Source organism: Microbacterium sp. NPDC058062 (assembly GCF_042885375.1).
GTDB classification, from domain to species: Bacteria; Actinomycetota; Actinomycetes; order Actinomycetales; family Microbacteriaceae; genus Microbacterium; species Microbacterium trichothecenolyticum_C.
Genome location: NZ_JBHVSC010000002.1, coordinates 361207 through 415154, shown reverse-complemented (window position 1 = coordinate 415154; position 53948 = coordinate 361207). Strand labels below are relative to the sequence as shown.

The following is a 53948-nucleotide window of genomic DNA, read 5'->3' as shown; positions in this document are numbered from 1 at the left end:
CCCCCGATCCCCTGGACGCTCTGCTCGAGCGCTCCGCGCCAACCGTCCGCTCGGCTGATCCCGTCGACCTGCAGGCGATGATCGCCTCCGCCGCGCAGGAGGCGAAACCCCCGCGGCGCCGGCGCATCGGCATCGCCGCGGCGATCCTCTCGCTCGTGCTCGTGGGCGGCGCGGGGATCGCGACCGCGTCCTCGCCGTGGCTGTGGGGCGCGGGGATGGAGTCGAACCGCAGCTACACGTACACCTCGCCGACCTGGGGCCAGTGCGAACTGCGGCAGGGCAACTTCGTCGCCGCAAACCCCTTCCGACAATTCGAGCTCGATCGGGTCATCGACGAATGGTTCGCGAAGGCCGACCTGTCGGCAGAGGTCGAGCCGCTGATGGGGAAGTACCTCGACGTGATCGAAGACGCGCAGGCGAAGGAACCGGAACCCGTCACAGATCCGCGCCTGCCCGATCTCAACTACTGGAGTGCCGTCGACTTGGCCGTGAGCGAGGCGCTCTACGTGGAGCTGGGCACGCGCGGGTTCGGCCAAGGAAGCGTCACGAACAGCAGCAGCCAGGTGCACTGCGAGGGCGAGCAGTGGTGACGCGTGCCCTCGAGACCGCCTTGGCCGCGGCATCCCCGTTCCTCCTGGCCTATCTGCAGCGGCGCGTCGGCTTCGATGACGCTCCCGACCTGCTCGGCGAAACGATGGTCGTCGCGTGGCGCAGGGCGGAGGATCTGCCGGACGATCCCGAGCGTGCGCGTATGTGGCTGTTCGGCATCGCACGCGCGACGCTCCTCAACCACGCGCGCGGTCAGCGTCGTCGATGGGCTCTCGCTGACCGCATTCGGGCGTCGGAAGGAACGGACCGCGTATCGCCTGCCGCGGACGAGGGCGCTGAGGTGCGCGATGCGATCGCGCGGCTCGACCCCGAGCGTGCGGAACTCGTGCGGTTGGTGCACTGGGAGCGACTCAGTCTCGCGGAGGCTGCGGATCTGCTCGGCATCCCGTCGTCCACTGCGCGCAGCCGCTACGCGAGGGCGAAGGAGGAGTTGCGTGCGGCGCTCGGCGTGGAAGCGGCCGCGTCGGCCGGGGGTGCAACCGCGTAGGCCGGTGTGGTCACGTTCGGCAGCGATAGGTGTCGAGCCACGGCGATGTCCTCAGCTGCAGACCGGAGCGCGCCAGACGGCGAGCGCGTCCGCGTTCTAGGCCCACCCGAGTTCGCGCAGGCGTGCGTCATCCAGCCCGAAGTAGTGTCCGATCTCGTGCACGAGGGTGATCCGAACACGCGCCCGAAGGGCATCGAGATCCGGACTGTGTTCCTGCATGTTGTTCTTGAAAAGAGTGATCCGGTCGGGGAGCTCCCCGTAGCCGTACACGCCACGTGTCTTCAGCGGGCGCCCGCTGTAGAGCCCGAACAGCCGCGGCCGCTCGCCCGCGGGCTGGTTCGCGATGAGGATCGCCACGTTCTCGAGACCTCTCACCATGTTTTCGGGCAGAGCGTCGTACTCTTCGGCGACCATCGCCTGGAAGTCCGCGTCGGAGATCTCGACCATGGGACCTATTGTGCGCGGCTTGCCGCACGTGCACGCGCGAGGCCCCGTCTGAGCAACCGCGAGCTCACGATCTGGTGTCGTGCCAGACGCCGAACTCCCGCTTCACGTCGGCGAAGTCCTGGACCTCTTCCTCGAGGCGACGGGCGAGCCACTCTCCGTCGCGCAACCACTGCTGCAGGTTTGCGTCGCTGTCCCACCCGTCGAACGGGTCGGCGTGCTCCTCGAAGAAGGCCTGCCATCCGGCGAGGTCCTGACCGAGCTCGTGACTGAGTCCATAGGTCTCGGGCGTCGTGGCGTAGCCCGCGTCCCACGTCGGTGTCGAGTTCTCCCAGAGCGGGTAGTCGCGCGAATAGTCTGGGAACAGGCGGATTTGGCGGCGCGGGGGCGGGATCTGTTCCATGGGCAGCACTGTACCCAGCGGCCGAAGTCCGACCGGTGTCCCGAACGACTTACCGTGGGGAGCGCCGGTTCCAGCCCGGCTTCAGGATCAGCCGATCGTCGAGCTCGTGCCGGCGGCACTGGGAGCACACGGGATGTGGGGCGGGCTGGGGTATCGGAAGCACACTTGAGACAGGCACTCGCATCGAAGCAGGGACGTTCACGTTCCCCGACGAGGAGGTGGCGGGCGGGAAGCGCACACGGCTCAGCGACAGTGTGACGGTGATCTCTTACCGCTGACGACAACGCCATCACCGGTGCGCGTCGCGCACTCGAGGACAGGCTTCGGAGGGAATGACTGAGGAGCGACATGGAGTACTTCGATCTGACCGGCCGGCGAGCGCTGGTCACAGGCGGCAACCGTGGTCTCGGTCTTGCGATCGCGCACGCGCTCGCGGCCGCAGGCGCCCACGTGGTCCTCGGCGTCCGTGATCTGGAAAGCGCGGATCAGCCACTCCGGGCGATTCGGGCTGAGGGCGGTTCCGCATCCTCGATCGCCCTCGATGTCACGCGGCTCGATGAGGCCCGAGCAGCGGTCGACGCCGCATCGGAGGGTGGCGCGTTCGACATCCTGGTGAACAACGCCGGCGGCGGGATCAATGCGCCGGCGATCGACGTCACGGAGGCGGATTTCGATGCGGTGTGGTCGCTGAATGTCCGTTCGGCGCTGTTCCTCTCGCAGCACGTCGCGCGCTCGATGCCGTCCGGGGGCGCGATCGTGAATGTCGCATCGCAAGCAGGCATCGTGGCGCTGCCCGGCGAGTCGTCGTACTGCATCGCAAAGGCAGCGATGCTGCATATGACTCGCTGCCATGCGGTCGAGTGGGGTGACCGGGGCATCCGCGTCAATGCGGTCGCTCCCACGTTCATCGAAACCGACGGCACGGCCGACGCGCTGTCTGACCCCGCGTTCCGCGCCGACGTCATCGACCGGATCGCGGCGCTGCATCGGATCGGGAAGCCCACAGAGGTGGCTGGAGCGGTCTTGTTCCTCTGCTCTCCTGCGGCGTCGCTCGTCACCGGCCAGACGCTGGTCGTCGACGGCGGGTGGACCATCCGCTGAGGGACCGGTCGCTTCCGATCGGTGATCGGCGTGCACGCACGTGTGCGCTGGTCCCCGGGCTCGACCCCGGCCCGCGTAGGCTCTCCGGATGACCTTCGATGCGAACGACGCGGGCACCGGCGTCGACGGAATCCTCAGTCGCGACCAGCTCGGCGATGCGGCACCATCGCTTGCCACCGCTGGGAGTGGTGTCGCGTGAGCGTGCACCTCATCGGCGGCGGCGCGACCACGGCTGCGGATGCCCGGCTCTATGCGCCGTTCGTCGCTGAAGCGGTGGCGCGAGCAGCCGACGCGGGTCGCTCGCGGCCGCGCATCGCGGTGATCTCCCTGCACCCCGAGGCAGCGGAGAAGGCGGCGGCGCTCGGCGAGCTTCTGGCCGAGGCCGCAACGGGATCCGCGATCGACGTGCACCTGACCGCGGGGCGCCACGGCGAGCCGATCGGGCCAGGCGCGATCGCCGACGTCGACGGCATTGCGGTGGGGGGCGGCGTCGTCGAGGACGTGCGCGCCGGGCTGGAGCCGGTGTTCAGCGAGTTGCGTCGGCTGGTTGCCGGCGGTGTGCCGTACCTCGGCGTCTCGGCCGGTGCGATGATCGTCGCGGAGGGGTCGCTCGGAGGCGGCTCGCGCATCGGCGGCGTGGTCGTCTCACCGGAGGACCCCGATGAAGCGGGCGACGAGCTGGAGATCGAGGCCGGCATCGGCCTCGTCGACGTGGCCATCGAGGTGCACGTGGCCCAGCGCGGCATGCTGTCCCGCTTGGTCGCGGCCGTCGAGTCGGGGATGGTCGCGGGTGGGCTCGGCATCGACGAGCGCACGGCCCTGATCGTGGGTGACAGCACGCTCCGGGTCGAAGGAGAAGGCAGCGTCTGGCGGGTGCTGCCGACCGACGGCGGCGTGCTGGTCTCCACGCTCGGCATCTGAGGGCGTTCCCGCGTCGCTCGCCTCTGCGAGAGATCTCCCACCCTTCGCGGATTTCGACAGGCCACGCGGGGCTGGCGGCCGCTGGCTGAAATGTCCGGGGTTCTCGTTACCGTCACCTGCGTGGGAGTGAGTGATGCGCTTGCCGGACTGGATCCGGCACAGCTTCAGGCAGTCGAACACGGTGAGGGGCCGCTGGTGGTCGCCGCGGGAGCGGGGACCGGGAAGACGCGCGTGCTCACTGCTCGGGTGGCGCGGCTGCTCGAGGCCGGGGTCGTGCCGGAACGCGTCCTGCTGTTGACGTTCACCCGGCGCGCGGCGTCCGCGATGCTCTCACGCGCTGCGGTGATGTGCGGCGACGCGCAGGCTGCGCAGCGCATCGCAGGGGGCACGTTCCATGCCGTCGCGCACCGCATGGTCGCCGAGCACGCACAGCACCTGGGGCTGGAGGACGTGACGGTGATCGATCCCGACGACGTCATCGATCTCATCGACCTGCTGCGCGCCGAGCACGGGCTCGACGGCACCGAAGTTCGCCTGCCCGCGACCCGGACCATCGCGGACATCGCCTCCCGCACGATCAACACTGCGACCCCGGCCCGCACCGTCATCGAAGAGCAGTTTCCGTGGGCACTCGAGCAGGCCGACGCCATCGCCGGCCTGCTGCGTCATTACCGCGCCCGCAAACGCGAGCGCGGCTTGCTCGACCTGGATGATCTGCTCATCGCCTGGCGGGCGCTGGTCGCCGATCCCGACGTCGGGGCGCGGCTGCGCGCGCGGTGGGACTGGGTGCTGGTCGACGAGTACCAGGACGTCAATCAGCTTCAGGTCGACATCGTGCGCGGGCTGAGTCCCGACGGTCGCGGGCTCACGGTCGTCGGCGACGACGCACAGGCGATCTACGCCTTCCGGGGCGCGAGCGCCGGGCACCTGCTCGAACTCGTCGAGGCGTACCCCGACGCCACGCTGGTGCGCCTCGAACGCAACTTCCGATCCACGCAACCGATCCTCGACCTCGCGAACCAGGTGCGGCCGGGCGAGCTGAGGTTGCAGCTGGTCGCCGACCGTGCGCAGCCGGGCGGCCGGCCGACGTTGGTCACGTGCCGCAACGCGGACGACGAGGCCCGCACGATCGCCGACCGCATCCTCGTCGCGCACGTCGATGGCACGCCCCTGCGTTCGCAGGCCGTGCTGATGCGCACCGGCTCCCACAGCGCGCAGCTCGAGGTCGAGCTCAAGGTGCGGGGGATCCCGTTTCACAAGTTCGGCGGGATCGGCTACCTCGAGACGTCGCACGTGCGCGACCTGCTCGCGAGTTTCCGAGTGGTGCTCAATCCGGCGGACGAGGTGTCCTGGTATCGCCTGCTCACCCGGCACCGCGCGATCGGCAAGGCGAGTGCGCGGGGACTGGCGAAGATCCTTGCGGACGGGGGCGTCGATCGCGCGGCGGACGCAGTCGCGGCGGCACCGGCGAAGGCGCGCACAGGGCTCGCGTCGACCCTGTCGCTGCTTGGCACGGTCGACTCCACGACCGCCGTGCCGGAGCTGGTCGAGGCGTGCCGAGGCGCGGTGGACCCGTTGCTGCGCGCGCACTACCCGGACTGGCACCGTCGGGTGACCGAAGTCGACGGCATCGCGCAGGCCGCCGCCGGGCAGAGCGATCTCCGCATGTTCGTGAGCGAGCAGGCGATCGACCCGGTGAACGTCGCCGGCGACTGGGCGAAGCAGCCACACCTCGACGAGGACTGGCTGACCCTGTCGACGATCCACTCCGCCAAGGGCCTGGAATGGGACACGGTGCACCTCATGCGGGCGAACGATGGCGCGATGCCCTCGGACATGGCGCTCACCTCGCGCGCCGGCCTCGCTGAGGAGCAGCGCCTCTTCTACGTTGCGCTCACCCGTGCACGGGACACCCTCGACGTGTACGTACCCTCGCAGCTGCCCACGCACCCCACTGCGTTCCTGGCCAAGCACGTCGCCGCCAAGCCCAGCAGATTCCTGACCGAGACCGCACGCGCTCTCATGGAGCCGGTCAGCACCGCCGCCGTCACCCCCGAGCCGGCGCTCACGCGGGCCGTCGCGGCTCCGCGTGTGCGTACGGACGCGTTCGACGAACTGTTCGCCTGATCTCCGTCGGCAGTCGGGCGACGCACGCAGTTTCGTGTTGTTCTCCTGCGCCGCCTTGGTCAGGGGTTGCCGGCACCCGCGTCGCGCGCATCGGCGACGCGCGCGATGAGCGCTGGCTCCTCCTCGAGGCACAGGTCGAGGGTGCCGCGCAGCAGGCCGCCGAGGCTGGTCGAGTTCAGCAGTCGGAACCGGTCGTACTCGCCCAGCGGAGCGATCGCGGCGAGCTGCCAGGACGACTCCACCGGGTCTTCCGAAAGGTCCGTCCCGGGATCCCATCGAGCCTCATCGAGGACGGAGGCGAGCGCCGCGAGGCGGCGCACGACCTGCTCGGCCTCGCGGTGGAGTGGCGTGAGCGCCTCGTCCCACACGAGCGGGGCCATCGTCGACACGTCGGCCACCGGGTGCGGGTCTTCTTCACCCCATCGGTCGACGATGATCCGCTCCCCGCCGACGGCGACCACGTACAGGTCCGCGGCGCCCGCCTCGATCTGCAGGATCCGCGCCATGGTGCCGACGGAGGAGCGCTGATCCCCACCGCCTGCCTCGAGACCCCGCTCGATGAGGACGACCCCGAACTCCGGATCCTCCACGTCGAGCAGGCGCCCGATCATGGTGAGGTATCGCGGTTCGAACACCCTCAGCACCAGCGGTGTGTACGGCAACAGGACACTGCCCAGCGGGAACATCGCGATGGCGTCCATAGGCACCAGTCAATCAGGCGGATGCGTTGTCGGAGCGGCGCCGTGGGCGATCGCAGTTCGCTGTGAGGCAAATCGGTGCACGAGGAGGCTCGCGTGAACGTCGTCTCCGACCGTCGCCTCAGCGGCAGTCGCGTTCCATCAACGATGGCGCGTGACGTCGATAGAGTCCGTTGCATGGCATCGGACGTGACGCTGTACATCGGGCCGGAGACGGCCTACAGGAGGTTCCGCTTCACGGACGTGAGCGAGTGGGAGGCGGTTCGTTCGCAGATCGTCGCGGCGATGGAGGCGGGCAGGGGGTTGATCGAAATCCCTTGGAAGAGCGACACCGTCGTCTTCGTCTACAGTCCGTATCTCATGGTGACCTGGGTGGAGAAACGTCCCGAATAGGCACTGTGCATGAGGGCGGCGACACTCGGACTGGGGCGCCTCTATGCCGGCAGTCGTGAGGTGAGACCCTACTGCCGTGGAGGGCATCGAGTGGCGGAGGCGCGGGATAGCGTCGAAGCTGTGGAGAACGAGTGGGTGGCGAGGCTGGTCTTGTTCGTCGTCATGGTGGGCGCCGGCGTCCTCTTGATCTGGATGGCGAATGCGGCGGCGTCCGGGCGTCTCAAGCGGAATCAACTCGCCGGGATCCGGATTCCGAGCACGATGGCGAGCGAGGAAGCCTGGCTGGCCGCGCATGTACGAGCGCGACGCGCGACGGTCTGCTCAGGAGTTGTGAGTGTCCTCGGTGGCGTATTCGCGCTGATCCCCGTTCCCATGCCCGTGGTGACGCTCGGGGTGCTGGTCGCCGCTGTCGGCATGCTCGGATTCGTCGCCTACGGGGCTCGAGTCGGCAGCGTGGCCGCGAAGGCCGCGTCCTTGCGCCACATATGATTCGCTCTGAAGTGCTCACGAAGGAGACGGATTTGTCAGCGGCAGACTCTCGAACAACATGGGTGCTCGTGGACGGCGAGAACATCGACGCGACGCTCGGAACTTCGATTCTCAACCGGCGGCCGCAGCCGGACGAGCGGCCGCGGTGGGATCGACTCCTCGCATTCGCAGGAAGAGAGTGGGCCCAGGCGGCGCGGGGCGTCTTCTTCCTCAACGCGTCATCGGGTATCCCGATGGCATTCGTCCAGGCGCTCAAGGCGATGGACTACATCGTCGTCCCGCTGTCCGGCGAGCCAGACGAGAAGGTCGTCGACATCGCCATCCAGCGCACACTGCGCGCACTCGACAGTCGTTCTGCCGACGTGATGCTCGTCAGCCACGACGGCGACTTCATCGAGGACATCGCGGGCCTGATCGGTCCACCGCGGCGAGTCGGCGTCGTCTCATTCGCAGAGTTCCGAAACGTCGGCTTCAACTCGCTCGCCGGGCTGGAGAAGTTCGACCTCGAGTACGACGCGCGGGTCTTCGACGCTCCTCTGTCCCGGATCCGGGTGATCCCGATCGGCGAATTCGACCCGACCACATTTCTGGATTGAGAACCGCGCCAGCGGCGCGCTCGGCGACGGGCGAGATCCAGACAATCTCAGGTCGATCGAGCACGGGCCATTCTTTCACCGAAGACGGATCGGTGTCGGGAGATGGTGACCTGGCCTAGTCTCCCGTCATGCCCTCGAACGTCGAAGCCGCATACTCGGGTCGAGCCGTGGACTACATCGAGCGGCTCAGCTCGATCTCTTCCGTGCACCCGTCCGACCTGCAGCTCGTCACCACCTGGGCGGCGCAGACCGGCGGTCCGCTCCTGGACGCGGGATGCGGCCCCGGGCACTGGACGGCGTACCTCGCCGCGCAGGGCCACGATGTTCGCGGCGTGGACCAGGTCGGCAGCTTCGTCGACCACGCGCGGAGGACCTACCCCGACGTCGCCTTCGAACAGAGAAGCTTCGACACTCTGCCCGACCCCGCCGGAAGCATCGGGGGGATCCTGGCGGGGTACTCGCTGATCCACCATGAACCGAGCGCCATGCGGCCCGCACTCGAAGAGTTCGTTCGAGTGCTCCACCCGGGCGGGACCCTCCTTGTCGGCTTTTTCATCGGCGACGCTGTGGAGCCGTTCGATCACGCCGTGATCACCGCGTACCGCTGGCCGCCAAAGGCTTTGGCGAACGAGTTGAGGGCCGTCGGCTTCGAAGTCATCGAGACCCACACCCGGGTCGGTCGTCACCCGAAGCCCCGGCCCCACGGAGCGATCCTCGCCCGGCTCCCTCCGGCGGACTGAGGCCAGGGGGCCACGGACCCGGATTCTCGTGCTCGCGGTGAGCCGCGTGCCTCGTGCGATTGCCGCGCACGCGATGATGGAGCCATGTCCTCCTCCGTCGAACGCCGTTCCAACCCGACGGCCTGGGCCGCGTTCTGGTTCGCACTGGCCGGCCTCGTGCTCATGCCCATCCCGCTGTTCATCGGGCTGATTCTGGGCGGAGGGCTATCGATCGTCGCTGCCGTCCTCGCCGTGATCGGCCTTCTCAAGGGTCTCGCACGCGGCGGTACGGGCATCGCGCCGGTCGTCTTCGCCGCCATCTTCATCGCACTGACGTGGGGCGGCATCTCGATCGGCGGCGGGACCGTCTGGTAGGTCTCGTCCGAAGACGCGAGGACGCAGCATCCTGCCGCCCCGACGCTAGTCGAGGTGACGGGCGAGCGCTTCGAGCAGGCCCCGGGTACCTTCTTCGCGGTTCGGGCCGTCCGCCCAGAACCTGTCGAAGAAGATGCCGTGCTCGACATGCGTGAGCCTGGTGCCGCCCGCAACCTGCTCGAACTCGAAGGACGCCACCGACGTGGACATGTGCGTGCCATCGAGCCACATGTCGTAGGTCGTGACGATGCGGACGTGTTCGACGATGTCGGTGTAGACGGCCTCGTACCGTGAGAGCGGGCCTCCGTGGAACTTCGCCTCGTCGATGTCGCGGCCGCCGACGCGGAAGTCGAACGTCCACTCGCCGGACTCGAACGCGTCCCCGTCGCTGAGCCAGCGACGCTTCTGCTCCCCGTCGGCGAACGCCTGCCAGACCCTGGTGACGGGCGCGGGGTACTCGCGGGTGAGGGTGAAGCCGGAGTGGGCGAGGCGCCGGTCGATCGTCATCGGGCGCTGTCCCCGCGGGTGAAGGTGACGTGGATCGTGCCGCTCTCGGCGACCTGGGTCCGCACCCGGTGGGTGGATTCGAGGCCCCGAAGGTCGTCCCAGACCCGGGCGCCCCGGCCGAGCACGATCGGCGCGATCGCGACGTGGAGGTCGTCGACGAGTCCGGCGCGGAGGAACTCGCGCGCGGTGCGCACACCGCCCCCGACCCGGACGTCGAGACCGCCGGCGGCGGTGGTCGCCTCGGCGAGCACGTCCTCGATGGCGCCGGTGCGGAACTCGAACGTCGTCCCGCCGGCCATCGGGATCGACGGCCGCGGCGCGGTGTGCGTGAGCACGTAGACGGGGTAACCGAACGGCGGCTGGTCGCCCCACCACCCCTTCCAATCGGGGTCATCTGGGTACGCGTGCAGACCGAACATGGCCGCGCCCATGATCTCGGCGCCCACGCCCGTGAAGAACGAGGCGGCGAACGATTCGTCGATCCCGGTGGTTCCCGCGCCGCTCGTGTCGCCGAAGACCTTCTGCCGGAAGGTGCGCGTGGCGGCATAGGCCGCGGTCAGGGGACCCCAGTCCTCGCCCATGGGGTTGTCGGCCTCGGGATCGGGCGCGGCGGTGTAGCCGTCGAGTGACGAGAACAGGTCGACGCGAACGCGGGTCATTTCAGATCTCCTTCGGGGTGGTGCGGGCCAGGTGGATGCCGAGGCGGTCCGCCTGGCGTTCCGCAGAGGTTCGTTGCTCGCCGAGCCAGAGATGCAGCACGTCGAGCGCGCCCGGTCGCAGGCTCACGGTCCGGACGCGCCCCTGCTTGCTCGAGGTGACGACTCTGGCGTCCTCGAGGATCCGCAAGTGCTGGAGCAGCGACGGCAGTGCCATCGAGAACGGGGCCATCAGGTCGGACACGACAGCGGGGGATTTCGCCAGACGCTCCACGACCGCGCGGCGGGTGGGGTCCGCGAGAGCTCGGAGCACAGCATCCAGCTCTCCGGAATAGTTAGGCATATGCCTAACTATTCCTCACGGATCGGTGCTCGTCAATCGTCGGCCGAGCGAGGGTGCGGGTTGCGCAACGGACTCGACCGAAGGACCCCGAGAATTCACCCGCCGGGGCCTCGCCAGCGTGCAGGGCCCGCAATAGGATCACAGCACCCTGATGACCCAGAGTCCGGAAGCGGCCGGCCGGTCGCCTCTGAGTTCAACCGAAGGAGAGATCGATGGGTACGGAGAACCTCGCACTGGTGGTCGGCTCGTACGACGACACCGCGGCCGCGTCGGACGACTACAAGGCCCTCCGAAGCGGCCAAGACGCCGGCGGCTACGAGATCATCGGCGCGGTCGTTCTGGTCCGCGACAAGGACGGCAAGGTCCAGGTCAAGGAGCACGGCGACAAGTCTGTCGGCAAGGGCGCCGCCTGGGGTGCCGGCGCCGGCGTGGTCGTCGGCCTGTTCGCGCCGCCGCTGCTCGCGGCCACCGCGGTCGGCGCCGGCATCGGCGCGATCCTCGGAAAGATCAAGAAGAATCGCGAGGAGAAGCAGTTCGGCGTCGACGTCGACGAGTGGCTCGCACCCGGCACCTCGGCGGTCGTTGCCGTGGTCGACGATCGCTGGGCCGACAACGTGGAGAAGGCGCTTCAGCGGTCGGACAAGCGCATCAGCAAGGCGATCGACGCGGACGACTACGAGAAGCTGCGCAAGGCCATCGAGGATTCGGCGGACGACGTCGTCGAGCAGATCAACTCCTAGACGAAATCCTCCTCACGGGGGAGGCGAGCCGAGACCTGCCGCCCGTAGCATCCGAGGCATGACCGATACCGTCTTCAAGCCGGGTGACGATGTCTTCACGACGAACGCACGCGGCATCGTCATCGATGTTCGGGCAACGCCTTCGGGCAAGTGGGTCTTCGGCGTCGAGGACGCCCACGGCGCGGTGAACTACTTCACCGGCGCGGCCCTCCGTCCGGCGCAGTCTTAGCGACCGCCGCCGCCCGAACCGCGGCCCTCAGCCGCAGTTCGGGCGGCAGCCGCGCTGGGTGACCGCGTCGATGAGCACGGTGCCGATGTCGGTCGGCTGGAAGGCCTGATACGCCGCGCCGTCCGTGGCGGCGGCGATCTGCTCCAGAGCGGCCTGGTCGGTGTCGGGTCCGTAGCCGATCGCGATGACGGCGACGGGCTTCGCGGGATCCCGCAGGGTCTCGAGCTGCGCGAGCAGCTCCGGCAGGTCCAGCCCCTCATCGTCCTCGTTGACCCCGTCGGTGTTGAGCAGCACCAGATGCACCTGTCCGGGGACATACGTGTCGCGCATGTACTGCACCGCCGCGAGCACGCTGTCGTAGAGGCCGGTGCCGCCGCCGACGAAGCTGTCGAGCCCGTTGGCCGTGTCGATCGTGCGCTGCTTGTGCGCCGGATCGCCCAGGGGGCCGAAGGGGACGATCTCCTGCCAGTCCTGTCCGCCGATCCGCCGGCTCGAGAACACCCAGGTCGCGAGCGACGAGTCGTCCGACAGCGAGTTGACCGCACGGACGGCAGCCTGCTCGAACAGGTCGATGCGCCGCATGTCGGCGGTCGCCGGCTGGAGCATGGAGCCCGAGACGTCGTTGAGCGACAGCATCCGTGACGGCGCCGTGAGCATCTGCCAGGTGCGCAGCGCTTCAGCTTGGTTGGCGCTGTCGATGGGCTCAGCGGGCGCGCCGGAGCCCGCAGCATCCGTCGCCGCGTCCGGTGTTTCGCCTGCCGCGTCGCGCAATCCGAACTCGGCGAGGTGATCGCTTCCTTCCGCGATGGCGGTGGTCAGCATCTCCACTGCTTCGAGCGTGTCGGTCGGAGCCTCGGCGAGTGTCACCACGGGGATGCTCAGCGCGGGCTTCACGTCGGCCGGGTAGACGGGGACGAGCGGGGTCTGGGTCTCCTGGCCGTACTTCCGCAGCGCCTGCTCTGTCGTGACGGCGATCGTCGGGGTCGTGGCGGCGGATACGGCCGCGAGCGCATCGGCGGCGGTGGGGACGACGCCGGTGTCGAGGCCGAGTACAAGCGCCGTGAAGGCGCGCGCGTCCCCGCCGACCGCGGTCTGCAGCGCGAGCAGCGCCGCTGAGCTTGCGGCAACCGTCGACGGATCCGGCAGCACGGCAGCGACCGCGCGGCCCGCGAGGCTCGAGAACCCCGCGCCCGCCGACTCGAGCGCCGCCGCCGTGGGTTCGGTCGCCGCGAAGACGACCGGAGTGCTGGCCACCGTGGCGCCCACGACCAGGTCTGCCGCGTCCACACCCGTGAGTTCCGCCTGGCCGGCCGCTCGCGCCGGCCACATCGCGGAGTCGGGCACCCACACGTCGAAGTCGGGCGCGGATCCGGCGGCCAGCGCCGCGGCCGTGGCGGCGCTGTCTTCCGCGACGATCGTCACGTCGGGGCAGTCGGAGCCGGATGACGGCAGATCGGCGACGATCGCCTCGAGCGCTCCTGCGAGCGCGGGATCCGCCGTGATGCGCAGACTCGACGGCAGACACCCGCTCGTCGACGCCGGCTCCTGTTCGGGTTCACCGCCTGTTCCGCGCGTGAGGAAGATGCCGAGGACGACCGCGATCGCCACGACGAGGACGAGAATCACTCCGAGCAGCAGCAGGGACCGCCGCCGCCGCTGTGCGGCGCGGACGGCCGCCCGCGTGGGGGCATCGCTGCTGATGGGCGTGTTCGGCTGCACTCGAACCACATGCACTCCGATGGACGGCGGGTGGGGCCCGCTTCGGGGATACGTCGACGTATCTGAGGAATACAGCGTCGTATTTGGGGGGATACTTCAGTGGAGTATAGGGGACGGGCAGTCTCGATGCCCCGGTCAGGCCGGTGGCTTCGTCTCGGTGTCGACTCGCGATGGCGACCATCGACCCTGGCGCATACGCTCGTCACGTGCTCACCGATCGTGACATCGCACGCTGGCGATTGCACTCGCAGCATCTCGCGGCACCCGTCGACGGTGCGGAAGAGGTGGTGCGGTCGCTCCTCGCCGTGCAGGCGGAGAATCCGTCGCAGTCGGCGTGGGCCGTCGCCACGCGCACGCGCCACCCGCAGCAGTCAGACCTCGCCGGGCTCCTGGAGCGCGGGCGGGTGCTCAGGACGCACGTCCTTCGTCCGACCTGGCACTACGTCCACGCCGATGACGTGCTGTGGCTCCTCGAGCTGACCCGCGATCGGGTGCTGCCCGTCGTGGATCAGCAGCTCGTCCCGCTCGGCGATCGCCTGGGCGTCGTCGCCGACGCCGTGCTCGAACTCCTCGCCGCGTCTCCCGATCGCACCCGCGCTGAGCTCGCCGACGCCTTGGCGCGGCGCGGATACGAGCTGACGGGCATGCAGCTCATGCTCCTGGCGGGCCATCTGGAGCTGCACGCCCAGATCTGCAGCGGCGTTCCGCGCGAGGGCGAGCACACCTACGCGCTGTTCTCCGACCGCGTCGACGCGCCGCGACGGCTGGATCGCGACGAGGCGCTCGTCGAGCTCGCGGTGCGCTACTTCACCTCTCACGGACCCGCCACCGCACGCGATCTCGCCTATTGGGCGACGCTCACCCTCACCGATGCCCGCCGCGGACTCGCGGGTGCCGCCGACCGACTCGAGTCGTTCGATCACGACGACCGGACCTACTGGCACGCACCCGGCCGGCCTGCAGCATCCGTCTCGCCGAAAGGCCACCTCCTGCAGGTGCTCGACGAGATGTATCGCGGCTATCAGGACTCGCGCTGGGTGCTCGATGCCGACGGGCTGCTGTCGCGAGGGCGCGAGACCGCGATCGGCATGGCGCTCGTCGACGGGCAGGTCGTCGCCGGGATGAAGCGCACGCTCACGAAGCGGGCGGTGACCTTCGAGATCCGCAGGCTGCGGCGCCTCGCTCCCGACGAGGAGGACGCGATTCAGGATGCTGCGGCCCGCTGCGCCCGCTACCTCGAACTCGAGCCTCGCCTGACGTGGCAAGAGCCGTAGAGTCTCCGGCGGCGTGATGCGGCGCGATCGATCCCGCTGCTGCGGAGGAGACGCGTCGTCATAATGGGCGTGTGCAGCAACGCATCGGTCGCGTGTCGACGGCTGATGGCACCGAGGTCGCGTACGCCTCGGTCGGCGAGGGGCGCCCGCTCGTGTATGTCGGCGGGTGGCTCAGCCATCTTCAGCTGAGCTGGGAGATGCCGGAGGAGCGGGCCTTCTACGAGAGCCTCGCCGAAGGCTGCCGGCTCGTGCGCTACGACCGCGCCGGGTGCGGGCTGTCTGTGTCATCCGGTCGCGCGCCCTCCCTGGAGTACGAGCTCGAGCAGCTGGCGGCAGTCGCCGATCTCGTCGGTCCGGAGCCGTTCGACGTCGTCGGGACGTCGATGGGAGCGCTCGTCGCGGTCGCATGGGCGGCGGCGCATCCGGAGACCGTGCGGCGGCTCGTGCTGTACGGAGGATGGGTCTCGGGCGCGAACATCTCCACGCCCGACGTGCGCGATCACGTGTTGGGGCTGGTCGAGTCGCACTGGGGGCTGGGTGCCGATGTGCTCACCGACATCTTCGCGCCGGATGCGACGTCCGCGATGCGAAAGGACTTCGGCCGGTATCAGCGGGCCTCGTCCTCCGCCGAGACCGCCCGCTCCCTTCTCGCGCTGAGTTACGGCCTCGACATCAGCGACCTCCTCGCGCAGGTCCGCGCCCCGACGCTGGTCGTGCATCGGGCCGAGGATCGCACCGCCCCCGTGGCGGAGGCCGCTGCCCTGGCCGGCGGCATCCCCGACGCGACTCTGGTCGTGCTGCCCGGTCGCTCGCATCTGCCCTACATCGGGGATGCGCACGCCGTCGTGGCGCCGATCCGCCGGTTCCTCGGCATGCGCGGCCTGCGGCGCTCGCCGCGGGATCTGACTCCGCGGCAGGCGCAGGTCGCCGCTCTGGTCAGCGAGGGCCGCACCAACCGTGAGATCGCGCAGGCGCTGGGCATCGACGAGCGCTCCGCCGAGGGGCACGTCGAACGGATCCGGCTGCGCCTCGGCTTCACGTCGCGAGCACAGATCGCCGCCTGGTTCGTCGCCCAGCGCGAGGGCTCTGCGCCGTCGAACTGAGGTACTTCCCCGCCTGTCGACACGGATGCCGCGGCCCAGGCTGGTCTCAAGCGACAGCCTGAGTTCAGGAGGAGACATGGCCGACACCACGACCGCCGACGACCGCACCGCGGCGTTCGAGTTCCCGCAGCACACGCTGCGCGGCGCGTTCAACGCGGCGTTCTTTCGCGTGATGGACCCGTACCTCGAACGCAACCTGCGCCGACACAAGCAGCGCATCTTCGCGGACCTTCCCCGCCAGGTCGTCGAGATCGGTTCCGGGGTGGGCGCCAACCTGCGGTACCTCACCGCGGGCAGCACGCTTGTGGCCATCGAACCCAATCGACCCATGCACGGCCCGCTGAGAGACGCGGCGCAGCGGCATGGTGTGCTCCTCGATCTGCGGGAACGCATGGCAGAAGAGACGGGGCTCGCCGACCGCAGTGCCGACAGCGTGATCTCGTCGCTGGTGCTGTGCTCGGTGCAGGATCCCGGGGCCGTGCTCGCCGAGATCCGGCGCATCCTGCGCCCGGGCGGCACGTTCCGCTTCCTCGAGCACGTCGCGGCCCCCGACGGCACGCCGACCCGCGCCGCGCAGCGGATTCTGCGCCGCCCGTGGGCGTGGACGTTCGAGGGCTGCTCGTGCGAACGCGATCTGGAACAGGCCGTCCGCTCCGCCGGCTTCGAGAGCGTGACGATCGAGCGGTACCGGATCCGGACCCCGTTCCTCCCGTTCAACACCCACATCGCCGGCATCGCACGGGCGTGACCGCGTGCGATACCGGCGACGTGCGTGGTGACGGCGGTCAGCCGATCGAGGCCGCGGCCGCGCGGATCGCCTCCAGCGTCGCCGCCGGCTGCGACACCATCGAGACGTGCGACGCGTCGACCTCGGTGATCGTGGCGCCGGCGCGCTCCGCCATGCGGCGCTGCGTGTCGATCGGGATGACGCGGTCCTCGGTGCCGAGCACGGCCCAGCTCGGGATCGTCTTCCACGCCGGCGCGGCCGACGGCGTCACGTTCGCGACGAAGGAGGCCGGACGCTGCGTCGCGACGATCGTCCATCGGTCGGCCTCGGGGAGGTCCTGTGCGAACGCGTCATGCACGGTCTGCGGCTTGAGGAACGCCTCGGCCGCGCCCTCCGGAGCGCCCGGGTAGCCCGCGACATCGAGGACCGTGGTCGGATCGGCGACCGCGAGGGCGGAACCCGATCCCTCGAGGATGCCGACGACGGTCTCGCCCTCGTCGGGGATGAACGCGTCGACGTACACCAGCGCCTTCACGTCACCGCCGTGTGCGCCGGCGTTCGTGATGACCGCGCCGCCGTACGAGTGGCCGACGAGCACGACGGGCCCGCTCGTCCGCTGCGCGAGGAACGACGCGATGTACGCCGCGTCGGACGACAGTCCGCGCAGCTCGTTCGGTGGGGCGAGGACCGTGAACCCTTCGGCCTGGAGCGGAACGCTGACGGCGTTCCAACTCGAGGCGTCGGCCCACGCACCGTGGACGAGGACGATCGTCGGCTTGCTCTCTGACATTCGACTTCCCATCTGTTGCGCCGCCCCCAGGCGGCTGCGGATGATCAAAGTCGCGTCGTGTGCTGTCCTGGACGCGCTGTCCGACACCCTAGGGCCGCGCCCCGCGTCCGCGCCAGCGTCAGCGCGATGACTCAGCGGTGAACATTCTCGGGCCGACCGGACAGGTCAGCCGAGCACGCCCTGGCCCGGCACGCGGGCGTTGCGTTCCGCGGTGTCGCGCGCGAGCGCGAGTGCGGCAGCCGCCGGCAGGGCGCGATCCATCCCCGCGAGCAGCCCGCCGAGGAAGGCGTCGCCGCTTCCGGCCGAGAACCGGCCGGGCGCGGCCGGCGGTGCCACCTCGAGCTCGTCGTCCCCGAGTAGGGCGAATCCGCCCCGCACTCCGTCGGTGACCACGACGCCGCCGCCCCAGCCCTCGCGCAACGCTCGCGCGGCGCTGCCGGCGTCGGGGAAGTCGGCGCCCAGAAGTTCGGAGACCTCGCTGCGATTCACCTTGAGGAGGTCGGCGCTCGCCGACAGAGCCCGCAGGCCCTCGCCCGAGCTGTCGACGGCGACGCGGGCGTCCGCTGCGCGCAGCGCGTCGAGGAGCGCCGCGAGCTCCTCGCCGGGCACGCCGGCGGGGAGCGAACCGGACACCGCGACCCACGGCATCCGTTCGCCAACCGTCGTCATCGCCGCCTCGCGGAACGCGCCCCATTCGCCGGGGGTGAGAGGCGTGGCCGCCTCATACAGGTCGGTGCTCGAGGCGCCGCCCGAGCGCTCGACGATCGCCGAGCTGGTGCGCGTCTCGCGTTCGAGCCGGACGACTCTCGCTGGAACCCCGTCGGCGGCGAGCAGCTCGGCCACCCACGCGCCGGTGTGGCCTCCGAGCGCGGCTACCGCGCGGACGTCGGCCCCGAGGGCGGCCGCCGACCGGGCCGCGTTGAGCGCCTTCCCGCCGGCGACGCGCGTCACGCGTTCCGGACGCGTGATGTCACCCACGCGCAGTTCGCCGACCTCGTAGGTGACGTCGAGGCTGGGGGAGAGTGCCAGGGCGACGATCACGGCCGGTCGCTCCACGGCCGTACCGTGCCGAGAGTGCGCGGCTCACCGTCGGCGAGCACGTCGAGCGCAGCCGCGGACACCTCGTCGGGCGTGTGCCAGCGCGGCTCCGACTCGGCGGTCCAGCCGAGCTGGAGGGTGTCGCGCGGCACGATGAGGATCCCGAGCGCGGGGTCGGCTGCCGAGCTGGTGCGCACGAGCACGCACCGTCCGGTCGTGGCGGCCCGCACGAACCTGAGCGATGCGTCGCTGACCGCCGGACCATAGGCGACCGCGTCGTCCCAGTCCGCGGCCTCCAGCGCGTTCGAGAGCGCGCCGGCGTCGCGCGCGTCGACGGCGATGGACCCTTCGGCCCCGCCGCGCGAGACGCCGAGCACCCGGTCGCCTCGCTCGAAGAGCGCGAACGCTGCGGGTGCGAGGATGCCCGTCGACCCGATGACCAGCACCGTGCGCGACATATCAGAAGGCCTGCGGTCCGACCGCCGCGCCGCTGCGGCCCTGCAGGAAGTCGAGGTCGCAGCCCTCGTCGGCCTGCACGACGTGTTCGACGTACAGGCGGGTCCAGCCGCGATCCGCGCCCGGCACCGTTCGTGCCGCCCAGCCTTCGCGGCGTCGGTCGAGCTCCTCGTCCGAGACGTCCATCGACAGCGACCGGTTCGGCACGTCGAGCGTCACGACATCGCCGGTGCGCACGAACGCGAGCGGTCCGCCGGCAGCTGCCTCGGGCACGACGTGCAGCACGACCGTGCCGTACGAGGTGCCGCTCATCCGGGCGTCCGAGATCCGCACCATGTCCATGATGCCCGCCTCGAGGATCTTGCGCGGAAGCGGCATGTTGCCGACTTCGGGCATACCCGGGTAGCCCTTCGGCCCGACGTTGCGCACGATCAGGATGTCGTCGGGCGTGACGTCGAGGTCCGGGTCGTCGGCATCGGCGAGGTAGGTCTGCAGCGAGTCCCACACGAGTGCTCGACCGGTGTGGGCCATGAGCTCGGGCGTCGCGGCGGACTGCTTGATCACGGCGCCCCGAGGAGCGAGGTTGCCGCGGACCACGGCGATGCCCGAGCCCGCCGGCTTGACGGGGTTGTCGAGGGCGCGGATGACCTCCCGGTCCCACACCTCGGCGCCGGCGTAGTTCTCACCGAGCGTGGCGCCCGTGACGGTGAGCGTGTCGCGATGCAGCAGGTCGCCGAGCGTCTCGGCGAGACCAGCGGTGCCGCCGGCATCCTGGAACTCCTCCATGAGGAAGCGCCCGCTCGGCATGAGGTCGGCGAGCACCGGCACGTCGCGCACCAGCTCGTCGAAGTCGTCGAGCGTCAACTCCACGCCGACGCGGCGCGCGAGGGCGAGCAGGTGGATCACGGCGTTGGTCGAGCCGCCGAGCGCTGCATTGGCGCGCACGCCGTTCTCGAACGCCTCGCGCGTGAGGATCTTCGACGGGCGCAGATCCTCTTCGACCATCGCCACGATGCGGCGTCCTGCCAGATGCGCGGCGGTCGCGCGACGCGAGTCGTTCGCACCGAGGGCGGCGGTTCCGGGCAGTTGCATCCCCATGTACTCGGATACGCACGCCATGGTCGACGCCGTGCCCATCGTCATGCAGTGGCCCTGGCTGCGGGCCATGCAGCCCTCCGCCTCGCGCACCTCGTCGGCCGAGATCTGTCCGGCGCGGTACGCCTCGGTGAATCGCCACACCGACGTGCCTGAGCCGATGTCGGTGGCGCGGTACTTGCCGTTCAGCATCGGCCCGCCGGTGATGAGCAAGGTCGGCAGATCGACGGATGCTGCGCCCATCAGGTACGCCGGAGTCGTCTTGTCGCAGCCCGCCAGCAGCACGACGCCGTCGAGTGGGTTCATACGGAGAGTCTCTTCGAGGTCCATCGCCATGAGGTTGCGCAGCAGCATCGCCGTGGGACGCACGAGCGGCTCACCGGCCGACGTCGTCGGGAACTCGAAGGGCACGCCGCCCGCCTGCCAGATGCCGCGCTTGACGTGCTCGGCGAGGGCCCGCAGGTGGATGTTGCAGCTGGTCAGCTCCGACCACGAGTTCGCGATGCCGATGACCGGCCGCCCCTCGAAGGTGTCGTCCGGGAGCCCCTCGCTCCGGAGCCACGAGCGGTGCATGAAGCCGGTCTTGCCCTGGTCGCCGAACCACACCTGCGATCGCAGGCCTTCGCCCCAGTCGCGGGTCGGCACGCCCGTCGCCGACTCCACGGCCGCGTACTCCGAGCCTGCCGCGGCGGCCGCCGCCTCCCGCTCCTCCTTGCCCAGGTTGCGCGCGCTCATGAGAACTGGGGCAGGTACTGCGCCTGCGCGGAGAGGAGGTCGTCGGTGAGGGCGGCAGCCTTGTCGGCGTCGAACACGGCGCCGTCGGCGATCATGGCCTCGATCACGAGGTCGCGGTCGCCGTTGAGTGCGGCGTCGACGGCGAGGTCGACCGACGTGAGGCGGCGGGCGAGGACGGCCGTGAGCGGCTTGCCGAGGTCGGGCACCTCGATGGGACGGATGCCGCGTGCCGTGGCGACGCCCGGGATCTCGACGGCCGACCACTCGGGGAGGCCAGGAACGAGTCCCTTGTTGACGACGTTGCAGCTGAACATCTCACGCGAGTCGAACGTGATCGAGCGGATGATGGCGATCAGCTGCTCCTGCTCGCCGCCGCTGCGCGCGAAGATCGACTGGTCGAGCGGCTCTTCGCCCAGCGCCTGCCGGCGCATCGCCTGGTAGCGGTTCTCGCCCCACTCCAGGATCTCGGGCAGCGAGAACGCGTCGATCCCGAGCTTCTTGCCGTAGTAGTCGCCCTGCCAGAACCGCTCCGGGAAGAACTCCACGACGTGGCGGTCGCCCGCGGCAGCGAACGCTCCGTACCGCTGGAACAGCTCCCAAGCGAACGGGTTGTGCCACGCGGTCGGCTTCTCGTAGAAGATGTTGCCGATGTCGGCGGGGTCGGGCGCCTGGGCGAGCTCACGCTGCACCCGCTCGCGGACGAGTGGCCAGGCATCCCGTCCGTCCAAGCGGAAGTCGTAAATGAACGTGAGGTGGTTGATGCCCGCGTACAGCGTCGAGGTGCGCTCGAACGGGGCGTCGATGAGCTGGGCGAGCTCGCGCTGGATGTGGTGCATGCCGTGGCAGAGGCCGACGACGTCGAGACCGGTCTGCTGGTGGATCGCCTGCACGTTGGCGGTCATCGGGTTCGAGTAGTTAAAGAAGAAGGCGTCGGGCGCGAGCTCGGCGATGTCGCGCGCGATCTCCACGAGCACCGGAGTGGTGCGCAGCAGGCGCGAGATTCCGCCGGGCATGATCGAGTCGCCGACGGGCTGGTAGATGCCGTGCTTCTGCACGACCTCGTGGTCGAGCTGCCATGCGGGACGCCCGCCGACGCCGACGCAGGTCACGATGAAGTCCGCGCCCGGAAGCACCGCGCGGCGATCGGTGCTGCGGGTGACGCGGATGGTGTCGCCCACGCCGCGCGCTTCGACCATCGCCTCGGCGAGGTCGGCGGCGACGTCGAGGGCCTCCGCGTTGACGTCGACGAGGCGGATCTCCCACCCGCCGAGGTCGTCGGCGCTGATCAGATCAGCGAGGAGGCCTCGAGTGAAGACGGCGGAACCCGCTCCGATGAGGACGAGGACCCGGGAATCGGTGGCCATGCTGCTCCTTTGCGATGGGTTCTGTTCAGCGGACGACGACGCGATTGCGCAGCTCGCCGATGCCGTCGACGCCGCAGACGACGAGGTCGCCGTCCTGGAGGTAACGGGCCGGGTCGCGGAACGCGCCCGCGCCGGCCGGGGTGCCGGTGAGGATGAGGTCGCCCGGCTCGAGCGTGACGCCGTCGCCGATGAAGGCGAGGAGCGCCGGCACGTCGAAGATCATCTCGGCGGTGTCGTCGTCCTGCAGGGTCTCGCCGTTCACCTCGGTGTAGATGCGCTGCCCGCCGGGCTCGCCGAACTCGTCGGCCGTGACCAGCCACGGGCCGAGCGGCGTGAAGGTGTCGAAGGACTTGCCTCGCGACCACTGCACGTCGCCGAACTGCACGTCGCGCGCCGAGACGTCGTTCGCGACCGTGTACGCCGCGACATCGTCGAGCGTCGCCGGCGTGGTGCCGCCGCAGCGGCGTCCGATGAGCAGCGTGAGCTCGGCCTCGTAGTCGACGTTCTGCGTCAGGTGGCCCGGCACGACGATGTCGTCGTTCGGTCCGGTGATCGACGTCGTGTACTTCGCGAACGTGAGCGGGCGTTCCGGCTGCGTGAAGCCGGTCTCGCTGGTGTGATCGGCGTAGTTGAGTCCCACGGCGATCATCTTGCCCGCCGTGCGCACCGGAGCGGTGAGCGAGAGGGATGCCTCGTCCACGGTCTCCCACGTCGCCGAGGCGCCCGAACGGACCGACTCGATCGCGGCGAGGGCGTCGTCCGGGTGATCGGCCGGTGCCAGTCGCACCGACGCGTCGTCCTTCACGACGATGCGGGGCGTGCCGTCCACGGTGGTGCGGGCGATTCTCATGACTCTCCTTCGGATCAAGCTCTGCGCATCATCTTGTCACAAGTGCGCAGAAATGAGCAAGAATAAGCACATGCTTTCACGAACGCCGACCGCGGTCGGCCCAGACATCGCGACATCCGGTCCCGTCAGCCTCGCCCAGGGCGTCTACGGCGCCCGCGGAAACCTCGAGCTCGTGGCGTGCGACGCCGCCGACGGACTCTGGGTCTTCTGGTTCAACGCCGACCTCGACACCGACCCGCTGGAGACCCCGGACGTGCCGCCGCGCCGCTGGAGCGCAGGGCTGCGCTTCGCCGGCGGTCACCGGTTCGTCGACGCGCTGATCGTGCAGTCGACGCTGGGCCCGGACCATCTCGAGGTGCTGGCCCTCGACGAGCACGGCGTCCTGCAGAGCTGGTACTGGTCGCCGGGACCCGGCTTCCAGAGGCGGGTGACGGATGCCGCCACCGCCGTGGTGCGGTTCGCCGCCGCACACGACGGCGGCACGCTGCGCCTCACGGTCGAGGACTCAGCCGAATCCGTGATCCACGTGGTGTCGCCGCCGCGGGGCTACCCTGCGCGGGGCTGGTTCCCGGCGGCAAGCGGGCCCGCGCTCGACGACGGCGCGTCCTCAGTGCAAGCGATCGTCGCGGCAGGCGTTCCCGCCGAAGACATCCAGCCGGGCACGGCGCGCAGCGCCGTCTCGACCTGCGGTGGCGGGACCCTGGAGCTGACCTGGCGCGACGCGGCAGGCAGCATCCGTCACCTCGGCGTCCCGCAGCACTGATCCACACAGTCTCGGTCGTTGAGCGAGCGAAAGGCGAGCGAGACGAAACGCCCCGAGCCCTCGACGAACGTCGGCAGCGGGGCGTTTCGCGGTGAACGCGCGTCAGTTGACGCGGTGGATCATCGTGTTGGCGAACTGGTAGCGGTAGCCGGCATCCCTCACCGCGGCATCGTGGCGCGGGCTCTGCCCGTACGACGAGCCGTGCAGCCAGACGAAGGCAGGCGCCTCCTGGCCTGTCACGGCCTCGAGCGCGCGCTTGGACTCGACGACCTCGCGCTCGATGTCGGCGTCCGAGATCGCGGTGTCGAAGCCCTCGTGGTGCGCGGTGTGCGGGTAGACGACGTGATTCTTCGAGAGGTCGTGCACCTCGTCCCAGTTCATCGCGATGCGGCCGCCGCGGGTGTCCTCCTCGACAAGCGAGATCCAGTGCGCGCGGGCGAACGCCTCCTGGTACTCGGGGTCGCAGTCCACGAACGAGGTCGCGATCGGGAACCAGCCGGTGATCCCGTACTCGTCGCACAGCGGCGCGGCGACCGTGGCCGAGTTGCGGTAGCCCTCGTAGAAGACCGGAATGAGGCCCGGCTTGTCCTTGTGCCAGGTACCGGTCTCGAAGAGGCGGTCGAGGTCGTCGAGGGTCACCGGCGCGTAGTCCCGCGCGAAGCCCGCGAGTTCCTTGGCGAGCTCGTCGCGCGCGCCGTGGGGCGTCGAGTGGTAGTTCACGACGCGGATGAAGTGCCCGCGCCGCAGCTGCTCGCGCTGGGCGGTGAACGATGGACGGGTCATGTCAGGCTCCTTCGGCGACGACGGCGGCCGCGCCATCCGAGATCGGGCGCGCGTCGGGCGCGAAGTGGGTGTACGCGAGCACCTGCATCGCGGTGATCACGGCGCCCTCGTCGTCGTCGCGCGCGAACGGCACGAGTGCGGCGGAGTAGCGGTCGAACACGTCGGCGAAGGCGGCGCCCTCGGCGAGCTGCGACACGTCGGTGTTCGGCGGGATCTCGCGGCGCTCGTCGATGAAGCCGAGGACCATCGGAATGCCCTCCCGTTCGAGGCGTCGGTCGTGGCAGGCCCGCATGAGGCCGACGATGTCGTCGGCGGCGAGAAGCTCGGCGGCGGTGGGCTCGTCGGCGTGCGACGAGGGACCACTCACGGTGGCGGACATGATGCTCCTTTCGGGGGCGATCAGGAGGGAACGGGGATGGGAGCCGAGATGACGCGCAGCAGGCGTTCGACGTCGCCGGCGATGGCGGTGCGCGCGGCGGTGAGGGCCTTGCGCGGGTCGGGGCCGGGCCCGAGGCCGGCCACGAGTTCCCGGGTGTAGGCGGCCGACACCTGGGTGCCGACGTTCACCTTGCGGATCCCGGCGGCGACGGCCGCTGCGAGCCCGGCGTCGGGTACACCCGACGAGCCGTGCAGCACGAGCGGCACCGGCACGGCCGCCGCGATCCGCCCGATCAGGGCGTTGTCGGGATGCGCGGTGCGCTCGGTCATGGCATGCGACGTGCCGACGGCGATCGCGAGTCCGTCGACGCCGGTGGCAGCCACGAAGCTCGCGGCCTCGCGCGGATCTGTTCGGACACCGGGCGCGTGCGCGCCGTCCTTGCCACCGATCTCGCCGAGCTCCGCCTCGACCCAGATGCCGAGCTCGTGCCCGCGCGCCACGACGGCGGCGGTCTGCGCGACGTTCTCCTCGTAGGGGAGGGTCGACGCGTCGAACATCGCCGAGCCGAAGCCGAGCAGGGCGGCCTCCTCGACGAGGGAGGCGTCCTCGCAGTGGTCGAGATGCAGGCCGATGGGGACGGATGCCGCTTCCGCGAGTGCGAGGCACCCTTGGGCGATCGGCGCCAGAGCGCCGTGGAAACGCACCGCGTTGTGGCTCACCGACAGCAGGACCGGCAGCCCGGCGCGCTCCGCGCCGAGGACGATCCCCTCGGCGTATTCGAGCGTGATGACGTTGAAAGCGGCGATTGCGGGCAGGCTCCCGCCAAGCCCCGCCTCGAGGAGGCGGGAAGCTGAGGTCAGCATGTCTCTACGGTCACCCCCGCCTCGCGGAATCGGGCGAGGATCTCGGGGTCGGCGCCGTCGTCGGTGACGAGGGTGGTGATCGCGCTCGTGGGCGCGAGTCGTGCGGGGCCGCGCTGGCCGAGTTTGCTGTGGTCGGCGAGGAGGACGAGCTCCCGGGCCGAGGCCGCGAGCGACCGGTCGGTCTGCGTCTCGCCGAGGTTGGTGCCGGTGAGCCCGATCTCGGGATCGATGCCGAAGGCTCCGGTGAACACCTGGTCGATGCCGAACTCGTCGAGGCCGGCGATGGTGAGGTGGCCGAGCAGCGACATCTCCTGGCGGCGCAGGAGTCCTCCGAGCACGACGATCCCGATGTCGGCGTACTGCGCGAGCCGCATCACGATCGGCAGGCTGTTCGTGAGCACCGTCAGTCCCCGGATGGATCCGAGGTAGGGGAGCATCGCCTCGGTCGTCGTACCGCCGGTCATGAGCACCGTGGAGTTGTCGGTGATGAGTTTCGCCGCGGCTTCGCCGATCCGGCGCTTCTCGTCGGCGAACGAGATCTCGCGAAGGGGTCGCAGCGGCTCGACGTCGTCGCTCACCTGGGCCGCGCCACCGTGGACGCGCTCGATGAGGCCGCGATCCTGCAGCTCGTTGAGGTCGCGCCGCACCGTCGACGTGCTGACGCCGAGAAGGCGAGCCATCTCGTTCACCGAGCCGGTGCCGTACGACCGGATGTAGTTGAGCAGCTCCCGCTGGCGCTTCGGGCCGAGCAGGGGTTCAGTAGCCGGAGACACGATCCACCTCATTCAGGACCGGACGCCCCTCGGCGAGCCGGGTCAGGTTCTCGACCACGAGGTCGAGTGTCTGTGCATGATATTGCGGGGCGAGCCCCGCGACGTGCGGCGTCACCAGCGCGCCGGGTTCCGACCACCACGAAGAGTCGGCCGGAAGCGGCTCGTCATCGAAGACGTCGAGGGCGACGCCGCCGATGCGCCCATCGCGCAGTCGCTCGCTCAGCGCCACCTCGTCGACGATCCCGCCGCGGGCGATGTTGACGACGAATGCGCCTGCGGGGAGGGCGTCGAGCTGCTCGGCACCGATCATCCCGCGCGTGAGTTCGGTGAGCGGCACGACCACGACCAGGATGTCGCTCTGGCGCAGCACCTCGTCCAGCCGATCCATGGGGAACAGCTCGGTCGGATCGTCCTCTGCGGCGAGCCGGCCCGTGTCGAACTTGGCCGCGTTGCCGACGCCCGCAGCCGCGACGCTGCGCTTGAGGCCCAGCGCGCGCATGCCGAACGCTCCGGCGAGGCGCGAGATCTCGCGTCCGATGCGTCCGTAGCCGACGATGCCGACGGTCGCGCCCTGCAGCTGGCGGGGCGTGAGCCGGGCGAGCCGGTCCGCGTTGGTCGGCCATGCCCGAGCATCGCGCAGCTGCTGGATCAGGGGCATCCGATGCGCAAGCTCCAGGATCGACATCATCGCGTACTCGGCCATCGGCACCGGGGCGATGCCGCCGAGCGTCGCGATCGGGATGTCGGTGTCCCAGAGCGACGTACGGCGTACGTGGTCGACGCCCGAGGTGTCGAGCTGAACGCACCGCAGGGAGGGGACATCGGATGCCTCGGGGAACCAGTCGCTGGTGTGCAGGAGGTCGACCTCGGCCAGTGTCTCGCCGTCCGGGGAGTCGGGGGAGAGGTGCCGGACGATCCGAACGCCGGGCGCGCGCTGCGCGAGTTCGGCGAACCACTCGTCCGGCAGATCGAGGGTGCAGAGGTAGGTGAGGGTCATTTGATTCCGCTCCGGGCGAAGCCCTGGACGAAGTACCGCTGGAAGGCGAGGAACAGGATCACCATCGGCAGCACCGAGAGCAGCGCCAGAGCCATGATCGAGTTGTAGTCGGGGGAGGTCTGGTTCTTCAGGTAGAGCAGTCCGATCGGCAGGGTGAAGAGCGAGTTGTCCTTCAGCGCGATGAGCGGCCAGGCGAAGTCGTTCCAGGTCCCCATCAGCGTGAGCAGTGTCAGCACCGCGATGAGGGGCTTGCATAGCGGCAGGACGACCTGGAGGAAGATCCTCAGCTGCCCGGCGCCGTCGATGCGCGCCGCTTCGATGATCTCGTCGGGGATGCCGATGAAGAACTGGCGCGCCAGGAAGATGCCGAAAGCAGCCGATGCGGTCGGAAGGATGACGCCCCAGTAGGTGCCGTAGATGCCCATCGCCGAGACCAGCTTGAACTGGGCGACCATGATCGCCTGCAGGGGGATCATCATCGTGGCCAGCGTCAGCAGGAAGATCGCGTTGCGACCGCGGAACTTCAGCCGTGCGAAGGCGTAGCCGGCGAGCAGGTTGACGATCACGGTGAGGACGGTCACGAACGCGCCGATCACGACGGAGTTGCCGAACCAGTCGAACACGTTGAACCGGCTGAAGATCTTGTCGAAGTTCTCGAGGGTCAGTGTGCTCGGCCAGAGGTGCAGTCCGGGCTGGAACACCTCGCCGCGGGGAGTGAACGCGACCACGCACATCCAGTAGAGCGGGAAGATCATCACGATGCACACGACGACCGCGATCACGGTGCGCGCCACGATGCCCTTGCGCTCGCCCTGGGAGCGACGGCGCCGTCGCTGCAGCCGCTTGGCCTTGCGCTCGCCCAGAAGATCTGTCTCGGCGATCTCGAGGAGGGTGGTTGTCTGAGCCATCGGAGTCCCCTACTCGACCATGTCGCGGGTACGGCTCGTCTTCCACTGGATGAAGGTGAAGACGAGGGTGATGATGAGGATGACGATGCCGATCGCGGCGCCGTAGCCGGGCTCCCGGATCTGGAAGCCGTTGCGGTAGGCGTACGTGACGAGCACGGACGTCGAGTTGCCGGGCCCGCCGCCGGTCATGACGAAGATCAGGTCGAACACCTGGAACGACGCGATGACGTTCATGATCAGCAGGAAGAACGTGCTCGGTCCGACGAGCGGCACGGTGATCGAGCGGAACTGCTGCCAGCGGTTGGCGCCGTCGATGCGACCCGCCTCGTAGAGCTCGGGCGAGATGCCCTGGAGGCCGGCGAGGTAGATGATCATGTTGAAGCCGACGCGCAGCCACACGGCGGCGATGATCACCGAGACCATCGCGGGCACCGGCTCGGACTGCCACGCGATCGGCTGGAGGCCCACCGCCTCGAGGAGCTTGTTGATGAGGCCGTTGCTCTCGTAGAAGAGGATCACGGCGATCATGCCGGAGGCGACACCCGAGATGACCATCGGCAGCACGATGATCGTGCGCCAGATGCCGCGGGCGGGCAGGACCGAGTTGAGCAGCACGGCGAGGCCGAGGCCTGCGGCCATGTCGATCGGCACGGTGATGAGGGTGAACACGACGGTGTTGGCGAGGCTCTGCCAGAACACCGGGTCGGTCATCATTCGGGCGTAGTTGTCGAGCCCAACCCACTCCGCAGGGCCGAAGCCCTGCGTCTCCTGGAACGAGAGCCCGACCGCCCACACGATGGGCACGAACAGGAACAGCGACAGCAGGATGAGGTTCGGGCCCGCGAACGCCCATCCCGTGAGGGACTCTCGGAGGCGCGCCTTGCGGCGCGCCGCACCCGCCCGGGAGGGCGCCGCGGCACCCTCCCTGACGGGTGCGGTCACGGCCGTCATCAGTTCGTCGCTTCCTCGATCGCCGCGGACAGGTTCGCCAGGGTGTCGGCCGTGGACTGGCCGCCGATGAACGCCGCCTCGAGCTGGTCCTGGAGCGCCGTGTTGATCGCCGCCATTCCGGGCGAGGTGAGCTGCTTGACGTCGCTCGCCTCGATAGTCGCCGCCTGGTCGACGAAGACCGGCATCACGTCGGGACGGATGTCGAAGGTGATCGCGTCGCCGGCGAGGTCGGTGCGGGTCGGAAGCTCGTTGGTCGCCGCGCAGAAGGCCGACATCGCGTCCGCCGACACCATGAACTTCAGGAACTCTGCGGCGAGCTCGGGGTTCTTCGCGTCCTTGGTCGCGACGAGGGCGTTGCCGCCGAGGTCCGTCGCACCGCGCTCGTCACGGGGCATCGGGATGGCGGTCCACTCGAACTCGTTCAGGTAGTCCTGGTCGGGCACCAGGAACGAGCCGACGAACGCCATCGCGGCCGTTCCCTCGGTGAACAGGTTGTCGGCGTAGACGGTGCCCTTCGTGGAGCTGGTCGGCGGGACCCAGTTGTTCTCGAAGAAGCTCTTGGTGAAGTCGAGCGCCTTCTCGCCCTCGGGCGAGTCGATCGTCGGGGTCGTGCCGTCGTCGCCGATGAAGGTGCCGCCCGACTGGAACAGCCAGCTCAGCCAGCGGGGCGCACCGCCGAGCTGCCAGTTGTAGACGAACGGGTACTTGTCGTCGGGCAGGCCGGCGCGCAGCTGGGTTGCGACGTCGGCGAACTCGTCCCACGTCCAGGCGTCGTCCTGCGTCGTCGGGAAGGTCGACGGGTCGACTCCGGCGGCCTCGACCATCGCCGTGTTGACGAGCAGCGCCGAGACGTCCGTCTGGTGCGGCACGCCATACGGAGTGCCGTCGAACGAGACGGCCTCCCACATGGCGGGGACGAAGTCGGAGATCTCGTCGTCGGAGAAGTACGGGCTGAGGTCGAGCAACTGGCCCTGGCTCGAATAGACGCCGAGGTTGCCGTAGTCGACGCGGAACAGATCGGGAGCGTCGCCGGACGCGAGCTGAGCGTCGATGTTCGAGAACATCTGGTCATACGGGACGACGTTGAGCTTGACGGTGGCGCCTTCGTGCTCAGCCTCGAACTGATCGATCAGCTCCGTGAACTGCTTCTCCTCGGCCTCGCTGCCCCACGTGGTGAACGTGAGGGACTGCGTGTCGGAGTCCTCTCCGCTGCTGCCGCCGCCGAAGCCTGCGCAACCGGATAGGGCCAAGGAACCGGCGACGAGCACTGCGGCTCCGCCGATCACACGCTTGTTGCTGAGTTTCACGCTGCAATCCCTTCAGGGTCTGATGCGCGCAGCTTCGGGTGCCACACTGCGCCTCTTTGGTTGGGAAGAGTATTCACCAATGATCACCAAATAGTCAAGAACTTCCATTGCGTGCTCATTTCTGATTGAATGTGCTCACTCACCACACCCTCGAAGTCGAGGCGGCACAGGAGGAACCAATGAACGATCGCGCCACCGCGCTGGGCGTCGTGACCGAGCAGGAGCTGACCAGTCAGCCTGAGATCTGGACCCAGGCGCTCGCGCTGCCGTCCGAGCAGCTGGCGTTGCTCCCCGGCGCGGGCGAGAAGGTGATCGTGATCGGCTGCGGCACCTCTTACTACGTGGGCGACGCGTATGCGTACCTGCGCAACGACGCCGGGATGGGCCGCACCCGCGCCGCGATCCCGACGGAGCTGACCTGGATCGACGAGGACGAGCACATCGTCGTCATCTCCCGGTCGGGTACGACGGCCGACGTCATCGACGTGGTCGAGCGCTACCGCGACACTCATCGCATCACCGCGATCCTCGGCGACCTCGACACGCCGCTCGGCACGCTGTGCGACCGGATCGTGCATCTCGGCTTCGCCGACGAGAAGTCGATCGTGCAGACCCGCTTCGCGACGACGGTGCTCACGACGCTGCGCGCGTCGATCGGACTCGTGCCCGACTCGCTCGTCGACGACGCGCGCGCGGCGCTCGAGCTGCCGCTTCCAGCGGATCCTGCGACGGTCAAGCAGGTCGTCTTCCTCGGTCACCGCTGGAGCGTGGGCCTCGCCCACGAAGCCGCGCTGAAGCTGCGCGAGTCGGCGGGTGCCTGGACCGAGGCATATCCCGTCTGGGAGTACCAGCACGGCCCGATCTCGTGCGCCGGCCCGGACTCGCTCGTCTGGGCGCTCGGCGAGCTCCCCGAGGTCGTCGCCGCCGACGTCCGCGCCACTGGTGCGACGGTGTACACCGACACGCTCGACCCGCAGGCGAACCTCGTGCTCGCGCATCGCCTCGCCCTCGCGCTCGCGCGTGAGGCCGACCGCGACCCCGACACCCCTCCGTTCCTCAACCGCTCCGTCCTGTCGACCAGCTGATGCCCGTCGTCACGATCACGGCGGCGCCGCATCCTCACGTCGGTGGGCTCCTCCTTGCGGTCGCCGACGCCATCGCGTCCGCGCTGGAGCTCGGCGATGGCGACGTCATCGCGACGCATGTCGCGTCGGGCGAGAGCGCGACGAGCGGGGCGGATGCCGCGGCATCCGTCTCCGTCTGGCCGATCGTGAGCATCCACGGGTCGGATCGCGGACGGGAGAAGATTGAGGCGGCGCGGGCCGCGGCCGAGACCGCCGTGCGCGAATGGGCGCAGAGCGAAGGAGCGCAGTGCGAGGGAGTGTGGACGCAATGGCTGACGTCGCTGCCGAGATGAACGAGCCGCCGCGGCTCGTGGTGGTCGGCGAGCTCTGCGTGGATCTCGTGGTGGGGCTGTCCGACGAAGCGATCCGCTTCGGCCAGCACGAGCAGATCGTGCCGTTCACGACCCTCACGATGGGAAGCTCCTCCGCCATCACGGCGTGCGGTGCGGCGGCGCTCGGCGTTCCCACCACGATGGTGGGCGTCCGGGGCGACGACGAGTTCGGCACGTACATCGACCGGGAGCTCTCCGCCCGCGGCGTCGATGTCAGCTTCGTGCGCATCGATCGCTCGCTGCCCACGGGATCATCCACTCACCTGACGCGACCCGACGGCGATCGGGCCATCCTCACCGCGATGGGGTCGATCGGCCGCACGACCGCCGGGGACGTGACGGAGGTGCTCCTCCATGGCGCTGCGCATCTCCACGGCGGCAGCTATTTCCTGCAGGAGGCGCTGTGGGGCGAGGCACCGGCGCTGTTCGCGCGCGCTCGAGCGGCCGGGCTCTCGACCTCACTGGACGGCAACTTCGACCCGTCCGAGCGCTGGGACCGCGGCATCCTGGCAGTGCTCGCCCAGTGCGATGTTTTCTTCGGAAACGAGCAGGAATTGCGGGGCATCACAGGCGCCCACGACCTCGATGCGGCCGTGGAGTCCGTGCTCGACCGCATGCCGTCGGGTGCACTCGTGGTGTGCAAGCTCGGAGGGGCGGGCGCTGCTGTCTCCTGGCGCGAAGACGGGATCATCCGCACCATCCGCGCGGCGACGCCCGACGCGCCGGGCGCGCTCGTCGACACGGTCGGTGCCGGCGACTCGCTCGCGGCGGGCTTTCTCGCCGGGCGGCTGACCGGTGAGTCCGTCGAAGGCTGTCTGCGACTGGGCGTCGCCTGCGGCACGGCGTCGACGCGGGGGCCGGGCGGAGTCGGCGCACAGCCGTCCCGCGCCGAGGCCGACGCGCTCGCAGCGAGAGTGCCCGTCGCAACCCCGTGACGCGTCGGGTCGGCTGATCCACAGCATGCCGAGGCCCATTCCCTGGCCCGCTGTCAATGGGGATCCCCGGCCCCGCCGACGTCCCTAGCCTGGGGCGATGGCAGTGAGGGAGCTGTGGTTGGTCCGGCACGGCGAGAGCATCGGGAACATCGCGGCGACGCGAGCCGAGATGGACGGGCTCGACGTGATCCCGCTCGACGTGCGGGACGCGGATGTCCCGCTCTCGGCCACCGGGCAGGAACAGGCGACCGCACTCGGAACGTGGCTCGCGCCGCACCTCGACCAGATCGATCTGTTCTGGGTATCGCCCTACGCCCGCGCGAGGGAGACGCTGGCGATCGCCCTCGGGGACGGGGCGGTGGGCCGGACCATCTTCGTCGACGAGCGGCTGCGCGACCGCGAGCTCGGGATCCTGGATCTGCTCACGCGGCAGGGCGTCGCGCGACTGCATCCCGAAGAGTTCTCGCGGCGTCGCCACCTCGGCAAGTTCTACCATCGGCCGCCCGGCGGAGAGTCGTGGGCGGACGTCGCGCTGCGGTTGCGCTCATTCCTGCGCGAGGCGCTCGAGAGCGGCCCCGAGACGGCGATGCTGGTGGTGCACGACGCGGTGGTGATGCTGCTGCTCTACATCCTGCTGCCGCTGCGAGAGGACGAGCTGCTCGGTTTCGCCGACGATCACACCGTCCTGAACGCCTCGATCACCCGCGTGATCCTCACCGAGGCGGGCTGGGAGCTCGCCGCCTTCTCGGACGTGGCCCACCTCCAGCGCGAGGGCGCCGATGTCACCGCTCACCCCGGGGATCCCGATGTCCAGCCGCGTTGAGCCCGTGACCGAGGCGCTGCTGCGGGAGTGGGGCCTGCCCGACCCGGGAGACTCGAAGAAGTCCCGCGGCGATGTCGTGGTCGTGGGTGGCTCGCGCAGCTCACCGGGTGCGGTGCTCCTCGCGGGCGAGTCGGCGCTCCGGGTCGGCGCGGGGCGTGTCGCGCTCGCGGTGCCGCAGTCGATCGACGCCCAGGTCGGCATCGCGCTCCCGGAGGCCGGCATCCTCGCTCTGCCTGACGATGCCGACGCGCCCCTGAAGGGGGAGCTGCGCGAGAAGGTCTCGGCAGCCGATGCTGTGCTGGTCGGACCCGGTTTCAGCGACCCCCACGAGACGCGCGCGACGCTGCTCGCCGTCGCTGCGACGGGTCCGTGCGTGGTCGTGCTCGATGCTTTCGCCCTCGGGGTGCTTCCCGACGTCGATCGCGGCGATCTCCCCGACGACATCATCCTGAGCCCGAACAAGGACGAGGCGAGGATCCTCCTCGGCCGTGAGCTCGCCGACGATGTCGCCGACGTCTGCGAGATCGCCCGGAGGTTCGATGCCGTCGTCAACTGCTACGGCGTGGTGGCGCAGGCCGACGGGTGCGCATGGCGGGTCGACGACGGTGACAGCGGGTTGGGGACGTCCGGGAGCGGCGATGTGCTCGCCGGCGCGATCGCGGGATTCGCCGCGCGCGGCGTGGCCCCCGCCCGCGCGGCGGTGTGGGGCTCGTGGACGCACGCCCGGGCCGGCGCCCGGCTCGGCGAGCGCATCGGTCTCGGCTACCTCGCGCGCGACCTCGCGCGCGAACTGACGCCGGCGGTCCACAGCGTCTCACGCTGAGGCGTCACCGCACCCGAACGGGTGCGCCGCCGGCCGCCGCGGGCTAGCGTGGGGGGCGTGTCCGCCCCGGCGATCGACGCACGGACCGCCCACGCCGCCGGCGTCGAGCGCCTTGTGGGGAGCTATCGGGCTGTTCCGGCATCCGCCCCGGTGCGGCTCGCCAAGCCGACGTCGAACCTCTTCCGGTCGCGGCGCAAGGTCCACGCCCGCGGGCTGGACACCTCGGGCCTGACGGGAGTCATCGAGGTGGATCCCCTCTCGCGGACCGCGGACGTCGACGGCATGTGCACCTACGAAGACCTCCTGGCGGCGACCCTTCCATTCGGACTGACCCCGCTCGTCGTTCCCCAGCTCAAGACGATCACCCTCGGCGGCGCCGTCACGGGGCTCGGGATCGAGTCCCCGTCCTTCCGCAACGGCATGCCCCACGAGTCGGTGCGCGAGATGGACATCCTCACCGGCGCGGGGCGCGTGGTGACGGCATCGCCGGCCGACCATGCCGACCTCTTCCGCGCGTTCCCCAACTCGTACGGCACGCTCGGCTATGCGGTGCGGCTGCGGATCGAGCTGGAGCGCGTCGAGCCGTTCGTCGCGCTCACCCATGTTCGGTTCCACGCCCTCGCCGATCTCGTGGCCGCGATGGATCGCATCGTGGCGACCGGCCGCTTCGGTGACGCTCGCGTCGACTACCTCGACGGCGTGGTGTTCAGCGCCGACGAGGCCTACTTGTGCCTCGGCGTGCAGACGGCCGCACCCGGTCCTGTCAGCGACTACACCCGTCAGCAGATCTACTACCGGTCGATCCGGCACGACGACGGCACGAAAGCCGACCGGCTCACCGCTCACGACTATCTGTGGCGATGGGATGCCGACTGGTTCTGGTGTTCGGAGGCGTTCGGGGCGCAGCATCCGTTCGTCCGACGGATCTGGCCCCGACGGTACCGTCGCAGCCGGTCGTACGCGCGGCTGATGAGGCTCGAACGGCGGTTCGACGTCGGCGATCGCCTCGAGAAGCTGCATGGCCGACCGCCCCGTGAGCGTGTCATCCAGGACATCGAGGTGCCCATCGCGCGCTGCGTCGAGTTCCTCGAGTGGTTCCTCGCCCGCGTGCCCATCGAGCCGATCTGGCTCTGTCCGCTGCGGCTGCGTGACGACGCGGGCTGGCCGCTGTACCCGATCCCGCCGCGCGAGACCTATGTGAACGTCGGCTTCTGGTCGACCGTGCCGGTGGGGAACGTCGAAGGGGAGACGAACCGGATGATCGAGCGCGAGGTGAGCGAGCTCGACGGGCACAAGTCGCTGTACTCCGAGGCGTTCTACTCCCGCGAGGAGTTCGACACGCTGTACGGCGCGGCGGCATATCGTGCCGTGAAGGAGCGGTACGACCCCGACTCGCGACTGCTCGACCTCTATGCGAAGGCGGTGCAACGACGATGACCACATTCGAGGAGCGGGGGACGGATGCTGCGCCCCCGGCGCCCGCCGGAGGCAGCGAGGCCGACGACCCGGCGCGAAAGCTCACGCTCGCCGAGATCCTCGAGATCTTCGCCGGCGGACGGCTGCCGCTGCGATTCACCGCCTACGACGGAAGCTCGGCCGGACCCGTCGATGCGCCGTACGGACTAGACCTGAAGACACCACGGGGCACGACGTATCTGGCGACCGGCTTCGGCGATCTCGGCCTCGCCCGCGCCTACATCGCCGGCGACCTCGACATCCACGGCGTGCACCCCGGCGATCCGTACGACCTGCTCAGAGGACTCGCGGACGCTCTCGTCTTCCCCCGGCCATCGCCTCGGGTCATGGCCCGCATCGTCCGCTCGATCGGCTTCGAGCATCTCCGGCCGATCGCGCCGCCACCGCAGGAGGTGCCGCCGCGCTGGCGTCGCGTCGCGAACGGAATGCGACACAGCAAGCACCGCGACGCCGAGGCGATCCACCATCACTACGACGTCTCGAACACCTTCTACGAATGGGTGCTCGGTCCCTCGATGACCTACACCTGCGCCTGCTATCCGGCACCCGACGCCTCGCTCGAAGAGGCGCAGGAGAACAAGTACCGGCTCGTCTTCGAGAAGCTGCGACTGAAGCCCGGCGACCGGCTGCTCGACGTGGGCTGCGGCTGGGGTGGCATGGTGCGCTATGCGGCGCGGCGTGGAGTCCACGCCACCGGGGTCACGCTCTCGCGGGAGCAGACGTCGTGGGCCCAGCGGGCGATCGCCGACGAAGGACTCGGCGAGCTCGCCGAGGTGCGCTTCGGCGACTACCGCGACATCGCGGAGACGGGGTTCGATGCGGTGTCTTCGATCGGCCTGCTCGAGCACATCGGGGTGCGCAACTACTCGGCCTACTTCCGCTTCCTCCGGTCCCGGCTGCGCGTCGGCGGGCTCCTGCTGAATCACTGCATCACCCGTCCCGACAACCGCAGCGAGGCCGCCGCGACAGGCTTCATCGACCGCTACGTCTTCCCGGACGGCGAGCTGACCGGCTCCGGCAGGATCATCACCGAGGCCCAGGACGTCGGCCTCGAGGTGCTCCACGAGGAGAACCTCCGCCCGCACTACGCGATGACCCTCCGCGACTGGTGCGCGAACCTCGTGGAGCACTGGGACGAGGCGGTCGCCGAGGTGGGGCTGCCCGCCGCGAAGGTATGGGGTCTCTATATGGCCGGGTCACGGCTCGCGTTCGAGTCCGGCGGCATCCAGCTTCATCACGTCCTCGCGGTCAATCCCGACGAGCGAGGCGGCGTGGGTGACCTGGCGTCACGGCCGTGGTGGACGCCGTAGCCGCGATCACCCCGTCAGCTGTGCGGGACCGCGTCCGCCACGGCGCCGGCGATCGTCGCCCCGCTCGGCGCGGAGTACGAGAAGCGGTCGCCCGGGAGCAGCCCCGCGATCGCCTGGCCGAGCGGTGAGTCGGGGGAGTAGACGGCCAGGTCGGAATCCGCGCCGAGGAGGGTGCGGGAGCCGAGCAGGAACGTCTCCCGCGATCCGTCCGCGTCGAACTCGACCGTCACGCGCATCCCGGGCTCGACGATGCCGTCGTCCGGGCGCTCGCCGACCTGGGCTCGACGGATGATGCCGCGCAGCTCCAGCGCACGGACCTGGCTCTGCTCGTCTTCGGCGCCCTCGCGCACGAGCAGTTCGAGCTCCTCCTGCAGCTGACGCAGAGCGTCCTGCGTGAGCCAGATCGGCTCCTCCACAACAGACACGGCAAACCTCCACAGCCGGGACAGATGAAGTTCCCGAGCCTAGCGGTTCCCGTCGTGGGGTGCACCGCGAGCAGGCGCCGCCTGCTCGGGCGCTCGCCTACCTGCGTTGTTCGAAGGCTCCCGCGGTGACGGGAATGGCGACCGCCGCGACGACGCAGAGGAGGCCGAGGACGAACATCAACGCGGGGAGGGGCAGCGAGAACGACAGCCCCAGGAGCACCATTCCGCCGATGAGCAGGATCAGATAGAGCACGAACAGCATCGCCAACCTCCAGGATCGCCTCCCTCATTGATACTCCTCACCCGCCCGCCGCGGGAAGGGCCGCGTGCCTGGCATCGGACTTCGGCGGGAGCGAGAATGACGCCATGAGACTTGTGCAGGTTGCTCAGCACGCCGACGACCTCGAGCGTGCCGCAGGCTTCTACACCTCCCTCCTCGGCAGCGACGCGACGGCGGTGTTCGATCCGCCGGGCCTGCTCTTCTTCGACCTCGACGGCGTGCGGCTGCTGCTGGACCGCAACGCCCCGACCGCGCTGCTGTACCTGCACGTCGACGACGTCGCGGCCGCCCTCGAGCGGATCGGCGACCGGGCCGAGGTCGTCTCGCCACCGCACGTGATCTTCACCCACGAGGACGACACCCTCGGTCCGGCGGGTCACGACGAGTGGCAGGCGTTCGTCAAGGATCCCGAGGGCAACACCGTCGGCCTCATCTCGTTCCGGCCCGTCGCTTCCTGAGAGCGCCAGGCTGCACGACGAATGCGCGCGAGATGAGGCATCCTGCTCGTATCGAGTCGGTAACAGGAGTCAGAGTGCACGTTCCTGTCGGGTTAGCCTGGTCGCGATGAGCGCCTACGTCTCGGCGTTCGAGCTGTTCTCCATCGGCGTAGGACCCTCGAGCTCCCACACGGTCGGTCCCATGCGGGCCGCCCACGATTTCGTCGTCCGCCTGCGCGAAAGCGGGGTGCTGCCGCAGGTCGGCCGCGTCACCTGCACGCTGTACGGCTCCCTCGGCGCCACCGGCATCGGCCACGGCACACCCGACGCCGTCGTCGCGGGACTGCAGGGCCTCGAACCCGAGACGGTGGATCCGGATGCTGTGCGCTCGGCCTGGAGCGCCTGGCCCCACGATCGCGCGCTCGAGTTGGCCGGGGTGCATGCGGTGCCTTTCGAACGGGGCGACGTCGTGTTCGCGCCGCGCACCCGGCTCCCCGGCCACCCCAACGCCATGACCCTCGAAGCGTGGGCCGCGCCCGACGACGGACCGCCGCGTGCGCTCGCCGCGCCCGGCGTGCGCGAGACGGGTTCGTCTGCGGCGGTCGAACCGGTGACGGGGACGGATGCCGGACTCCTCATCCGCGAGACGTACTACTCCGTCGGCGGCGGCTTCATCCGTCGCGAGGGCGAGGCGGCGGGCGTGCGGCCCCACGCGTTCCCCCTCGACTTCTCGAGTGCGGAGGAGCTGCTCGCCGTGTGCGACGAGCGGGGCATCACGATCGCCGAGGCCGCGCGCATCAACGAGGAGTCGCTGCGCCCCGACGAGGACATCGCCGAGGGGCTGGATGCGATCTGGGACGCGATGGCCGCGTGCGTCGAGGCCGGCCTTCAGTCGGGAGGCGTTCTCCCCGGGATCCTCGGGGTCAAGCGCCGCGCAGCATCCATCCGCGAGCAGCTCGACGCCGCCGAGGCCGACGGCCGTCGCGAGCTGCCGGGGGAGTGGCTGGGCGCCTTCGCGCTCGCGGTCAACGAGGAGAACGCCGCGGGCGGGCGGGTCGTGACCGCGCCGACGAACGGCGCTGCCGGCATCCTGCCCGCCGTCGCGATGTACTGGTGGCGCTTCCTCGCCGATTCCGGCCTCGGTGCCGGCAACGCGGTAACGCCCTACGGCGAGCTGGTCGGCAGCGCCCTGCTCGGCTATCACGGGCACGCGGCGACCACCGAGGAGGCCGCAGGCTGGGACGACGAACAGGTGGCAGAGGCGAACCGTCGCCGAGGCATCCGTCGATTCCTCCTCACCGCCACTGCGCTCGGCTCGCTGTTCAAGGCCAACGCGTCGATCTCGGGCGCAGAGGGCGGATGCCAGGCCGAGGTGGGATCGGCGTGTGCGATGGCCGCGGGGGGCCTCACCGCCGTGATGGGCGGCACGAACCGGCAGATCGAGAACGCCGCCGAGATCGCGATGGAGCACCACCTCGGCCTCACCTGCGACCCGGTCGGCGGACTCGTGCAGATCCCGTGCATCGAGCGCAACGCGATCGCCGCGTCGACGGCGGTGACGGCCGCGCGCCTCGCGCTGCGCGGCGACGGCTCGCACTACGTCTCGCTCGACGCGGTCGTCGAGACCATGCGCCAGACCGGCATCGACATGTCGCACAAGTACAAGGAGACGAGCGAGGGCGGCCTCGCGGTGAACGTCATCGAGTGCTGAGGCGCGCCAGAGGGCGATTGCGCCGCCGACGCATCGCGCCTTCGCGTGGCGCAACACGCGGAGTCGCGGCGGCGATACCGCGTGTCGTGACACCCGAACAGGTGTGCGCGCCCGGTGCGGCCCGTTCAGGTGACGGAACACGCGGGCCGGCCGCGGGGATGCCGCGCGTCGTGACACCCGAATGCGGCCCGGGCCCGACGGGGGAAGCGCGTCAGGAGTGCGCCGGCATCCAGCCGCGGCGGAGGAGAACAGAGCGCACGACGCCAACGGCGCTGCGATTCCCTCTCACATGGGCGGAGGTGAGCCTCACCACCTCCCACCCCTCAGTCGCATAAGCCGCGTACTTGTCGATGTCCCGGTTCCACTGCGTGCGGTCGGTTCGGTGATGATCGCCCTCGATCTCGACTGCTGTCCGAAACTGCGAGAACACGAACTCCGTGATTCCCAGCAGCGTGCCGTTTCGATCATGGATCTCGACGTCCAGCGCAGGGGTCGGCAGACCGCCGGCCGCGGCATCCAAACGGAAGTCCGTCTCGAGCGGAGAGGCGCTGCCGACCCGGACGAGCGGCAGGGCCTCCTGCAGGCGGCCGATGCCGCGTCGCCTCCCGGCGGCGACGACGTTGCTGAGATCTTCGATTGTGCCCATCTGCTGCCGCGGTACGAGGGCTCCCCGACGATCGCGGGGGATACGCACGATCTGGTCGCCGAGAGCGACGAGCTCGCGGATGGTCAGCTCTGCGCCCAGCATCGCCCACGTCGACACCGCATCCGTCGTCCGCACCTCTTCGTGCGTGATCACGTTCGCGAGGTGTGGCGCAACCTTGACGCCTTGCACACCTCTCGCTCGCGGAGCGCGGTTGGGTGCGAGCACGCCGACTTCGAGCAGCGCGCCCGGGCCCACGGAGAGCCCGAGATGCACGGCCGCCGTGCGGCCTGCGAGGAAGGTATGCGGCCGCATCACACGCGCATATGCCCGGATCTTGCGCCGCTCCGACTGCCTGGCGATGTCGTCGATGGACAGATCTTCGTCCGGGGGCGCACTCGCGGCGATCTGGCGAACCCCGTGGAACGGCGCATCCAGATCACTCGCCTGCAGTCGTCCCGAGGACACGCCCGCTAGTCGGGCGTCGGCGACCGAGAAGCTGCCGCCGAGAAAAGCCGGCAATGGCGAAGGCCGAGCTGACACACGACGACGATGCCTCGCGCGGCCGGTCCGATCACGGAGCCCGCGTCGATCTGGGGACTCCTTGGGGAAAGCGCTACCTGTGGAGGAGCCCGTCGCCGATTGATACACCGGTCGGGGTGGCGCAACACGCGGGGTGCGCGAGACCATTCCGCGTGTTCCGACACCTGAGCTCGGGTGCGACGCAGAGGCGCCGGGGGTGCCGGGATCCAGGTGGCGCGACACGCGGGGTGTCTACGGTGATTCCGCGTGTTGTGACACTCGAGGTGCCGGCGAGCGGGGGCCGCGAGCGCCCAACAGCGAGCGAGCGCAGGGACGCGGGACGGATGCTGCGGGCTCAGGCGCGGCGGCCGGTGAAGTGGCGGCGGCAGCGGGCCTGATAGGACTCGATGCCGCCGACCTGCGCGGCGGTCGGCACCCGCGGGTCGCCGGCGGTGTCGGCGGCGATGCGCTGGTGGAAGGCGGCGTCCTCGCCGCAGACCGCGCACACCGCCGTGAGCTTGAGGACGTCCTCGGCGATCGCCATCAGCGCCGGGAGCGGCTCGAACGGGCGCCCGTCGAACGTGACGCACAGCCCCGACACCACCACCGTGACACCTCCCGCGACGAGCTCGTCGACGGCCGCCACGAGGTCGGTGCCGAAGAACTGCGCCTCGTCGATCGCGACGAGGTCGAGGCCGCGGCCCTCCACGCCGGCGACGAGCGCGGCCACGTCGGGCACCGATCGCGAGGGCACACTCAGCCCGGAGTGCGAGCTCACCAGCCCTTCGCCGCGGCGGTCGTCCAGGGCATGACTGACCACCTCGACCTCGAGCCCTGCGATGCGCGCACGGCGGACGCGGCGCAGCAGCTCCTCCGACTTTCCGGCGAACATCGGACCGGCGACGACCTGCAGCCTCGCCTGGGCGCGCGTGTGCATGGCGCCAGACTACGTCCGCCTAGGATCGAACCACCCCACCCCGGACCGTCAGCAAGGATGCCGATGACCGCAGAATCCTCCGCGCCCTCCCGCCCGCGCCATCCCGCCGATCGCGCCCGCCGCGAGCGCGAGCTGACCGCACCCGTGTCGCTCACGCTCCCAAACGGGCGGGTGAACCCCGACGCGATCGGGTGGGCGCGGCAGCCGCTCGTCGACACGTCGGGCATCGGTCGCGGACTCGGGCGCAACAAGCGGTGGGAGTACTGGAACGTCACGACGCCGACCCACATCCTCGCGCTCACCGTGTCGTCGATCGACTACGCCGCGGTGCACGAGGTGTGGGTCTTCGACCGTGCCACCGAGCGCGCGTGGGGCAAGAGCGCGACGGTGATCCCGGCCCGTGGCGTTGAGCTCCCAGCGAACGTCGAGAGCGGCCCTGCGCGCGGGCGCGCGAAGGACCTCGAGATCGAGATCCTCCGTCAAGCCGGCGGTGCGCGGCTGCGTGCGCGGATCCCGGATGCCTCGTTCGACGTGTTCGCCGCGCTCCCCGAGCATCATGAGCGTCTGGCCGTGGTGGTGCCGTGGAGCACGACCCGCTTCCAGTACACCGTCAAGGACGTCGCGCGCCCCGCGTCGGGGTCGGTGACGATCGACGGCAGCACGTACGACGTGCCCGCCGGCGAGTCGTGGGCGGTGCTCGACCACGGCCGCGGACGGTGGCCGTACGACATCAGCTGGAACTGGGGTGCGGGCTCCGGCAGCTCGGGCGGGCGCACGATCGGCATCCAGGTCGGCGGCGGCTGGACCGCGGGCACGGGGTCGACCGAGAACGCCGTCTTCATCGACGGGCGGCTCCACAAGATCCACGACGAGCTCGACTGGGACTACGGCATCGCCGACTGGCGGACGCCCTGGCGCATCAGCGGCGGCGGGCTCGAGGCATCCTTCACGCCCTTCTACGACAAAGTCACCCGCACCAACCTTGGAATCGTCGCCTCCCGCACCGACCAGTGCTTCGGCCATTGGGGCGGCACGTTCGCCGTGCCAGGCGGTGAGATCGTCGCGTTCGACGGGATCGTGGGCTTCGCCGAGGAGGTCCGAAACCGCTGGTGACCCCTGCCGCGCGTCTCGTTGACGGCGAGGGGGTGGGGGAGCACTATTCGTCTCGTGACGAACAATGCGGAGACGGATGCTGTGAGCGTGCGTGGTCTGCACGTCACGCGCGGAAAGACCGAGGTGTTCACCGGGCTCGATCTGCACATTCCCCGGGGGCAGATCACCGGCCTGCTCGGACCCTCGGGCTGCGGCAAGACCACGCTGATGCGCTCGATCGTGGGCGTGCAGAAGGTGGCGGGCGGCGACGTGACGGTGCTCGGCGAACCGGCGGGGTCGCGCGCGCTGCGCAAGCGGGTCGCGTACGACACGCAGGCCGCGTCGGTCTACGGTGACCTCACGATCCAGCAGAACCTGCGCTACTTCGCGCGGCTGGTCGATGCGCCCCGCACCGACGTCGATCGCGTCATCGAGCAGGTCGGCCTCGCCGACCAGCGCGACCAGACCATCGACTCGCTGTCGGGCGGACAGGAGAGCCGCGTCTCGCTCGCGGTGGCCATGCTCGGAGTGCCCGAGCTGCTCGTGCTCGACGAGCCCACCGTCGGCCTCGACCCGCTGCTGCGCGCCGAGCTGTGGGAGGTCTTCCGCGGCCTCGCCGACGCCGGCGCGACGCTGATCGTCTCGAGCCACGTCATGGACGAAGCCCTCCGGTGCGACCGCCTCGTGCTCATGCGCGCCGGCCGCATCATCGCCGACACGACCCCCGACGGCCTCTTCGCCGACACCGGGACGACGGACCCGGATGCCGCGTTCCTCACGCTCATCGAGCGCGACGCGCACGCTCGCACGGAGGCCGAGGCGCAGCATCCGCTCACCCGCCGAGAGGCGCGCGAGCAGGCCGAGCATGCGCACCACACGGATGAGGGGAGCGCCTCATGAACGGCGTGCTGACCCTCGCGACGGCGGGGCGGGTGCTCCGGCAGCTCAGCCACGACCCGCGCTCGATCGCGCTCATGCTCGTCGCCCCGAGCCTGCTCGTGGGCCTGTTCGCGTGGCTGTTCAGCGATCAGGAGGGCGTGTTCGACCAGTTCGGCGGGCCGATCCTGGCGCTCTTCCCGTTCATCGTGATGTTCCTGATCACCTCGATCACGACGCTCCGCGAGCGTCGGTCGGGAACCCTCGAGCGGCTCATGACGACGCCGATCGCGAAGGCCGACTTCATCGTCGGGTACGGGCTGGCGTTCGGGCTCATGGCGACGCTGCAGGCGGTCATCACTGTGACCTTCGCGGTGTGGTTGTGCGGACTCCAGGTCGACGGTCCGCTCTGGCAGCTCGGGCTCGTCGCCGTCGTCGACGCGATCCTCGGCACCGCGCTCGGGCTCCTGGCGAGCGCCTTCGCACGCACCGAGTTCCAGGCGGTGCAGTTCATGCCGCTCATCGTGTTCCCGCAGATCATCCTGGGCGGCCTGTTCATGCCCCGCGAGGACATGCCCGAGGCGCTGTATCAGATCTCGAAGATCCTGCCGCTCAGTTACGCCATCGACACGATCAACGCGGTCACCGACGGCGACGAGGGCTGGGAGGTCTTCGGGCCTCTGCTCATCGTGGTCGCGTTCGCCGTGGGTGCGCTGATCCTGGCGTCGCTCACGCTCCGACGCCGGACGCCGTAGCCCGACGCCCCGACGTCAGCAGCTGGGCTGCTTCTTGCGCAGCTTGGCGGTGAGGTCGCGCAGCTGGCAGAGCTCGTCGTCCGAGAGGAGCGACATGCGCTCGGCGATGGCCTTGCCGTGCGCACTGGCGATGCGGCGGAACAGCGACGCCCCGGCATCCGTCGCGTGGACGAGCGCCCCGCGCCCGTCGTCGGGATCTGCGCACTTGGTGATCAGTCCGCGCGCGACCATGCGGTCCACGAGGCGCGAGACGCTCGGCTGGCTGATCAGCATGTTCGCCGTCACGTCGCGCAGACGCGCGGTGAGGTCGTCGGCGCGGGTGACCGTGAGGAGCACGTCGTATTCGGCCTGACTCAGCGTCTCGTCGTCGAAGTCGTCGTTGATGTCGCCGAACACCTCGTGCTGCGCGCGGAAGAGACTCTCCCACGCGTCGATGGCGAGACGGCGATCGGTCATAGCGTCAAGATTAGAGCCTCGCACCGACCCTAGGCTGGCCCCATGGCGTCTTCTGCAGTCGCGTCGTGGCGCACGCATCGTCTCGGAGTCGTGGGGCTGGTGCTCGCCCTGCTCGCCGGAGTGCTGCTCGCGGGCCTGACCCCGAGCCCGGCGCGCGCGGGCGTCGACGATTTCTCGTTCGAGAGCCTCGACGTGGAGTACCAGCTGGGCCGCGCCGAGGACGGCACCAGCACCCTGACGGTCGTCGAGACGTTCGTGGCGCTGTTCCCCGAGTTCGACCAGAACCGCGGCATGCGCCGCTCCATCCCCGACAGCTATCTGGGCGCACCGCTGCACCCCGAGCTCGTCTCGATCACCGACGAGACCGGCGCCCCGCGTGCCGAGGAGACGGAGTCCGAGGACGGCTACTACTCCATGACGTCACGCGCCGACGACTTCGTCCACGGTCGGCAGACCTACGTCTTCACCTACAGGCTCGAGAACGTCACGCACTACTTCGCCGACACCGGGGTCGACGAGTTCTACTGGAACGTCAACGGCGTCGAGTGGCCGCAGCCCTTCGGCCGCATCACCGCGCGCGTGACGATGCCCGACGATCTCGAGGCCGCGCGCACCGGCGCGCAGTCCTGCTACGTCGGGTACCAGGGCTCGACCCAGACCTGCCCGATCGAGGATGCCGAGGGGACGATCGCGGCCTCGGCCGAGAACGTGCAGCCGTACCAGAGCCTGACGATCGCGATCGGGTTCGACCCCGACACGTTCGCCGAGTTCGACCCGGACTATCTGGCCTCACCCTGGGGCTGGCTGCAGGGCGGGGTGGCCGTGCTCGGACTCGGCACCGCCCTCGTGCTGGCGGCCGTCACCCGCCGTCGCCATCTCCGCGACGAGCCCGGGCGTCCCGTCATCATCGCGGAGTACACGCCGCCGCGCGGCATCGATGCCCTCGAGAGCGCCGTGCTGCTCGGCCGCACCACGAAGGCGATCCCGGCCGAGGTGCTCGAGCAGGCGGTGGTGGGCAGCATCCGTATCGAAGAAGGCCCGCCCAAGTGGTTCGGCGGCACGAAGCTGAAGGCCGTGCTCGTGGACCCGTCCCTCGCCGACGGAGACGGACGGATGCTGCTGCCCGGCCTGTTCCCGCAGGGCATCCCAGGCGAGGAGTTCGAGTTCGGCCGCTCCGACACGAGGTTCTCGACGACGGCGCAGAAGGTGCTGAAGGCGGCGTCGGCGGAGCTGTCGTCGAGGGGACTGCGGCGGAAGGTGCCGCTGAGCGCCCGGGCCTGGCCGGTCGTCATCGCGATCGTCTCCGCGGTCCTCGTGCTGCTCTTCGGCATCGGCGCGCTGGCGGGTTACGTGACGGCGTGGGTGCCGATCCTGCTGATCATCGGATCGGTGCTCGTCGTGCTGCTGGTGGCGGGGATGGTGTCGCGCAAGCCCGTCACCGCCGCCGGCGCCGAGACGCGCGACCACCTGCTCGGGCTGAAGGAGTTCATCGAGTGGGCCGAGGCCGACCGCATCCGGATGCTGCAGTCTCCGCAGGGCGCCGAGCGCGTGCGCGTCGACGTCTCCGACCCGCGCATGAAGCTGAAGCTGTACGAGACACTGCTGCCGTACGCGGTCGTGTTCGGCCAGGAGAAGAAATGGGCCGAGGAGCTCGCCGTGCTCTACGGCTCGGGCAACTCACCCGGCTGGTACTCGGGATCGACCGGCTTCAACGCGGCGGCGTTCTCGGCCGGGATCTCGAACCTGTCGACATCGGCCTCCTCGTCGTCGTCCTCCGGCGGGTCGTCCGGCGGCGGCTCCGCGGGCGGCGGCGGTGGCGGCGGCGGGGGCGGCGGCGTCTGATCCGGGATGCTGCCCCTCGGTGGACGCGGTCGCTTCAGCCTTCGCGCGGGTGAGAGCGCATCGGCTCCGGCACATGCAGCCGGGTGAGGAACCGGTCCGTGCCGCGCGGGATGCCGCGGCGATCGCCGAGTGAGACGACCACCGTCACGACCACCGCGATCGGGACGGTCCACGCGGCGGGCTGCTCGAGGAACGGGCGCAGGGCGGGGAACCCCGCCGTCACGAGCCCGCCGCCCAGGATCGCCACGCCGGAGAGCACCGCGCCGGTGAGCATCCCCGCGATCGCGCCGCGTGCCGTGAGGCCGCGCCACCAGATGCCGAGCAGCAGCACGGGGCACAGCGTCGAGGCGGTGAAGGCGAAGACCAGGCCGACGCTGCCGGCGAGCCCCGCCGGCTCGGTCGCCAGGGCGACGACCAGGGGGACGAACGACGAGAGCACCGCCGCGATGCGGAAGCCGCGCACGCTGCCGCCGAGCAGGTCCTGGCTGATCACGCCGGCGAGCGACACGACGAGTCCCGATGACGTGGAGAGGAAGGCCGCGAACGCCCCCGCGATGACGAGGGCCGTCAGCACGTCGCCGAGCGGTCCCGCGATCAGCCGATCGGGCAGCAGCAGGATCAGCGCGTCGGCGTCGCCCGACTGCGCGAGGTCGGGCGCGAACGCGCGGCCGAGGAATCCGAACGCGGTGGGGAAGAGGTAGAACACGGACAGCAGCACGAGCACGATGACGGTCGTGCGCCGTGCGGCGACGCCGTCGGGGTTCGTGTAGAAGCGCACCAGCACGTGGGGCAGTCCGAGCGTGCCGAGCAGCAGCGCCACCATGAGCGACACCGTGCGGTAGACCTCGAGGTCGCCGGGGCCGGCGCTCGGCGGGAACGCCTCGACCGGTGGCAGCGCGGGCTGCACGTCGCCGACGAGGAGCAGGATCGCGACCACCGGGATCGCGAGGGCAGTGAGCTTCAGCCAGAACTGGAACGCCTGCACGAAGGTGATCGAGCGCATGCCGCCCGCCGCGACGACCACCGCGACGATGACGGCGACAGCGACGGAGCCCACCCACGAGGGAAGGCCCGTCGTGATCCGCACGGTGAGGGCGGCGCCCTGCAGCTGGGGCACGATGTAGAACCACCCGATGACGATCACGAGCGTGCTCGTCACGCGCCGCGCCCACAGGGAGTCCAGCCGCGCCTCGGTGAAGTCGGGGATCGTGTACGCCCCCGAGCGCCGCAGCGGTGCGGCCACGAACAGCAGCAGCATGAGGTATCCCGCCGTGTACCCGATCGGGAACCACAGCGCCGACGAGCCCGTGAGCAGGATGAGACCGGCGATGCCCAGGAACGACGCCGCGGACAGGTACTCGCCGCCGATCGCCGACGCGTTCCACCACGGACGCACCGTGCGGCTCGCGACGTAGAAGTCGCTCGTCGTGCGCGACACCCGCAGGCCGTAGAAGCCGATGAGCGCCGACGCGACGGCCACCGCGGCGATCGCGACGTAGCCGATCGCGGGGTTCACTCGTCCTCCGCCAGCGCCCGGTAGCGCGCCTCGTTGCGCGACGCCGCGCGCACGTAGAGTCCGCCGACGGTGATGGCGAGCGGGTAGACGCCGGCCCCCAGCAGCAGCCACGACAGCGGCACGCCGAGGACGAACGTCGTGTCAAGCTGGGGGACGAGGGCGATGGCGAGCACGAACAGCGCGGTGGCCACGACGAATCCCAGCGCGAACACGATCCCGAGCCGCAGCTGCGAGCGGATCAGCGAGCGCACGTACACGCCGGCGATGTCGCTCGTCGGCCCTCCGTCCGCCTCCGGCGACGACGAGCGGACGGATGCTGCGGGGGAGCCGGCGTGCGGAGCGGTCACGCGCACCCGGCCCGGCGAGGGCGGGCGCCGGTCAGGTGCTGCGCCGGCGTCGCCCGAGGTCATGCGCGCGGCCGGATCGTCGTCGACTCCAGCCTCTCGCGGAGCGCCGGCAGGCACCGCCGGCTCACCGGCAGCTCGGCACCGCCGACGGTGACGCTGGGGTGGTCGCCCCCGAGCCGGAGGCGGGCGAGGTGGGGGATGGCGACGAGGTAGGAGCGGTGGATCCGCACGAACGCATCGGACCACTGCCGCTCGAGATCCGACATCGGCACGCGCACGAGGTAGCTCGCCTCCTCGGTGTGCAGCCGCGCGTAGTCGCCCTGGGCCTGCACGTACCGCACCTCGTCACGCCGGATCATGCGCGTCGTTCCGCCGAGCGTGACGGCGATGAGCTCCGGTCGATCCGAGGCCGCGGCATCCGTCGCCGGCGCAGCCTGCGCTTTCATCGCCTCGATGACGCGCGTGACCGACCGATGCAGCCGTTCGGTGCGCACGGGCTTGAGGAGGTAGTCCACTGCCGCGAGGTCGAAGGCCTCGAGGGCGCTCTCCTCGTCGGCGGTCACGAAGACGAGGGCCGGCCGGCGCTCGAACCGTTGCAGGGCGCGCGCGAGGTCGAAGCCGCTCAGACCCGGCATGTGGATGTCGAGGAACGCGGCGTCGACGCTCTCCCGCGTGAGCAGCCGGATCGCCTCCGCTCCAGAGGGGGCCTGGTGGATGACGCCGATGCGCGGGTCCTGCCCGAGCAGGAACGCCAGCTCGTCGATCGCGGGCTGCTCGTCGTCGGCGATGAGGACGGAGATCACGGTTCGCGCCTCCCCTCGGGCCGCTCGAGGGTCGCCGTCGCACGGACGGGACCGGTGGATGCCGCGACCCGGCCGGGTTGCGACTTCGGCACGCGCATCCGCACCAGCGTGCCCGCACCGACGTTCGTGTCCACGACGAGCCCGTGCTCGTCGCCGTAGACCTGCCGGAGTCGTGCGTCCACGTTGCGGAGGCCCACGTGCTCACCCGGCGCGTCGCCCGCGAGCGCGCGCTCGAGCACGACCGGGTCGATGCCGACGCCGTCGTCCTCGACGCTGATCTCGGCGAACGCCCCCTGATCGGAGGCCTCGATCGTGATGTGGCCGCCGCCCTCCTTGCCCTCGAGTCCGTGGCGCACCGCGTTCTCGACGAGCGGCTGGATCGACAGGAACGGCACCACCGTCGACAGCACCTCGGGGGCGATCTGCAGGGTCACCTTCAGGCGCTCGCCGAACCGCGCGCGCTCGAGCTTCAGGTAGCTGTCGATCGAGCGGAGCTCCTCGGCGACGGTGGTGAAATCGCCGTGCCGGCGGAACGAGTACCGCGTGAAGTCGGCGAACTCGAGCACGAGGTCGCGGGCCTTCGCGGGGTCGGTGTTGATGAAGGAGGCGATGGCGTTCAGCGAGTTGTAGATGAAGTGCGGGCTGATCTGCGCGCGGAGCGCGCGCACCTCGGCCTCGGCGAGGGCCGCGCGCGACGCGTCGAGCTCGCCGAGCTCCACCTGGGCCGCCACCCAGTCCGCCACCTCGCCGGTCGCGCGGACGAGCCCGGCCCGCACGCGCGGCGCGAACGCGACGATGGCCCCCGCGGGCACACCGCCCGCGAGGATCGGTGCGGCGACAGCATCCGTCTCCCGTTCGCCGATCCGCGCCCGTCGCTGCATCTGCGTGCGACCCGACGCGCGGGCCTCGGCGGCCAGCCGCCCGGCGACTTCGCGGACGGCGTCGTCGCCCTCGACGGTCACGTGACCCGACGGGTCGACGAGCGCGAGCGTCTCGCACCCGAGGAGAGCCTTGAGATGGCGACCGGCCCGGGTCGCGTCGCCTTCGGCGATGCCGCCGCGCAGGTGCTTGGCGGCGCGGCTCGCGAGGTGGAGGGTCTGGTACGTGGCCTGCTCGACGTCGGTGCCGAGCTCCTTCGATGCCACCACGATGCGCCGGAGCAGGATCATGACGCCGACCGCGAGAGCCCCGGCGAGGACGCCGGCGGCAGCGGCGAGCAGCATCGACTCGGGCATGCGGCCAGCGTAGCCGTCGTTCGTCGTCAGCCGACCGCCGTTCGTCGCACCGTGGGCGCCGCTCACCGACGACGAACGGCGACCGCCCCCGGCCCCACCGGCCGAACGCGAGCATGGTCGCACTGTCAACGCAGAGGCGCGGCCGACGGGCGCGCCGATCCCCCTCGAAGGAGAGACGCCATGGGCAACGAAGCCCCCAGCGCCGCCACGAACCTCGCAGAGGTCGACTACGGCGCGGTGCAAGCATCACCTGAATTCCAACGGCTCCGCCGCACGCATCGGAGCTTCGTCTTCCCGGTGCTGGGCGCGTGCCTGGCCTGGTATTTCGCGTACGTCCTCCTCGCCAGCTACGCCCACGACTTCATGTCGACCCGGGTGTTCGGCAGCGTCAACGTCGCGATGGTCCTCGGGATGGCGCAGGTCGTCACGACCTTCGCCGTCACGACCTGGTATGTCCACTACGCCAACAAGCGCCTCGACCCGCTCGCGGAGGAGATCCGCGACGAGATCGAGACCGGCGAATTCGAGAACGCAGGGGAGACGCGCTGATGCGGCACTTCACGGAAGCGGCGACCACGTCGCCGGGTGAGCCCTGGCTCAACATCGCCATCTTCGGCGCGTTCGTCGCGGTCACGATGGTGATCGTGTTCCGCGCCAGCCGGAACAACAAGACCGCGGCGGACTACTACGCCGCCGGCCGCTCGTTCACGGGCGGCCAGAACGGCTCCGCGATCGCCGGCGACTACCTCTCGGCGGCGTCGTTCCTCGGCATCGTCGGAGCGATCGCGATGACCGGCTACGACGGGTTCCTCTACTCGATCGGCTTCCTCGTCGCGTGGCTCGTGGCGCTACTGCTCGTCGCGGAGCTGCTGCGCAACACCGGCAAGTTCACGATGGCCGACGTGCTGTCGTTCCGCCTCAAGCAGCGCCCCGTGCGCATCGCCGCGGCGACGACGACCCTCGTGGTCTGCTTCTTCTACCTGCTCGCGCAGATGGCGGGCGCCGGCGGCCTGGTGTCGCTGCTGCTCGGCATCGGCGACCAGCTCGGCCAGGCCGTCGTCATCACGGTGGTGGGGGCGCTCATGATCCTCTACGTGCTCATCGGCGGCATGAAGGGCACCACCTGGGTCCAGATCATCAAGGCCGTGCTGCTCATCGCGGGCGCCGGTGTGATGACCGTGTGGGTGCTCGCGCTCAACGGCTTCGACTTCTCGGCACTGCTCGACAAGGCCGTGGCCGTCGCCGAGAACCCGGCGATCCTCGACCCGGGCCTCAAGTACGGCGTCTCGGACACCTCGAAGATCGACTTCCTGTCGCTGGGTCTCGCCCTGGTGCTCGGCACCGCGGCGCTGCCTCACGTGCTGATGCGCTTCTACACGGTGCCCACGGCCAAGGAAGCTCGCAAGTCCGTCGTCTGGGCCATCTGGCTCATCGGCATCTTCTACGTCTTCACTCTGGTCCTCGGCTACGGTGCCGCCGCTCTCGTCGGCCCGGCGGTCATCGCCGCCGCGCCCGGCGGCCCGAACTCGGCGGCCCCGCTGCTCGCGTTCTCGCTCGGCGGACCGCTGCTGCTCGGCCTCATCTCGGCGATCGCGTTCGCGACGATCCTCGCGGTCGTCGCCGGCCTCACGATCACCGCCGCCGCGTCGTTCGCGCACGACATCTATGCGTCTGTCGTGAAGAAGGGCAAGCCCGAGCCGGGCGCCGAAGTCAAGGTCGCGCGCCGCACGGTGGTCATCATCGGCATCGTCGCGATCATCGGCGGCATCGGGGCGAACGGTCAGAACGTCGCGTTCCTCGTGGCCCTCGCGTTCGCCGTCGCGGCCTCGGCGAACCTCCCCACGATCGTGTACTCGCTGTTCTGGAAGCGATTCACGACCAAGGGCGCACTGTGGAGCATGTACGGCGGTCTCGCCTCGGCGATCCTGCTCATCGTGTTCTCGCCGGTGGTCTCGGGCTCCGAGACGTCGATGCTGAAGACCGACGCGATCGACTTCGCGTGGTTCCCGCTGTCGAATCCCGGCATCATCTCGATCCCGCTCGCGTTCTTCCTCGGCTGGATCGTCAGCGTGCTCGACAAGACGCCGGAGGACCCGAAGAAGCAGTCCGAGATGGAGGTGCGCTCGCTCACCGGCATCGGCGCCGAGAAGGCGGTCAGCCACTAGAGCAGAGGGCAAGAGTAAGGGCCGGTCGGAGAGGCTACCGACCGGCCCTTGTCCCTTGCACCAAGAGTGTCCTGCAATCACATGCCGGTAGCTGCCACAGCAAAACAACTACCGTGCCTGCACTCTATAACGGTGAGATAACGGTGACAAGCGTTTTCTGTGATCTTTTCGTGATCTTCCCAGGTGCGGGTCGACGGGCGGGTGCGCGAGCGTCGAAGGTCCTCGCCGACGAGCGGCCGGGTCGTCTCAGATGCCCTGGTCAAAAGGCAAAAGTGAAGGGCCGGTCGGAGAGGCTACCGACCGGCCCTTGTCCCTTGCACCAAGAGTGTCCTGCAATCACATGCCGGTAGCTGCCACAGCAAAACAACTAC

61 protein-coding genes (1 of these 61 running past the window's edge) are annotated in these 53948 nt (G+C 69.9%); 31 read left to right on the top strand and 30 right to left on the bottom strand.

Annotation, left to right across the window (positions count from 1 at the left end; translation table 11 throughout):
- Both ACFVSU_RS06715 and ACFVSU_RS06710 read left to right on the top strand, forming a co-directional pair.
- A protein-coding gene (locus tag ACFVSU_RS06715) for a hypothetical protein (RefSeq protein WP_387139851.1) crosses the window boundary here: on the top strand, positions 1-590 show its 3' portion. 4 nt of this gene lie to the left of the window's left edge; only the last 590 of its 594 coding nucleotides appear in the window; its start codon lies off the left edge, out of view; its stop codon occupies positions 588-590.
- Entirely contained in the window at positions 587-1096 is a 510-nt protein-coding gene (locus ACFVSU_RS06710) for an RNA polymerase sigma factor (RefSeq protein WP_387139848.1), read from the top strand. Before ACFVSU_RS06715 ends, ACFVSU_RS06710 begins: the two co-directional genes overlap by 4 nt.
- 96 nt (positions 1097-1192) lie before the next feature.
- Here the strand turns inward: ACFVSU_RS06710 and ACFVSU_RS06705 are convergent, their stop codons facing one another.
- Entirely contained in the window at positions 1193-1543 is a 351-nt protein-coding gene (locus tag ACFVSU_RS06705) for a metallopeptidase family protein (RefSeq protein WP_387139845.1), read from the bottom strand.
- Positions 1544-1607: 64 nt separating this feature from the next.
- Positions 1608-1943 carry a hypothetical protein gene (locus ACFVSU_RS06700; protein WP_387139844.1) on the bottom strand — a complete coding sequence of 112 codons (336 nt, stop codon included), beginning with the start codon at positions 1941-1943 and terminating at the stop codon, positions 1608-1610.
- Positions 1944-2291: 348 nt separating this feature from the next.
- Here ACFVSU_RS06700 and ACFVSU_RS06695 point away from each other — a divergent pair, with 348 nt between their 5' ends.
- From ACFVSU_RS06695 to ACFVSU_RS06685, 3 genes are all read left to right on the top strand, one after another.
- Positions 2292-3044, top strand: coding sequence for an SDR family NAD(P)-dependent oxidoreductase (locus ACFVSU_RS06695; protein ID WP_387139841.1), 753 nt, complete (start codon positions 2292-2294; stop codon positions 3042-3044).
- 195 nt (positions 3045-3239) lie between these two features.
- The gene (locus ACFVSU_RS06690) at positions 3240-3965 is read left to right on the top strand and encodes a Type 1 glutamine amidotransferase-like domain-containing protein (protein ID WP_387139838.1); all 726 of its coding nucleotides are present in this window, start codon (positions 3240-3242) and stop codon (positions 3963-3965) included.
- A 90-nt stretch (positions 3966-4055) separates the two neighbouring features.
- On the top strand, positions 4056-6092 hold the full coding sequence (locus ACFVSU_RS06685) for an ATP-dependent helicase (protein WP_387139835.1): 2037 nt from the start codon (positions 4056-4058) through the stop codon (positions 6090-6092).
- A gap of 59 nt (positions 6093-6151) precedes the next feature.
- Here the strand turns inward: ACFVSU_RS06685 and ACFVSU_RS06680 are convergent, their stop codons facing one another.
- Positions 6152-6793, bottom strand: a complete 642-nt coding sequence (locus tag ACFVSU_RS06680; RefSeq protein WP_387139833.1) for an LON peptidase substrate-binding domain-containing protein — start codon at positions 6791-6793, stop codon at positions 6152-6154.
- Positions 6794-6967: 174 nt separating this feature from the next.
- Here ACFVSU_RS06680 and ACFVSU_RS06675 point away from each other — a divergent pair, with 174 nt between their 5' ends.
- The 5 genes from ACFVSU_RS06675 (at position 6968) to ACFVSU_RS06655 (ending at position 9362) form a co-directional block, all read left to right on the top strand.
- Entirely contained in the window at positions 6968-7183 is a 216-nt protein-coding gene (locus ACFVSU_RS06675; protein WP_387139830.1) for a hypothetical protein, read from the top strand.
- A gap of 120 nt (positions 7184-7303) precedes the next feature.
- Positions 7304-7672: an SdpI family protein gene (locus ACFVSU_RS06670; protein WP_387139827.1), complete on the top strand. Its 369-nt coding sequence runs from the start codon at positions 7304-7306 to the stop codon at positions 7670-7672.
- On the top strand, positions 7669-8268 hold the full coding sequence (locus ACFVSU_RS06665) for a nuclease (RefSeq protein WP_387139824.1): 600 nt from the start codon (positions 7669-7671) through the stop codon (positions 8266-8268). Before ACFVSU_RS06670 ends, ACFVSU_RS06665 begins: the two co-directional genes overlap by 4 nt.
- 167 nt (positions 8269-8435) lie before the next feature.
- Entirely contained in the window at positions 8436-9008 is a 573-nt protein-coding gene (locus ACFVSU_RS06660; protein WP_387139821.1) for a class I SAM-dependent methyltransferase, read from the top strand.
- A gap of 84 nt (positions 9009-9092) precedes the next feature.
- Positions 9093-9362 carry a hypothetical protein gene (locus ACFVSU_RS06655; RefSeq protein ID WP_045297779.1) on the top strand — a complete coding sequence of 90 codons (270 nt, stop codon included), beginning with the start codon at positions 9093-9095 and terminating at the stop codon, positions 9360-9362.
- A gap of 45 nt (positions 9363-9407) precedes the next feature.
- On the opposite strand, the gene ACFVSU_RS06650 is transcribed toward ACFVSU_RS06655, so the two are convergent.
- The 3 genes from ACFVSU_RS06650 to ACFVSU_RS06640 are packed head-to-tail and all read right to left on the bottom strand — an operon-like array spanning position 9408 to position 10868.
- Positions 9408-9869, bottom strand: a complete 462-nt coding sequence (locus tag ACFVSU_RS06650) for an SRPBCC domain-containing protein (RefSeq protein ID WP_375870848.1) — start codon at positions 9867-9869, stop codon at positions 9408-9410.
- Positions 9866-10528, bottom strand: a complete 663-nt coding sequence (locus ACFVSU_RS06645; RefSeq protein WP_387139817.1) for a dihydrofolate reductase family protein — start codon at positions 10526-10528, stop codon at positions 9866-9868. Before ACFVSU_RS06645 ends, ACFVSU_RS06650 begins: the two co-directional genes overlap by 4 nt.
- A gap of 1 nt (position 10529) precedes the next feature.
- Positions 10530-10868 (bottom strand): helix-turn-helix transcriptional regulator, encoded by a 339-nt coding sequence (locus ACFVSU_RS06640; protein ID WP_045297775.1) that lies wholly within the window; start codon positions 10866-10868, stop codon positions 10530-10532.
- Positions 10869-11080: 212 nt separating this feature from the next.
- Here ACFVSU_RS06640 and ACFVSU_RS06635 point away from each other — a divergent pair, with 212 nt between their 5' ends.
- Positions 11081-11608 (top strand): DUF1269 domain-containing protein, encoded by a 528-nt coding sequence (locus tag ACFVSU_RS06635; RefSeq protein WP_387139813.1) that lies wholly within the window; start codon positions 11081-11083, stop codon positions 11606-11608.
- A gap of 58 nt (positions 11609-11666) precedes the next feature.
- Positions 11667-11837 (top strand): hypothetical protein, encoded by a 171-nt coding sequence (locus ACFVSU_RS06630; protein ID WP_387139810.1) that lies wholly within the window; start codon positions 11667-11669, stop codon positions 11835-11837.
- Positions 11838-11864: 27 nt separating this feature from the next.
- Here the strand turns inward: ACFVSU_RS06630 and ACFVSU_RS06625 are convergent, their stop codons facing one another.
- Entirely contained in the window at positions 11865-13565 is a 1701-nt protein-coding gene (locus ACFVSU_RS06625) for a hypothetical protein (protein ID WP_387139806.1), read from the bottom strand.
- Positions 13566-13762: 197 nt separating this feature from the next.
- Here ACFVSU_RS06625 and ACFVSU_RS06620 point away from each other — a divergent pair, with 197 nt between their 5' ends.
- The 3 genes from ACFVSU_RS06620 to ACFVSU_RS06610 all read left to right on the top strand — a co-directional run bounded on the left by ACFVSU_RS06620 (position 13763) and on the right by ACFVSU_RS06610 (position 16681).
- A complete protein-coding gene (locus ACFVSU_RS06620; protein ID WP_387139803.1) occupies positions 13763-14830 on the top strand; it encodes a winged helix DNA-binding domain-containing protein in 1068 nt (355 codons plus the stop codon).
- A gap of 71 nt (positions 14831-14901) precedes the next feature.
- Positions 14902-15933, top strand: coding sequence for an alpha/beta fold hydrolase (locus ACFVSU_RS06615; RefSeq protein ID WP_387139799.1), 1032 nt, complete (start codon positions 14902-14904; stop codon positions 15931-15933).
- Between the two features lie 76 nt (positions 15934-16009).
- Positions 16010-16681: a class I SAM-dependent methyltransferase gene (locus ACFVSU_RS06610; protein WP_387139796.1), complete on the top strand. Its 672-nt coding sequence runs from the start codon at positions 16010-16012 to the stop codon at positions 16679-16681.
- A gap of 37 nt (positions 16682-16718) precedes the next feature.
- Here ACFVSU_RS06610 and ACFVSU_RS06605 read toward each other — a convergent pair whose 3' ends face one another.
- The 6 genes from ACFVSU_RS06605 to ACFVSU_RS06580 form a co-directional block, all read right to left on the bottom strand.
- Positions 16719-17450 carry an alpha/beta fold hydrolase gene (locus tag ACFVSU_RS06605; RefSeq protein WP_387139793.1) on the bottom strand — a complete coding sequence of 244 codons (732 nt, stop codon included), beginning with the start codon at positions 17448-17450 and terminating at the stop codon, positions 16719-16721.
- Positions 17451-17615: 165 nt separating this feature from the next.
- The gene (locus ACFVSU_RS06600) at positions 17616-18506 is read right to left on the bottom strand and encodes a PfkB family carbohydrate kinase (protein ID WP_387139790.1); all 891 of its coding nucleotides are present in this window, start codon (positions 18504-18506) and stop codon (positions 17616-17618) included.
- Positions 18488-18946 carry a hypothetical protein gene (locus tag ACFVSU_RS06595; RefSeq protein WP_387139787.1) on the bottom strand — a complete coding sequence of 153 codons (459 nt, stop codon included), beginning with the start codon at positions 18944-18946 and terminating at the stop codon, positions 18488-18490. Before ACFVSU_RS06595 ends, ACFVSU_RS06600 begins: the two co-directional genes overlap by 19 nt.
- Position 18947: 1 nt before the next feature.
- Positions 18948-20774, bottom strand: a complete 1827-nt coding sequence (locus ACFVSU_RS06590) for an IlvD/Edd family dehydratase (protein WP_387139784.1) — start codon at positions 20772-20774, stop codon at positions 18948-18950.
- Complete coding sequence (locus ACFVSU_RS06585) at positions 20771-22138, bottom strand: hypothetical protein (protein ID WP_387139781.1); 1368 nt, start codon at positions 22136-22138, stop codon at positions 20771-20773. Before ACFVSU_RS06585 ends, ACFVSU_RS06590 begins: the two co-directional genes overlap by 4 nt.
- Before the next feature lie 25 nt (positions 22139-22163).
- Positions 22164-22988 carry a fumarylacetoacetate hydrolase family protein gene (locus tag ACFVSU_RS06580; protein WP_387139777.1) on the bottom strand — a complete coding sequence of 275 codons (825 nt, stop codon included), beginning with the start codon at positions 22986-22988 and terminating at the stop codon, positions 22164-22166.
- Positions 22989-23058: 70 nt separating this feature from the next.
- Here ACFVSU_RS06580 and ACFVSU_RS06575 point away from each other — a divergent pair, with 70 nt between their 5' ends.
- Complete coding sequence (locus ACFVSU_RS06575; RefSeq protein WP_387139774.1) at positions 23059-23751, top strand: hypothetical protein; 693 nt, start codon at positions 23059-23061, stop codon at positions 23749-23751.
- A 102-nt stretch (positions 23752-23853) separates the two neighbouring features.
- Here the strand turns inward: ACFVSU_RS06575 and ACFVSU_RS06570 are convergent, their stop codons facing one another.
- From ACFVSU_RS06570 to ACFVSU_RS06535, 8 genes are read right to left on the bottom strand one after another with little or no spacing between them, the layout of a single operon-like run.
- Positions 23854-24534 carry a polysaccharide deacetylase family protein gene (locus ACFVSU_RS06570; protein WP_387139771.1) on the bottom strand — a complete coding sequence of 227 codons (681 nt, stop codon included), beginning with the start codon at positions 24532-24534 and terminating at the stop codon, positions 23854-23856.
- 1 nt (position 24535) lies between these two features.
- On the bottom strand, positions 24536-24913 hold the full coding sequence (locus ACFVSU_RS06565) for a hypothetical protein (protein ID WP_387139768.1): 378 nt from the start codon (positions 24911-24913) through the stop codon (positions 24536-24538).
- 20 nt (positions 24914-24933) lie between these two features.
- Positions 24934-25776, bottom strand: a complete 843-nt coding sequence (locus ACFVSU_RS06560) for a class II fructose-bisphosphate aldolase (RefSeq protein WP_387139765.1) — start codon at positions 25774-25776, stop codon at positions 24934-24936.
- Positions 25770-26549, bottom strand: a complete 780-nt coding sequence (locus tag ACFVSU_RS06555; protein WP_387139762.1) for a DeoR/GlpR family DNA-binding transcription regulator — start codon at positions 26547-26549, stop codon at positions 25770-25772. The genes ACFVSU_RS06560 and ACFVSU_RS06555 overlap by 7 nt, the downstream gene beginning before the upstream one ends.
- The gene (locus tag ACFVSU_RS06550) at positions 26533-27546 is read right to left on the bottom strand and encodes a D-2-hydroxyacid dehydrogenase (RefSeq protein WP_387139760.1); all 1014 of its coding nucleotides are present in this window, start codon (positions 27544-27546) and stop codon (positions 26533-26535) included. Before ACFVSU_RS06550 ends, ACFVSU_RS06555 begins: the two co-directional genes overlap by 17 nt.
- Positions 27543-28454, bottom strand: a complete 912-nt coding sequence (locus tag ACFVSU_RS06545; RefSeq protein WP_387139757.1) for a carbohydrate ABC transporter permease — start codon at positions 28452-28454, stop codon at positions 27543-27545. The genes ACFVSU_RS06550 and ACFVSU_RS06545 overlap by 4 nt, the downstream gene beginning before the upstream one ends.
- A 9-nt stretch (positions 28455-28463) precedes the next feature.
- Positions 28464-29405 (bottom strand): carbohydrate ABC transporter permease, encoded by a 942-nt coding sequence (locus tag ACFVSU_RS06540; RefSeq protein ID WP_387139754.1) that lies wholly within the window; start codon positions 29403-29405, stop codon positions 28464-28466.
- Positions 29405-30712, bottom strand: coding sequence for an ABC transporter substrate-binding protein (locus ACFVSU_RS06535; protein WP_387139751.1), 1308 nt, complete (start codon positions 30710-30712; stop codon positions 29405-29407). Before ACFVSU_RS06535 ends, ACFVSU_RS06540 begins: the two co-directional genes overlap by 1 nt.
- A 179-nt stretch (positions 30713-30891) precedes the next feature.
- Between ACFVSU_RS06535 and ACFVSU_RS06530 the strand changes: the two genes are divergently transcribed.
- The 7 genes from ACFVSU_RS06530 to ACFVSU_RS06500 all read left to right on the top strand — a co-directional run bounded on the left by ACFVSU_RS06530 (position 30892) and on the right by ACFVSU_RS06500 (position 37535).
- Positions 30892-31797 carry an SIS domain-containing protein gene (locus ACFVSU_RS06530; RefSeq protein ID WP_387139748.1) on the top strand — a complete coding sequence of 302 codons (906 nt, stop codon included), beginning with the start codon at positions 30892-30894 and terminating at the stop codon, positions 31795-31797.
- On the top strand, positions 31797-32129 hold the full coding sequence (locus ACFVSU_RS06525; protein WP_387139745.1) for a hypothetical protein: 333 nt from the start codon (positions 31797-31799) through the stop codon (positions 32127-32129). The genes ACFVSU_RS06530 and ACFVSU_RS06525 overlap by 1 nt, the downstream gene beginning before the upstream one ends.
- Complete coding sequence (locus ACFVSU_RS06520) at positions 32105-33103, top strand: carbohydrate kinase family protein (protein ID WP_387139742.1); 999 nt, start codon at positions 32105-32107, stop codon at positions 33101-33103. Before ACFVSU_RS06525 ends, ACFVSU_RS06520 begins: the two co-directional genes overlap by 25 nt.
- Before the next feature lie 97 nt (positions 33104-33200).
- The gene (locus tag ACFVSU_RS06515; RefSeq protein WP_387139739.1) at positions 33201-33926 is read left to right on the top strand and encodes a histidine phosphatase family protein; all 726 of its coding nucleotides are present in this window, start codon (positions 33201-33203) and stop codon (positions 33924-33926) included.
- Positions 33910-34749, top strand: coding sequence for an NAD(P)H-hydrate dehydratase (locus tag ACFVSU_RS06510; RefSeq protein WP_387139736.1), 840 nt, complete (start codon positions 33910-33912; stop codon positions 34747-34749). Before ACFVSU_RS06515 ends, ACFVSU_RS06510 begins: the two co-directional genes overlap by 17 nt.
- Before the next feature lie 57 nt (positions 34750-34806).
- Positions 34807-36186, top strand: coding sequence for an FAD-binding oxidoreductase (locus tag ACFVSU_RS06505; protein WP_387139733.1), 1380 nt, complete (start codon positions 34807-34809; stop codon positions 36184-36186).
- Positions 36183-37535, top strand: coding sequence for a class I SAM-dependent methyltransferase (locus ACFVSU_RS06500; protein ID WP_387139730.1), 1353 nt, complete (start codon positions 36183-36185; stop codon positions 37533-37535). Before ACFVSU_RS06505 ends, ACFVSU_RS06500 begins: the two co-directional genes overlap by 4 nt.
- Positions 37536-37549: 14 nt before the next feature.
- Here the strand turns inward: ACFVSU_RS06500 and ACFVSU_RS06495 are convergent, their stop codons facing one another.
- Positions 37550-37960 carry a GreA/GreB family elongation factor gene (locus ACFVSU_RS06495; RefSeq protein ID WP_387139727.1) on the bottom strand — a complete coding sequence of 137 codons (411 nt, stop codon included), beginning with the start codon at positions 37958-37960 and terminating at the stop codon, positions 37550-37552.
- Positions 37961-38057: 97 nt separating this feature from the next.
- On the bottom strand, positions 38058-38222 hold the full coding sequence (locus ACFVSU_RS06490; RefSeq protein ID WP_387139724.1) for a hypothetical protein: 165 nt from the start codon (positions 38220-38222) through the stop codon (positions 38058-38060).
- A 104-nt stretch (positions 38223-38326) separates the two neighbouring features.
- On the opposite strand from ACFVSU_RS06490, the gene ACFVSU_RS06485 reads away from it, so the two are divergent.
- Positions 38327-38698 carry a VOC family protein gene (locus tag ACFVSU_RS06485; RefSeq protein ID WP_387139721.1) on the top strand — a complete coding sequence of 124 codons (372 nt, stop codon included), beginning with the start codon at positions 38327-38329 and terminating at the stop codon, positions 38696-38698.
- A gap of 106 nt (positions 38699-38804) precedes the next feature.
- Positions 38805-40388: an L-serine ammonia-lyase, iron-sulfur-dependent, subunit alpha gene (locus ACFVSU_RS06480; protein WP_387139718.1), complete on the top strand. Its 1584-nt coding sequence runs from the start codon at positions 38805-38807 to the stop codon at positions 40386-40388.
- A 211-nt stretch (positions 40389-40599) separates the two neighbouring features.
- Here ACFVSU_RS06480 and ACFVSU_RS06475 read toward each other — a convergent pair whose 3' ends face one another.
- Both ACFVSU_RS06475 and ACFVSU_RS06470 read right to left on the bottom strand, forming a co-directional pair.
- A complete protein-coding gene (locus ACFVSU_RS06475) occupies positions 40600-41721 on the bottom strand; it encodes a hypothetical protein (RefSeq protein ID WP_387139715.1) in 1122 nt (373 codons plus the stop codon).
- Between the two features lie 187 nt (positions 41722-41908).
- Positions 41909-42490 carry a thymidine kinase gene (locus tag ACFVSU_RS06470; protein ID WP_387139712.1) on the bottom strand — a complete coding sequence of 194 codons (582 nt, stop codon included), beginning with the start codon at positions 42488-42490 and terminating at the stop codon, positions 41909-41911.
- Positions 42491-42553: 63 nt separating this feature from the next.
- Here ACFVSU_RS06470 and ACFVSU_RS06465 point away from each other — a divergent pair, with 63 nt between their 5' ends.
- Genes ACFVSU_RS06465 through ACFVSU_RS06455 form a run of 3 tightly spaced genes read left to right on the top strand, consistent with a single transcriptional unit; the run spans position 42554 to position 45213 of the window.
- Entirely contained in the window at positions 42554-43603 is a 1050-nt protein-coding gene (locus tag ACFVSU_RS06465; RefSeq protein WP_387139709.1) for a DUF2804 domain-containing protein, read from the top strand.
- Positions 43604-43657: 54 nt separating this feature from the next.
- Entirely contained in the window at positions 43658-44482 is an 825-nt protein-coding gene (locus ACFVSU_RS06460) for an ABC transporter ATP-binding protein (RefSeq protein WP_387139706.1), read from the top strand.
- Positions 44479-45213, top strand: a complete 735-nt coding sequence (locus tag ACFVSU_RS06455; protein ID WP_387139703.1) for an ABC transporter permease — start codon at positions 44479-44481, stop codon at positions 45211-45213. The genes ACFVSU_RS06460 and ACFVSU_RS06455 overlap by 4 nt, the downstream gene beginning before the upstream one ends.
- A gap of 15 nt (positions 45214-45228) precedes the next feature.
- On the opposite strand, the gene ACFVSU_RS06450 is transcribed toward ACFVSU_RS06455, so the two are convergent.
- The gene (locus ACFVSU_RS06450; protein ID WP_310249817.1) at positions 45229-45669 is read right to left on the bottom strand and encodes a MarR family transcriptional regulator; all 441 of its coding nucleotides are present in this window, start codon (positions 45667-45669) and stop codon (positions 45229-45231) included.
- Between the two features lie 42 nt (positions 45670-45711).
- Here ACFVSU_RS06450 and ACFVSU_RS06445 point away from each other — a divergent pair, with 42 nt between their 5' ends.
- On the top strand, positions 45712-47511 hold the full coding sequence (locus ACFVSU_RS06445) for a DUF2207 domain-containing protein (protein ID WP_387139700.1): 1800 nt from the start codon (positions 45712-45714) through the stop codon (positions 47509-47511).
- 34 nt (positions 47512-47545) lie between these two features.
- On the opposite strand, the gene ACFVSU_RS06440 is transcribed toward ACFVSU_RS06445, so the two are convergent.
- Genes ACFVSU_RS06440 through ACFVSU_RS06425 form a run of 4 tightly spaced genes read right to left on the bottom strand, consistent with a single transcriptional unit; the run spans position 47546 to position 51412 of the window.
- Positions 47546-49027: a cation acetate symporter gene (locus tag ACFVSU_RS06440; RefSeq protein ID WP_387139697.1), complete on the bottom strand. Its 1482-nt coding sequence runs from the start codon at positions 49025-49027 to the stop codon at positions 47546-47548.
- Entirely contained in the window at positions 49024-49437 is a 414-nt protein-coding gene (locus ACFVSU_RS06435) for a hypothetical protein (protein ID WP_387139694.1), read from the bottom strand. Before ACFVSU_RS06435 ends, ACFVSU_RS06440 begins: the two co-directional genes overlap by 4 nt.
- A complete protein-coding gene (locus ACFVSU_RS06430) occupies positions 49434-50177 on the bottom strand; it encodes a LytR/AlgR family response regulator transcription factor (protein WP_387139691.1) in 744 nt (247 codons plus the stop codon). Before ACFVSU_RS06430 ends, ACFVSU_RS06435 begins: the two co-directional genes overlap by 4 nt.
- Positions 50174-51412: a sensor histidine kinase gene (locus ACFVSU_RS06425; RefSeq protein WP_387139689.1), complete on the bottom strand. Its 1239-nt coding sequence runs from the start codon at positions 51410-51412 to the stop codon at positions 50174-50176. The genes ACFVSU_RS06430 and ACFVSU_RS06425 overlap by 4 nt, the downstream gene beginning before the upstream one ends.
- Before the next feature lie 180 nt (positions 51413-51592).
- Here ACFVSU_RS06425 and ACFVSU_RS06420 point away from each other — a divergent pair, with 180 nt between their 5' ends.
- Both ACFVSU_RS06420 and ACFVSU_RS06415 read left to right on the top strand, forming a co-directional pair.
- On the top strand, positions 51593-51961 hold the full coding sequence (locus ACFVSU_RS06420; RefSeq protein WP_387139686.1) for a DUF485 domain-containing protein: 369 nt from the start codon (positions 51593-51595) through the stop codon (positions 51959-51961).
- Positions 51961-53577: a sodium/solute symporter gene (locus ACFVSU_RS06415; RefSeq protein ID WP_310285456.1), complete on the top strand. Its 1617-nt coding sequence runs from the start codon at positions 51961-51963 to the stop codon at positions 53575-53577. Before ACFVSU_RS06420 ends, ACFVSU_RS06415 begins: the two co-directional genes overlap by 1 nt.
- The last annotated feature ends 371 nt before the right edge of the window (positions 53578-53948 follow it).

Coding starts and splice junctions, on each gene's coding strand:
- ACFVSU_RS06705 (WP_387139845.1), bottom strand. CDS start 1,543: ATGGTCGAGATCTCCGACGCGGACTTCCAGGCGATGGTCGCCGAAGAG.
- ACFVSU_RS06700 (WP_387139844.1), bottom strand. CDS start 1,943: ATGGAACAGATCCCGCCCCCGCGCCGCCAAATCCGCCTGTTCCCAGAC.
- ACFVSU_RS06695 (WP_387139841.1), top strand. CDS start 2,292: ATGGAGTACTTCGATCTGACCGGCCGGCGAGCGCTGGTCACAGGCGGC.
- ACFVSU_RS06685 (WP_387139835.1), top strand. CDS start 4,056: ATGTCCGGGGTTCTCGTTACCGTCACCTGCGTGGGAGTGAGTGATGCG.
- ACFVSU_RS06680 (WP_387139833.1), bottom strand. CDS start 6,793: ATGGACGCCATCGCGATGTTCCCGCTGGGCAGTGTCCTGTTGCCGTAC.
- ACFVSU_RS06675 (WP_387139830.1), top strand. CDS start 6,968: ATGGCATCGGACGTGACGCTGTACATCGGGCCGGAGACGGCCTACAGG.
- ACFVSU_RS06665 (WP_387139824.1), top strand. CDS start 7,669: ATGATTCGCTCTGAAGTGCTCACGAAGGAGACGGATTTGTCAGCGGCA.
- ACFVSU_RS06655 (WP_045297779.1), top strand. CDS start 9,093: ATGTCCTCCTCCGTCGAACGCCGTTCCAACCCGACGGCCTGGGCCGCG.
- ACFVSU_RS06650 (WP_375870848.1), bottom strand. CDS start 9,869: ATGACGATCGACCGGCGCCTCGCCCACTCCGGCTTCACCCTCACCCGC.
- ACFVSU_RS06645 (WP_387139817.1), bottom strand. CDS start 10,528: ATGACCCGCGTTCGCGTCGACCTGTTCTCGTCACTCGACGGCTACACC.
- ACFVSU_RS06640 (WP_045297775.1), bottom strand. CDS start 10,868: ATGCCTAACTATTCCGGAGAGCTGGATGCTGTGCTCCGAGCTCTCGCG.
- ACFVSU_RS06635 (WP_387139813.1), top strand. CDS start 11,081: ATGGGTACGGAGAACCTCGCACTGGTGGTCGGCTCGTACGACGACACC.
- ACFVSU_RS06630 (WP_387139810.1), top strand. CDS start 11,667: ATGACCGATACCGTCTTCAAGCCGGGTGACGATGTCTTCACGACGAAC.
- ACFVSU_RS06610 (WP_387139796.1), top strand. CDS start 16,010: ATGGCCGACACCACGACCGCCGACGACCGCACCGCGGCGTTCGAGTTC.
- ACFVSU_RS06605 (WP_387139793.1), bottom strand. CDS start 17,450: ATGTCAGAGAGCAAGCCGACGATCGTCCTCGTCCACGGTGCGTGGGCC.
- ACFVSU_RS06595 (WP_387139787.1), bottom strand. CDS start 18,946: ATGTCGCGCACGGTGCTGGTCATCGGGTCGACGGGCATCCTCGCACCC.
- ACFVSU_RS06590 (WP_387139784.1), bottom strand. CDS start 20,774: ATGAGCGCGCGCAACCTGGGCAAGGAGGAGCGGGAGGCGGCGGCCGCC.
- ACFVSU_RS06585 (WP_387139781.1), bottom strand. CDS start 22,138: ATGGCCACCGATTCCCGGGTCCTCGTCCTCATCGGAGCGGGTTCCGCC.
- ACFVSU_RS06580 (WP_387139777.1), bottom strand. CDS start 22,988: ATGAGAATCGCCCGCACCACCGTGGACGGCACGCCCCGCATCGTCGTG.
- ACFVSU_RS06575 (WP_387139774.1), top strand. CDS start 23,059: ATGCTTTCACGAACGCCGACCGCGGTCGGCCCAGACATCGCGACATCC.
- ACFVSU_RS06570 (WP_387139771.1), bottom strand. CDS start 24,534: ATGACCCGTCCATCGTTCACCGCCCAGCGCGAGCAGCTGCGGCGCGGG.
- ACFVSU_RS06565 (WP_387139768.1), bottom strand. CDS start 24,913: ATGTCCGCCACCGTGAGTGGTCCCTCGTCGCACGCCGACGAGCCCACC.
- ACFVSU_RS06560 (WP_387139765.1), bottom strand. CDS start 25,776: ATGCTGACCTCAGCTTCCCGCCTCCTCGAGGCGGGGCTTGGCGGGAGC.
- ACFVSU_RS06550 (WP_387139760.1), bottom strand. CDS start 27,546: ATGACCCTCACCTACCTCTGCACCCTCGATCTGCCGGACGAGTGGTTC.
- ACFVSU_RS06545 (WP_387139757.1), bottom strand. CDS start 28,454: ATGGCTCAGACAACCACCCTCCTCGAGATCGCCGAGACAGATCTTCTG.
- ACFVSU_RS06540 (WP_387139754.1), bottom strand. CDS start 29,405: ATGACGGCCGTGACCGCACCCGTCAGGGAGGGTGCCGCGGCGCCCTCC.
- ACFVSU_RS06530 (WP_387139748.1), top strand. CDS start 30,892: ATGAACGATCGCGCCACCGCGCTGGGCGTCGTGACCGAGCAGGAGCTG.
- ACFVSU_RS06525 (WP_387139745.1), top strand. CDS start 31,797: ATGCCCGTCGTCACGATCACGGCGGCGCCGCATCCTCACGTCGGTGGG.
- ACFVSU_RS06520 (WP_387139742.1), top strand. CDS start 32,105: ATGGCTGACGTCGCTGCCGAGATGAACGAGCCGCCGCGGCTCGTGGTG.
- ACFVSU_RS06515 (WP_387139739.1), top strand. CDS start 33,201: ATGGCAGTGAGGGAGCTGTGGTTGGTCCGGCACGGCGAGAGCATCGGG.
- ACFVSU_RS06510 (WP_387139736.1), top strand. CDS start 33,910: ATGTCCAGCCGCGTTGAGCCCGTGACCGAGGCGCTGCTGCGGGAGTGG.
- ACFVSU_RS06500 (WP_387139730.1), top strand. CDS start 36,183: ATGACCACATTCGAGGAGCGGGGGACGGATGCTGCGCCCCCGGCGCCC.
- ACFVSU_RS06490 (WP_387139724.1), bottom strand. CDS start 38,222: ATGCTGTTCGTGCTCTATCTGATCCTGCTCATCGGCGGAATGGTGCTC.
- ACFVSU_RS06485 (WP_387139721.1), top strand. CDS start 38,327: ATGAGACTTGTGCAGGTTGCTCAGCACGCCGACGACCTCGAGCGTGCC.
- ACFVSU_RS06480 (WP_387139718.1), top strand. CDS start 38,805: ATGAGCGCCTACGTCTCGGCGTTCGAGCTGTTCTCCATCGGCGTAGGA.
- ACFVSU_RS06475 (WP_387139715.1), bottom strand. CDS start 41,721: ATGGTCTCGCGCACCCCGCGTGTTGCGCCACCCCGACCGGTGTATCAA.
- ACFVSU_RS06470 (WP_387139712.1), bottom strand. CDS start 42,490: ATGCACACGCGCGCCCAGGCGAGGCTGCAGGTCGTCGCCGGTCCGATG.
- ACFVSU_RS06465 (WP_387139709.1), top strand. CDS start 42,554: ATGACCGCAGAATCCTCCGCGCCCTCCCGCCCGCGCCATCCCGCCGAT.
- ACFVSU_RS06455 (WP_387139703.1), top strand. CDS start 44,479: ATGAACGGCGTGCTGACCCTCGCGACGGCGGGGCGGGTGCTCCGGCAG.
- ACFVSU_RS06450 (WP_310249817.1), bottom strand. CDS start 45,669: ATGACCGATCGCCGTCTCGCCATCGACGCGTGGGAGAGTCTCTTCCGC.
- ACFVSU_RS06445 (WP_387139700.1), top strand. CDS start 45,712: ATGGCGTCTTCTGCAGTCGCGTCGTGGCGCACGCATCGTCTCGGAGTC.
- ACFVSU_RS06435 (WP_387139694.1), bottom strand. CDS start 49,437: ATGACCTCGGGCGACGCCGGCGCAGCACCTGACCGGCGCCCGCCCTCG.
- ACFVSU_RS06425 (WP_387139689.1), bottom strand. CDS start 51,412: ATGCCCGAGTCGATGCTGCTCGCCGCTGCCGCCGGCGTCCTCGCCGGG.
- ACFVSU_RS06420 (WP_387139686.1), top strand. CDS start 51,593: ATGGGCAACGAAGCCCCCAGCGCCGCCACGAACCTCGCAGAGGTCGAC.
- ACFVSU_RS06415 (WP_310285456.1), top strand. CDS start 51,961: ATGCGGCACTTCACGGAAGCGGCGACCACGTCGCCGGGTGAGCCCTGG.